We start from the raw sequence: 57,671 nt of genomic DNA on the forward strand, positions 1-57,671 counted from the left end.
ATTATCTCCTAACCAAATCCAAGCGTCCGGTCGGTGGTCTTTGGTATATTTTACGATCGCATCTTTAACCTCTAATTGGTTTTTTGAACCAGAGCCAAAATCGCCTAATGCCCAAATACGTACGGCCTGCGTAGAACCCAATTTAGGTGCAGTCAAAATGTATCTTTTTTCTGAAGCCGCTTCCATGGTTTTATGATCACCAATGGTATAATAATATTTTTTGTTCGGTTTTAAATCCGAAATAATGACTTCGTGGTCTACTACTGCATGCTTTAGTTCAACTACTTTAGTTAGCTTCTTAGGGCTTTCGCCATAAATAACGCGACTATCTGTTGCTTGCTCAGTTCGCCAGCGAATGATACCTTGATTAGGGCTAACACTTTGTAAATAAGGTCCACGTATGATTTGTGCCGAGACTGAACTAAATACGAGGGTGAATAATAAAAGGAAGAAGAACGAAACGATTTTTTTCATGTTGTTGAATAGGTTTTTGAAAGCGCAATATTACTGATTAATATCAAAGCCAGATGAAGGGAAGGTAAAATTTTTGGAATACCTGAACGCCCTTTCTTTTATTAGAAATCAATCGAATGCAAATTTTTATTACATTAGTACAATTATTCTAAACCTAATCAAATATGCAAGCTAATTTTTTATCAGCTGTTCTACTTCCTCTTGCCTTATCCATCATCATGATGGGGCTGGGCCTTTCCTTACAATTGGAAGATTTTAAACGGGTTGTTACTTTCCCTAAAGCCGTTGTACTGGGATTGTTTTGTCAAATGATCTTACTGCCTGTAATCTGTTATTTTATTGCCTTAGGTTTTGGGCTTTCACCCGAATTAGCTGTTGGATTAATGTTATTATCAGCTTCACCAGGTGGTCCTACTGCCAACTTATATTCTCATATTTCCAAAGGTGATGTGGCATTGAATGTCACATTAACGGCTTTGAATAGCTTAATTTCCATATTTTCCATTACAATCATCGTGAATTTTGCCATGAAGCAATTCATGCAGTCGGATCAATATGTGCCATTACAATTTTCTAAAGTTTTGGAAGTGGTCATGATTGTGCTTTTACCTGTTTCTATTGGGATGATTGTTCGGTCCAAGTTTTCCAAATTAGCGGCAGCTCTAGATAAACCCGTGAAAATAGCTTCAGCCATTTTTTTAACGCTAGTGATCATTTTAACTTTATTAAAAGAGAAAAGCCATATTGTAGATGACTTTAAAGTGGTAGGATTAGCAACTTTGACTTTGAATGTGGCGAGTATGGCTATTGGTTATTTCGTGCCCTTGTTTTTTCAATTGGGCAAAAAACAAGCCATTGCTATTGGGATGGAGATAGGAATTCATAATGGGACTTTAGCCATCTTCATTGCGCTTACGGTTATTGGTAATAGTACCATGAGTATTCCTCCAGTTATTTATAGTCTTTTGATGTTCTTTACAGCAGCTATTTTTGGATATTTAGTCAATATTGGCAGAAAAAATGCTTAAGATTGTCGGAATTTGCTAGAATAGTTTACTTTTTGGAAAGTTTAATTAACTTATTCCGTTGATTTATGCTATTATTTTGTGTCGTGTTCAACCAATATACACGACATGAAATTTATGCGCTCTTTTTTGCTAACATCTAGCTTACTAATTGTTCTATTTAGTAGTGCTATTATAGCTCAAAAATCGAAAGTTACCCCAGAAACGGCTTTAACTTCCTACATTCATAATGGGGACGCATCTTATCGTTGGGAAGTAAGAGATTCTTCTAAAATTGGTTCAACTACGGCCTACCAGTTGATTTTAACTTCACAAAAATGGAGAGAATATACGTGGCGTCATCAATTGACAATTTTCGTTCCTAAGGAAATTAAATTTCAAGATGCCATGTTGTTTATTTCTGGTGGATCAAATAAAAATGAACAACCTAATTTAGTTGCGGATGAGCGTCTTTGGCCAATTTTAGCCAATATTTCTGATAAAAATAAAGCAATAGTTTCTCTAATCAGACAAGTTCCTAATCAACCGCTTTACGGAGATAAGACAGAAGACGAGTTGATTTCCTATACCTTACATCAATTCAAAGAAACCAAAGATTATACTTGGCCATTGTTATTTCCTATGGTTAAATCAGCGGTTAGAGGGATGGATGCCGTACAGGAGTTTAGTCAAAAGCGAATTAAAGCTAAGGTTGGAGGATTTGTGATTTCTGGCTTTTCTAAAAGAGGCTGGACTACCTGGCTGACTGGTGCTATTGATGATCCTCGGGTGAAGGCTATAGGGCCCATGGTAATCGATATGTTGAACATGCCAGCCACATTGGATTATCAGTTTAAAACCTACGGAGAATATAGTATACAAATACAAGATTATGTGAGTTTGGGTATCCCACAAGGGAAAGATACTCCAGATGGGAAGACATTAACCGCCTTAGTAGATCCTTTTTCATATCGTGCCAAATTAAAGGTGCCTAAGACTTTATTCATTGGAACCAATGATGAGTATTGGACAGTAGATGCAATCAAGCACTATTACGATCAAATTCCAGGTAAAAATATGATTCATTATGTAGCGAATGCAGGTCATGATTTAGCTGGAGGTAAACAAGCATTTGAAGCTTTAAGTGGATTTTTTGCCAATACCATTCAAGGAAGAGAATATCCTGTATGTACTTGGAATGCTAATTCGATAAAGGAGGGAGCTGAATTAAAGGTACAAGTAGCTACGCAAGATTTGGTTGATGCCACTTTGTGGGAAACGACTTCGATGGACCGTGATTTTAGAAATAACCTTTGGCTTAGTTCTCGTGTAAAATTGGAGAACTTGCCTAATTTGAAATTGACTCAAGCTTATCCTAAGAAAGGATACCAGGCCTTTTATTTGGATTTGAAATACAAAGACGCCTCTGGCGGAAATTATACCATTAGTACTCGTGTATTTGTAACAGATACCGAAAAGATTTTATAATAAACCTCTAACCTATGAAAACCAGTCAGGGCAGATGTCGAAAGATGTTTGCCCTGATTTTTTTGTGCCTATTTGATGGTATGTAATGAAAAGAGGAATTCGGAGCAGTTGACTAGACAATGAACCAATGCAGCATAAAACACATTTTTTGTCTTGATGTAAGTATATCCATAAGCCCATCCAGCTACACTCGCTAAACCTACAAATATCACGGAACCAGCATGGAAATGTACTAGACCAAAAAACATACTGGTAATAGCCAAGGAAGTATAGGTTCCAACTTTAGCCACCTGGTTTTTCTCCAAGAAATAAGCTCCGGCAAAAAGAACGATTGAGATTAGACCAGGAAACCAGAATAAGTCTTTATACATGGCATAACCTGTATAGAAACTAAGTATGGTAAATAATATGGCACCCCAGGTCCAATAGGCTTTCCAATTTGACAAAATAGCTATTTTCTTAGCTAATAAATTTTGAATAAGACCTCTGAAAAACAACTCCTCAAAAAGAGCTGTGCCAATATAAACCCGAATGAGTTCTCGTATGGCAGCTGGAATTAAAAGCCAAGCAAATCCTGCGAATGGTTGTGAAATGTTGAAGTTCCAGACAATTCCTGCGATGTAGACAAATCCTAAAAATGACAACCAAGAACCTAGTGCAACACCCAAATGTGACCATTTCCAAGTAGGATAAAAACCAACATCAGGTAGTTTTCTAACCACGACAAAAGAATAGGCCGCACCTAAAATCAGTATGATTTTTTGCACAGAACTAAATCCATCCGTATCGAAAGGAATATCGCTATTGCCTGGAAAATGAATGATGGTCGATGGAATGAGTATTAGTAAAAGGATGATTAAATCTGACCAGGAGGCTTCTTGTTTTGGAAATGCTAAAAATGCCAAAGTAGGGAATAAGTACAAGAAAAAATACAGTCCTGAGCTTCCGATGAACGGATTGATCCCATGAATTAAATAATGACTAGTGAGCAACAAAAATAAAAAGAGAGGAACCACGAGTGCCCTCTCTTTTTTTAGTTGATACATATCTTGCAGCTTTTCAACCACTGCGGGCCTTCCTAAGGTAAAGATGAAGGCATATAAAACAAGAAAATAGCCACTCGAAATCAGCAGTTCTTGGCTAGGGACATCTTTGTTTAAATAGAGAAATACAGCATAAAGTAATGCTGTCATGATGCCACCTTGTTGGATTGATTTCGAATAGCTGTTCATGATTATCCGATGAATTTTTGAATGTGATGGTAACTTTTCAGGATCAATTCTTCTTCTGTGGTATAGTTTTTACGCCAAATGCAGGCAGCAGGAAGTAGTGGAGTAAAGGCCTCTACTACTAACCAACCTTTGTAGTTCATTTTATCTAAACTTTCAAATACATTGGTCCAATGTACTTGACCTTCTCCTAGGGTAGCGCGTGTATTTTCTGACAATTGAAAATGACCTATTTCATCAGCAATACGGATCATCGCCTCACCCGTATTGAATTCTTCAATATGGGCATGGAAAGTATCAAACATAATTTTCACATGAGGATGATTGATTGATTTCACCAAACTATATAGTTGATCTGCAGAGCTAACCACGTAGTTTTCAAAACGGTTTAAATATTCTAAGCCTAGCATCACGTTCATTTTTTGAGCGTGCTCAGCTAAAGCCAGCATACTTTCTTTGGACCAGTCTAACTCTTGTTGGGTTGGCGCAGCTCCCGAAAATACACCTAAAGCAGAATGATAGGGTCCAGATAACCAGGAAGCTCCTAAATAAGCCGTGACATCTACTGCCTTTTTAAGAAAGTCAACCCCATTTTTTCGAACAGCAGGATCGGAGGAAATGGTATTGCGATCTGCCCCTAAAAAAGTTACCGTAAAAACTTCTAAACCTAGTCGGTCAATCTCCTCTTTCCACGGTTTCCAATAGGCTAAATCCGTTTCAAAAATTGGGATTTCAACGCCAGTATAACCGACTTCTTTGATGTAAGATAAGTGAGGAATGAGTGATTCATTCATGTCTGGTCCGTAAACCAACATGTTCATCGCAACGGGATATTTCATAAATAATGAGTGATTTAATACTTTAAATGATTATTTCATTCCTCGGTAAGGAACGTTAATGTCTAATTTTCCAGCCCAATTTTTTGGCACTTTTTTACCTAATTCCCAATGGATTGCATTGACAATCAATCGTTGGAATGCTTCCACGGAAAAGTCTTCAGGATGCCCCATTGTAGTGAAGAAAACGCGGCCTTTATATGGATTTACCCAAGTCCAGGCTATGGGCTGATCTTCTGCTGTTTTATCTGGATTAACAGCTTTACCCATTAAAAGCCATTCGGTACCTTTAGCAGGATAATCGGGTAAAACTCGGTATAGCCACGAACGTACATGGAAGTTAGGCGCAACTCCTGTTAAAATAGGGTGTTTACTAGCAGAAGGAATCACTGTGGCATCTGTACTCGCATTATGTCCATAGTGCGTATGCTTAGATTTTCCGCCCCAACCTGGAGGCGCTCCAAAGGTGGATTCTGCCCAAGCATTGTATGATTCTAATGGGTCTCCTTTGGGATAATTGAATGAGTGAGTTGTAGTACGGAAACCCATAACAGGTTTCCCTGATTTGACATAGGCATCAATCATGGCTACTTGATCAGCAGGTAATAATCTCCAACGAAGAAAAAACACAGCTAAGTCTGCTTCAGCTAAGACTTCTAATCCGGGAATATTCTTCTCGGCATTTTGATCGGGATATGATTTCAAAACCTTGGTCCGAAAGCCATAATTTTTTTCTAAGATATCGGCTAAAAGAGGTAATGTACTTTCACCACTATATTCATGATCACCAGCAACAAATACGATTAGTGGTCTTTTATCTTTTGACTTTTCTTTGAGAGGAGGAATAATTCCCCAACAAGTAATGGAAAATAGGCAAATTTGTAGGAGCACAATCAGCCCAATACGATGGTTAAATTTCATAGTTCCAATTTAAAAAGTGATTAAGCTGAATAATCACTTGAATAGGTTTGTGTATTATTCAAAACTAAATGATTTTTAACAAAACAATGAATACTTTAGCTAAAATTTATCAAAGGATACATGGACTTTAGTATTTTATCATCCATTGTTTTATTACTTATTTTTCTGACCTGTACAGTCGTCATTTGGATTGCAGGAGTAAAAATAACTCGGGCTGTTGATGCAATTACGACCTATTTTAATTTGGGAGAGGCATTTGGAGGGATGGTCTTTTTAGCGATTGTGACCAATCTACCGGAGATAGCAATTACGGTAGTGGCGGCCTATCACAAAGATTATGATATTGCTGTGAGTAATTTATTGGGAGGGGTAGCTATTCAAACGGTGGTGTTGGTTTTGATAGATGTGTTTGGGGTTGGGCGTTTGGCTCCTTTAACTTTAAAGGGGCACTCTCGTGTATTGATTTTAGAAGGAGTGGCCTTGATCATGATTTTAACTTTGGTCATGATGGCCAAGCAATTTCCATCTCAAATCTTGTTTTTTAGGACCACTCCCATTGAGTTGCTCATTTTATTTATTTGGTTAGGGTCAATCTTTTCAATTTCACGACTGGCCAAATCGGAAGGGTCTATTAAGGAAGATAAAAATAGTTTATCCCAATTGCGTCATCCTAAATCACCGTTTAGAGGAGGTATTCAATCTGCCATCTGGGTTTTAGTCATAGGAGCAGTACTGACCTTAGTGGCTGGTTGGGCCTTAGAATACTCGGGTGAAATATTGTCCAAACGTTGGCATGTCAGCGGTGTTCTTTTTGGGGGAACCATATTAGCATTAGCTACTGCCTTGCCTGAAATATCCACAGGTATTGCGTCAGCCAAAATCCGAGATTATAATATGGCAGTTAGTGATATTTTCGGAGGAAATGCCTTTTTACCCGTTTTGTTTTTAGTGGCATCGATCATCAGTGGAGAAGCGGTTATTCCGACCTTAAGTAATTCAGATATGTATTTGACGGGATTGGGTATTTTACTTACCTGCATTTATATGGTGGGGATGGTGCTCCATTCTAAGCGACAAGTATTTCGAATGGGGGTGGATTCACTCTGTGTGCTGCTAACCTACCTTGTTGGATTGATTGGCTTGTGGGCCATAGCATAAAAAAAGAGGTGCCTGAGCACCTCTTTTGATAGATTATTTATTGCTTAATGCTTGTATCCAAGTAGCGATTTTCTCTAAATCTTTCTGTGGTACATGACTCATAGGTGCCATGGGTGTGGCAAAGTCAGGCCAATTTTGAGGTTTAGGCTCTTTAATCAAAGCGATTAATTGAGCTACACTGTATTTTCTTTTTGCAATTTCTGTGTAGGCTGGACCTACTGCTCTCTCATTGACTTTGTGACAAGCCAAACAAGTATTTTTTGTTAACAGTGCCATAGCTTCTTTGTCTGAAACCACTTGTTTAGCAGCCGTTTTCTTGGGCCCTGCTTCTTTGGTTTGGTTATCAGGTGTATTGGCCTTGTCGCCCGCATCAATCACATCTTTGGATGGCTTACGCTTTGGAGTGACTAAAGGAATGTTGGCTTTTTCTCCTGAAGGAATCTGGTTTAAGGTGTAATAACCACTAGCATGAAGTAATGGAATATTTTCTTGAGCTGATAACACACCATCTGGTTTAATGGCATGAACATATCCTTCACGCATTCCATCAATCACCAATCGAACACGTAATCCATCTTCACTCAATTTGGCTCCTCGCACAGCATTGTCCTTGCGGTTTACCATAGGGCTACCATATACAGGATGGTATTTATAAGTATAATTAAAGACTTCATAATTGTTTACGTCTTCTGCCAACTTCTTGTTAGCAGGCTGTGTAAATTCAATTTCAAAACCATCAACCATTGCACGAATAGCTTTCATTTCAAACGGAGTTTTTCCCGTGTAAACTAAGCGCTCTAATCCATAATCTTCTGAACCCACTGAACCCCAACCACGGTTGGTTCCGCCAACTAGCATTTGTTGATCTTTGCCCCATGCCATACGTAAAACTCCCGAACGAAAGCCAGAGCGAAATTCAAAACTTGCTCCTTGGTATTTGCCGTTGATCTTTTCCAAGAATACACGAGCAATTTTGGACATCCCTTGGTCTCCTACAAAAACTTGCCCAGCAAATGGACCAAATGCTCCTTTGGTTTCATCTGTAATTATTTCAGAGGTAGAAACTCCCATGATACCATGAGGCAACCACACAGCTGGAGATTTAATGCCCATGTTGGGATAGGTTTTTTTACCTAATTCGTAAATGGTTGTCATCGCTTCTTCCTTTACGTATTCTGGCTTCACGAAAGGATTGTCTTTGGGATCTACTTGAGCAAAGACCATTTCTTTTCTCATTTTTACAGGAGATTCGGGACGATCTGCCCATTTCAAAGAAGCTGGGTGACCTAAGAAATCCCCTTTTTCTACATGAGAAATGAAACCTGAGCCTTGCCAATCCCCTTGGTTATCTCCATAGAAAAATTCTCCATCGACCATACCAATTCCACATGGGGAGCGCATCCCAGCAGCGAAAGGCTCCATTTTTCCATCTGGGGAAATTTTCATAGTCCAACCTCTCCAAGGAACTAAGGATTTTCCAGCCCACCAGTCGCTATTACCAAAACCTACGTTTCCTGTAACGTAAAATGATCCATCTGGTCCAATTTTTGGACCGAATGAATATTCATGATAATGGCCTGAGATGGGCCAAGAGTAAACGGTTTGGTATTTGTCTACTTTACCATCTCCATTTTGGTCAACCAATTTGGTTAATTCACCTCGTTGGGCACAATACAGGTAACCATCTTTATAAGCAAGTCCTAATATTTCATGTAAACCACTGGCAAACTTACGGTAGGTAGGTCTTGATGATAAATAGTTTTCAATGATGTACACATCACCACGACGAGTAGAAACAGCTACATCACCATTGGGAAGACTAACTAAACCTCCCACTTCTAAGGTAATTCCTTCGGGAATTGCCATACGTACTATTTTATAATAATCATTTTCGGTCGGAGCTTTTTGTGCTAAAACCGTTTGACAGCATAGTAAGCCTAGTACGAAGCAGGCTTTCATGCTATATGTGAATCGTTGTATGTTCATGACGTATATTCTGAATTTTTACCAAAGAATGGAGTAAGTGATTTTTTCAGCAAGAGGAAGTACCAAAACTTGTCCGGTAGCCGTGGTGCGAATACTCGCTTGTGGGGCTTGGATATAGTAGCTTTGACCATTAATGGCATATAAATCGTTTCCTAGAGATTGGATTGATTTAGCTGAAACTACTTTAAGAGAAGCCTCGGCATTTGGTTTTTTGATGCTTAAAGTTCTCTGAAGGTATTTGTTTTCTATTACTCGAATTTGATCCCGAATTTGAGAACCAAAAATTTCATATTCAAAAGTGGGTAACTCTTGTTCATCTACTTCATATCCCCCAATTTTGAAACCAGCCGTTTCCGAGATGCTGTCGCTATCTTTTTCTAAATCAGCAGTTTTCACTACCAAAGGACTAGAGCCTAGACTTAACACTGGACCTCTTGGTCTGGATGAACCATCACCTCGGTTGTCCCACATGGGTGTTGTGTCCAAAAAGTCGCCCTTCCAGATCTGAGCAATTGCCCCATTATCCAAATCATAGGTATAATGTAAATGAGCAGGATTGCCCACGTTCACCGAGTGTACCAACCTTTTGCGGGCATCATTTTGTTGTATATCGACAAATGAACGCAATAAAGTAGATTTAGGAGCATCCAATAAAATAATATCTGAAGGGCCATTCCCTAAAATAAGTGTGGAAGAAGGGTGTTGAAAATTGACCATTCGGAAATTAGGACCTTCTATGCCCAAACCTAACATCGGACTCATGTCGGCATCATTTTTATAATAAGTGATTTTGACTGAAGAGTTTCCTGCAGGTAGTTCTACTTCCACATTTTTCTTTCTTCTGTTGGAATATATTGTATCTGATGCCACCATTTGACCATTCACTTGCAAAGTATAATTACCTGCACTGACAAGCTCTAGGTTGTGCTTACCAGCTTTAGGGACGTTTAAGCTAGCTGTGAAAACAGTAGCAAATTCATCATTGTTTTTACTGGCATTCCAGGCTAATTGAGCTTGAGTACCGCTAGCATTGGGCTTTTTGCTTATAAAATCTTTGGGAGATTTGAATTTGCCATAAAAAACTTGGTAGTTAACGGGGCTTAGACTAGTGGCTTGACCGTCAAAATCTTTGATTTTTAGGTTTTTGAAGGCTACTGCACCGTGGTCTCCTTGAATCATGATAGGTCCACGTGCTACCTCTTTTTCAGAAATAGGACCACCAGTTGGGCCACTTAATTCGACATTTTCATGTAAAGTGTAGCCGTTCAATTTGATGAAAAGTACTTTGGCATTACTGATTTTATTTCCTTGGGCATCAAATTTGGGTGCTTGGAATGAAATTTCCATATGCTGCCATAAACCCGGAGCTAAGCAAGCATTAACTCGTGGGGCGTGGCCTTCATATAAGTACTCTTGAGGGATGAATTTTCTTCTTTTGTAAATACCTCCGCAATCCCCTGTGCTTGGATTTTGAACACCCCAGCTGTCCATTAATTGAACTTCATAGCGACCTTGTAGATAAAAACCAGAGTTCGAGTGACTAGCCATCATGAAGTCAAACTCCACATCCATGTCGCCATATTCTTTGGCAGAGATTAAATTAGCTCTGTTTTGAGGTTCTGGTAAGTTGACTAAAATGCCTTGTCCAGGCTGAGTAGTCATGAATTCTTTTTTGTTTAAATCGGCAGAGACTTGACCAGCAATTTGCCAATTGTTTTTACCATTGGATTTCCAAAATCCGAGGTCTTGAAAAGAAACGGGTTCTTTTTGGGCAAGCATTCCAAATTGGATAAATAAGCTGCCAATTCCCAAGAGCCTTGAGAAAAATGTTTTTTGTTTCATAGATGTTTAATGCTAAAAAAAAGAATGGTAAAGGTACGTGTTTTGGTCAATTTTATAAAAAATCCTCTCTTGCGGGATTGAAAACATCAATGAGCTCTCCATCTTCGAGGCAGATTACTCCGTGAATTTCATGGCTCGGGACAAAGTAGACATCACCGGCTTGAAGTATTTTTTTAACGCCTGAAATACTAACCTCAAATTTTCCTTTAGAAACGTAGGAGGCTTGCGTATGAGGATGATGGTGCAAAGTACCAATGGCACCTTGTACAAAATTGACCTTGACCAACATCATTTGATCATTGTGAGCCATGATTTTTCGTTGAATTCCTGGTTCGATGTCTGACCAAGGTATCTCCTGATCTTGAATAAGTGTTTGCATGTATAAATTGATAGAATGGAAAGATTTTAGGGTAATTGCTGCATAGCCAAAGCATATCTTTTGCCTAGCTCAGTTGCTGACCAACTGTCGAAATGGATATGATCGCTTTTGGCATTCAAATTTTGTGCTGAAACTAAAGCAATGTGCTTGGCAGGAACATGGAAAGAGCTTAGTAATTGGTTGAAATCCTGGTAGTTTTGATTAAAATAGCCTAATTCTCCCAATACAAATGGTAAGTTTGCTTGTTGGGTTATCTTTCTAATCTGAGCGATTAATGCGTTTAATTTTTCTTCATACCCAACTCTTTTACTTATTTCTGAATCACTTTCACCTTGATGCCAAAGTATTCCTTTGATAACTCCGAGTTTTTGGGCTGCTAAAATTCGTTGAATTGCATCATCCAATGGATGGGTTTTTGTGGCTTCATCGTAGCCGTTGATTACCCATGAATTGATGGATGATCCACCCACAGCACAGGGAACTAATCCAATTTTTACTGTTGGAGATTGCTTGGTCATTTCGATTCCAAAGCTTAAACCAGGTCCTACGCCCACAATACTGGGTTTGTCAAAATGCATTGGATGTTTAGCTTGAATAAATTGATTTTGAGCATTGAGCATCCAAACCCTATCATGATGTTGAGATGCGTAGGGTTCTACCATTTCGCCACGTCCAGCCATATTGGATTGGCCCATTAAGATATATATATGAAAATTAGGATCAGGTGATGATTGGCTCCAAAGTGGAAAACTCAGGAGGCTAATGAGTAAAATGGAAATGTATTTCATGGTTATTTGTTTTTCCAATAATTAGCTAATGTGGAACCATTTATGTTCATCAATGGGCCAAAAATGGCTGCCGGTAAACCCAAGGTGGCCACTTTCCCCATGGCCATAGCTAGGCCAGAAGCTAGTCCTGCATTTTGTAAACCGACCTCGATGGCAATGGTTCGACAATCCTTTTCGGGCAAGCCAGTGGCACGACCACCCCAATAACCCAAAACGAAACCAATGGTATTATGAAGTAAACAAGCAAGAACCAACAAAGGACCTACGGAAAGTAAAGAGTTGCGGCCATTTGCCGTAATAATGATGATGATAAATGCGATACTTATCATGGAAATAAGAGGTAATTGTTTTTGAAACCAAGTCCATCTTTTGCCAATCAGTTTATTGTAAATGACACCTAAAACAATGGGAATTAAGATAAGCTTTGAGATTTCCCAAACCATATCCCAGAAATGTATTTCAATTAACTGACCTGCTAGGGTCTTCATTAGGAAAGGAGTAAGGATAGGCGCGAGAAAAGTAGCAATGGAGGTTAAGGTCAATGACAAAGCCACATTCGCTTTGGCTAAATAAGACATCACATTGGATGCCAATCCACAAGGCATACTTCCTACTAAGATGATACCAGCGGCTATTTCTGAGGGGAAATCAAAGACTTTGGTTAAGCCCCAGCCAACCAGAGGCATGATACTAAAATGCAAAAAGACTCCCAATAAGACGGCTTTGGGTGATTTTAATATTTCTTGAAAATCGTGAATACCCATGGTAGATCCCATCCCAAACATAATAAGTTGGAGTAGGGGAATAATGAATATTTTGAATTGAATGCCACCAGCTCCAAGAAAAGGACTAGGGTAAATCAAGGTAATGATAACAGCTATGATAATCCAAAATGAAAAGGATATGCCACTGATTAATTTTTTCATAGTAGGTGTATAGACAAAGCAAATATACAATTTCCTAGAATGAATTAAAGAGGCTTTTTTTCAACGCTGTCAAGGTTCAAAACCTTGACAGCGTTAGAACGAATGGGCATTTAATTTTATTTCAAGGGACTACCATCTTATCAACCTCTTGATATTTTTTTGCGTTTAAATTTCATCCAAATTCCTAAAAATGGAACAAAGACTTTTCAATTTAAAAGGAAAAGCTATCTTTGCTTCCTTCCAACCAACCTATTCATTATGAAATCATTCTTTTGGGGCCTTTGCGCCTTAATTCTTTGCTTTAATTTACAAGCCCAAGAATCATATCAGTTAATTCCCAAGCCAGCTAAATTGACTCCTGTACCGGGGAAATTCCTTTTTCAAAAAAACACGGTCATAACTTTAAGTACACAGGATGAAAGTTTCAATGCTGTGGCAACCATGTTGAAAGATCAAATCAGTTTATCTTCAGGTCTAAATCTTGCAATTAAGTCAGGATCAGCTAGCTCAAAAGGTATAGTTTTTGTTCAAAATGCAAGTTTAGGAGATGAAGCATATCGATTAAACATTTCGACAAAAAAGATTGAAATTCAAGCTAAATCGGGGAAAGGCGCATTTTATGCTTTACAAACATTATTTCAGTTGATGCCTGCCCAAATTTATTCGAATGTCACTTCAAGCAATGAATTGACAGCACTAGCTTGTCAGATTGAAGATGCTCCACGTTTTTCTTATCGCGGAATGATGTTGGATGTTGGCCGTTATTATTTTCCTGTGAGCTTTATCAAACGTTTTTTGGATTTGATGGCCGTATATAAATTAAATACTTTTCATTGGCATTTAACGGAAGATCAAGGATGGAGAATTGAAATTAAAAAATACCCCTTGTTAACGAGTGTAAGCTCTGTTCGTAAGGAGACGATGGTAGGTCATTATCGAGATCAAAAATTTGATAATAAACCTTATGGCGGTTTTTATACTCAAGATGAAATCAAGGAAGTAATTGCCTATGCCTCGAAAAAATTCATTACGATTATCCCCGAAATTGAAATGCCAGGTCATTCTCAAGCGGTATTGGCAGCATACCCTGAATTAGGTTGTAACCCTGACAAAATATATCAAGTCGCTACTAAATGGGGAATATCAGAAGATGTATTGTGCCCAAGAGAAGAGACTTTTACATTTATGGAAAATGTCTTGACGGAGGTAATGGCTTTATTTCCAGGTCAATATATCCACATTGGAGGAGACGAGTGCCCTAAGAAACAATGGAAGGAGAGTCGTTTTTGCCAAGATCTAATCAAAAAATTAGGATTGAAAGATGAGCATGAGTTGCAAAGCTATTTTATTCGTCGAATCGACAAATTCGTTACTTCCAAAGGCAAGAAATTATTAGGTTGGGATGAAATTTTAGAAGGGGGATTGTCTCCAAATGCCATGGTAATGTCATGGAGAGGAACCAAAGGAGGCATTGAAGCAGCCAAACAAAATCACGATGTAGTGATGTCGCCTAATAGTTTTTTCTATTTAGACTATTATCAAGCTGATCCTAAGACTCAGCCTTTAGCTATTGGTGGAAACTTAACTTTAGCTAAATCTTACTCTTTTGAACCCGATCTTCCAGAATTGACAGCAGAGGAAGCCAAGCATATTGTAGGTATTCAGGCAAACGTATGGACTGAATATATTAGCACTCCTGCTTATGCGGAATATATGACATTCCCAAGGGCTTTGGCCTTATCTGAAATTTCTTGGTCTCCAAAACAGCCAAAAGATTACGATGATTTTCTTCGCAGAGTAAAGGGGATATTACCGGGTATGGATGCGCTTAAAATCAATTATTGTCCTGTGGGATTGAAATAATTAAAAATTGTTGGTTTTTTCCTAAACGTCGTCAAGGTTCCAAACCTTGCCGACGTTGATTTTTTATAGGTCCTGATTTTTTTTCATTCAAAAAACCAACGAATGAAATCTGACATTTATTTCTCAATTAATTGATAATCTCCCAATCTGGAATTTTTGCTGAACGATGTTCGCGTTGGAGGATGGCATCCAGCTGAGGAATTAATTCAGGGTGTTGATCTGCTACATTATTCTTTTCAAACGGATCTTTTTCTAAATCATAAATCTCCCATGGAGCTTGCTTATTTTTCTTTAAGTTGGATTTAACCCCTTTCCATTGTTGAATTCGAATAGCGACTTGACCTGTCTTTTCTGGAAATTCAAAATAGATGAAAGGCCTCTGTTTCTGTTCTCCTTTCTTTAAGATACTGGGTAAAAATGAGATTCCATCGGTATCAGCAACTTGTTGACCTGTTAATTCTGCCAAAGTAGCCATCATATCATATTGAACAGATGGGAGTGCATTAATCTGACCTCCAGGAATTACTCCTGGCCAAGCAACAATCAAAGGTTCTCGAATTCCACCTTCATATACATCTTGTTTACGCCCCCTTAAACCAGCAGTGCTTTGGAAGAATTCAGTATCCACTCCACCTACATCAAATGTGGCTCCATTATCAGAAGAGAAAAATACGATGGTCTGACTATCAATTTTATGTTTTTTCAAGGCCTCTATGAGTCGACCTACTTGAGTATCTAAATAACTTATCATGCCAGCATAGGTGGCCCTTGGATGGGCAGTGGGCGTATATCCTTTTTTACCTAAATAGGCACTATCTGGGAAAGCTCCCAAGTATGGCTTGACGGCTTCATCAGGTGCTTGTAATGACAAATGAGGTAGAGGTAACGGTAAATAGAGAAAGAATGGACGGTGTTTGTTTTTTTCAACAAAGTTCAATGCTTTGTCCATCATTTTATCCACCACATATTCTTTCCCTTGAAACTGCTTGAAATCAACATCTGCTGGAGCTCCTTTTCCTTGAAATTGGTGAACCTGGATGAATTTATTGTTCAGCGTATCCCATTTTCCATTCTCCCATAAATGAGTGGTATAATAATTGTGAGCTTGTTTTTGATCCAATAACCCATAAAAATAGTCAAAACCATGAGCATTGGGATTCCCCGTTCCATTGGCCATTCCTAATCCCCATTTACCGATAGCTGCCGTTTGATAACCCGCGTTTTTCATCAAAGTTCCAATGGTAAAAGTATTGGCTTCCAAAGGCATTTGACCTCTTTCTGTTTCATCTGTAAAACCTCCTAATTCATGATTTCCTCGGATTTGGGAATGGCCAGCATGTTTACCCGTTAGTAACATGCATCGTGCAGGCGCACATACAGGTGCGGAAGTATAATGCTGGGTAAATTTAATTCCTTGTTTAGCTAAGGCATCTAAATAAGGTGTTTTAATGATTTTTTGACCATAGGCACCTAATTCACCATATCCTAAATCATCCGCATAAATGTAAACCACATTGGGCTTTTTGAGATGACCAATTTCCCGATTTTCTTTTCCTTTTTTTTGTGTTAAATCATCTCCTAACTCCTCACGTGCCAGAACTGCCAAAAGTAAAAGTTCTTTTACTTTTTCTGGATATTTTGCTTGTACATCATAGCGTTCTCCTGGATCTCTTCTTAAATCATACAGGCCTTGAAGGATAGAAGCATTTTCATTCACTTGACCCGCTAAGCCATCATTGGCAGGAAGGAAACCTTCATAAGTTCTTCCAGGATGAGGTAAAACCAATTTCCAATCCCCTTTTCTGACAGCCTCTAAGTTGTTTTTGCGGTAATAATATAGAAAATCTTTCCTAGGCTCAGCTTGCTTGTCACCTTGTAATATTGGCCAAATACTTACCCCATCAATCTTCTTTTTAGGAAGTTTAGCATGTGTCACTTGAACGATGGTGGGCAGCACATCAATCGCAGCTGCCAATTTGTTGGAAATTTGACCAGCCTGAATTTTTCCTTTCCAATAGGCAATGAAAGGGACTCTTTGTCCACCTTCAAACGAAGTGCCTTTCCCTTCTCTAAGTCCATTCGTGGAACCTGCATGATTTCCATAATTTATCCAAGGACCATTGTCGCTGGTGAAAATGACTAAGGTATTTTCTTCCAAATGATTTTTTTTCAAGGTGTTGATAATTTCACCGATCGACCAATCCACTTCCATCATCATGTCTCCATAAAGTCCTTGTTTGCTTTTTCCTTGAAAAGCTGGAGATGCCGCAATAGGAACATGGGGCATGGAATGAGGTAAATAAACAAAAAATGGCTTGTTTTTATTTTTCTCAATGAATTGTACCGAACGCTGCGTCAAAACCCGAGTGATTTGTTCTTGATCTTTTAGATTTCTCAAATAGATACTAGGTTCATTTCCATCATAAATGGAAAGTATGGGCAAGTCTTGCTTATAAGCTCCTGGTTTTGTGATTGGATTTCCTTCTAAATCCACTGGCCACATATCGTTGGAATAGGGAATACCTACATATTCATCAAAGCCTTGTTGCTTAGGTAAAAACTCTTTTTTATCTCCCAAATGCCATTTCCCAAACATCCCAGTTGCATAACCTTGATCTTTCAAAATTTCAGCAATGGTCTCTTCATCAGGATTTAGGCCAACTGGGGAGTTGGGGAATAAAGCCCCTGATATCCCCACACGATTGGGATAGCACCCTGTTAAAATACCTGCGCGAGAGGCACTACATACAGCCTGAGCAGATAGATAATTGGTAAATCGAATGCCTTGATTAGCCAATTTATCAATGTTGGGCGTTTCATATTGGAGGGCACCATAGCAACTCAAATCTCCATAACCCAAATCATCCATCAGAACTAATATGACGTTCGGTCTTTTGAACTTAGTGGCTTGGGAAAAACTACTAAATGTGCTAAAAAGGACGACAAAAGTAAATAGCGTGATCTTCTTCATAAACTAGGTTTAGTTTCCGAATTTAAGCAATACTATTTGATAATGCATCGTGTTGATACTCGTGTAGAATCCAAAGAAATTTCTAGAGCTAATCAATCAAACATGGCTAAGCAGAAGAGGGAGCTCAAAAGCTTAGCCATGTTTGGAATGCAATTAAAGAATACTAATTGTTCAATGCGCCCGCATCGATCCAGGACTTAATCTGGCTGATTTCACAACTAGTGATTTTGGTGGAGGCATTTGGCATAGGAATAAACCCAGTTGAGTGATTTACAGACCCATATAGCTTTCCGTTACTAACAACTTTCAGGACATTGGCATGTGTGCTTAGATCAATACCTCCTGATGCCGCAGCGCCACTATGGCAACCTAGGCAATTGGTTTTTAAGATGCTTTGAATCGTTGTAGAAAAACTAACATTCGTTGTTATGCAAGCACTGCCGCTAGGCTCACATGAATTATTGAGCGCACCTTGTTTAATCCAGTTGAAAATAGCCGTCTTTGTTTCTGTACTTAGCGCCGCCATGGGTGGAACAGGCATACGCTCATTATCTGTCCGAATGATGCTTTTGTACAATTTACTGTTGCTTGGGTCACCGGCTTTGATAACCTTGATGATATTTGTATAATCAGTTAATTGAACACCTTCTTTTTTACTTATGGCATCATGGCAACCACTCATGGCACAATTGGAAATAATGACAGGAAGAATTTTTTGTTGAAAATAAACCAAATTAGGATCACAGGTCACCGCTGGCGGTGTTACGGGAGGTTCGGTTGGAGTAACAGTAACCACTGGATTTATTGGATTGGTAGGATTCAAATTGACCAAAATGCTTCCAGCAGGGTAGGAGCCAATAATCCACTTTTTGATCGTGCTTACATCACATTTGGACAAAGTCGTGGAGGCATTAGGCATAGGAGAATAGCCAATAGCATGAGTAAGTGAACCATATAATTTGCCATTTTTTATATAAGGTACAATTTTGTCATAACTACTAAAGTCTGCACCTCCTGATATAATGGCTCCACTGTGGCAAGAAGTACAATTATATTGGAGTATGGGCCAAACCGATTTGTCAAAGGTGATGGTATTGGTATCGCAAGTAGAGGTGGAATAAGGTAATTCTACCCCCATATTATTCTCAGTACCTGTTGCAGCAGCAGGTAAAGGACTGTTTTTATCACCTATGCAAGCCGCCAGAAATAAGGTGACTAAGGTTATTACAAGGAACTTAAATTTCATTTATTTCATTTGGCCAAACTGAATTTTACTTTTTACTTCTATGACTTCCGCAATTTTGGCAAATACAATTTTGGGAATATCAATCTGATAATCTTGCAAACGAATATCAAACTGGCTATTCAATTGTAATTGGCTTCCATCCGAAACAATGGTTCCTTTGATTTCTATGGGTTTAGAAACACCATGGATCGTTGCAGTTCCTGAAGCTGTTACTGGATAGGTACCAGCTTTTTTTAGGTCAACAGCTTCTTTGATTTTTCCTTTAAAGCTAGCCATGGGGTATTTCTCACTTTCCAAATAATTCTCATTAAAGTGTTCTTGCATGAGTTTATTGGGGAAAACAAAAGAAGTAATCCGCATTTGAACAGCGATTTCATTGGTAGCGGAATTGATTATGCTATTGACTGTTTTAGATACGGCTTCAATGTTTTCTAAAGGTGTTTTAGAGAAAAATGAAATCTCACCATTCTGAGCTTGATACAATTGAGCTTGGGCGGTATGAAATACTGCCATAGTGCTCATGAGCAAGGTTACTATGAATAAACGTTTCATAAAGGGTTTATTTATGTGTTTTTTTTGCTTCTGGGTCAAAACTGAAAGTCCTTGCGATATTGAATCCATAAAAAATGTCACCATTGTCCCAAGTACCTGTAGTTTGGCCAATAAAATGTTTTTCAATCATGCCTCTGGAGTTAGAGAAATGCAATTGAAATACGTGTCCTCCCGTTTCAATATCAAAGCCCAAGGCAAAAGAATCATGATAGGGGTATACTTCACCTGATTTAGCTAGGTAAGCATTCTTATCCACCAAGTTTTTGTAATACTCAGCTGATAAACTTAAGCGGTTACTTAATTTAAAGCGGCCTCCAAATCCAATAGAAGCAATGTCATTGGCATGAAATGTTGACTCACTTAGATTGTTATGCAAAATGGTGGGCATAACTTGTAAAGATAGCTTTTCATTCATCTTTCGAGCTATTAATACTTGACCCACATAACTTTGTCGCTGCTGGTTATTGTAAAATCGCATCAGTGTTCCACTTGGCATAGTATAACCTGTTGGCATGGAATTGATCGTCAAACTTCCATATGCAGCAACACTGACAGGCATTTGGTTGGACTGCCTAAGAATCTTGTATTTGGTATAAAAGTCATAGGTTTTTTCAATGGAGGATCTACCTGCCCCTAGTAGCCATTGATCTGTGATACCATATTCAAGACCTAATCGAATTCGTGCCTCATCTAATCCAAAAAAGTTTTCTAAAAATCCAGAATTGACAGCCCCAAAGCGGTGAGATATCCAAAAGTTCAGATGCTTCTTGGCAACCGTTTCAATGGTTTGACCATTAATTAAGCGCGAACCTTTGAAAGTCGCCTGAGTATATACTTTATCTTTAGACGATTCTTTGTCCAACATAGCCATCAAATCATCTTGGGCCATAGTGGTATAACCCATACCACTTAAGAAGAGCAGTAGGAAGGATATTTTCTTCATAAGTATGTTATTTTAAGAGAATACTCTCAGGTTAGTGCCCGTTAAGGCTGTTTTATAAGTAGTTAAACCTCGCGCACCTTCAGCATTCAAGCCTTTACCGTTAATGTCATACATGGCGCCATGTACAGAACAATTAAAGCCACCATTTGCATAGCTTACTGCTACATTTCCCTCATGGGAGCAAACTTGAGTCACTGCCGAAAAGGTGGTTGAGTTGACACGAACTACCACGATTTGATTGACAATGACAAAACCATCAGGATTATTCAATTTCGAATAATCAGTTTTGGTTAGGTCTAAAGTAAAGTCGACACCCGTAGCTGGAGTACCTGCTTTTACGTTAGAGGAAGGCGTAACATTTTCTTCTTTTGAACAGGAACTAAGGCCAGAAGCTGCACAGTAAACAGCTAGAAGAGAGGCTCCTTTGAAGCCCATTGACTTCAAGAATTCATTTCGGTTAAGATTGGTTTTCATATTTATTATAGAACATTAAGGGTTATTAAACGGTTAATGTTAAACAATCTTTTTGAAAATCAATATTATATCCTAGTAAAATTATAGAATTAGGAGTAAACTCTCAGCGAATTTCCAGTTAGCGTTGTTTTATAAGTAGTTAAGCCTCTGCTTCCATTGGCATTTAATCCTTTTCCGCTAGTGTCATACGTAGCACCGTGTTCAGGACAATAAAATCCACCGCCACTGTAGATGACGGCCGCTCTTCCTTCATGAGAACAAATTTGAGTCACTGCTGCAAATGCCGTACTTGAAACTCTAGCTATTACGATGTTTTGTGTAATAACGTAAGAACCGACTGTATTAAGTTTGGAATAGGCTGCCTGACTTAAATCCAGTGTGAAATCTGCCGAAGAGGAAGGGGTAATACCTGTTTCATTTTTACATGAACTCACCGCAGATGCACCGCAATACACAGCTACTAATGATGCTCCTTTTAATCCAAGGGATTTTAGGAATTCATGTCGTTTGATTTTTTCAGACATAGATGATGTTTTAAAGTATGTAAAACTAAGCAATCAAACGATTGTTTTTTCTGATCAATATCAGCATATTGTTATATTTAGATGAAGTATATCAACATGGCTATCAATCGACTATTTTAGTCGATTATAAATCGAAATTAATTTTACCATTTGGGATTAATCGAATTGAACTACCTGCAATTCAATTAAATTTTAATGGTAACTTGTCCGAGTTTAGGTGAATTTTTATGAATATGAGCCCCAAGCTTTGTTCGCTAGTATATATATGAAATACTTGATTTTCATTTGGTCTTTTGCACCCTTGTTTGCCATGGCACAATTGAGTCAGCGTCAAAAGGATTCATTAGCGGCTTGTCATGTGCCTTTGCCTTCCAAGCGTGGATTTGTTAAAACGAATTTGGTTCAAAAAAGCATTTCCAAATCATCGGCCTTTCTGGGTATGAAAAAAATCCCATCAGGAGCATTTGATATGGGAGCTCATGATGAAAAAGGTAGAACAGATGAATACCCCGTTCATCGTGTGGCAGTTAAAGCATTTTGGATGGATGAAACAGAAGTGACTAATGCTCAATTTGCGGCATTTGTGGCTGCTACAGGTTACGTAACTACGGCTGAAAAAGCCGTTTCATGGGATGAATTAAAAAAACAAGTGCCTGCTGGTACGCCTCGTCCACCAGATTCACTATTAGCCCCAAGTTCTTTGGTTTTTGTTCCTACCACAGGGCCTGTCAATTTGGTGGATTATAGCCAATGGTGGCAATTTGTGCGCGGTGCCGATTGGCGCCATCCAGAAGGACCTCATTCAACTATAGTCGGGAAAGAAAATCACCCTGTCGTGCAAGTCTCTTGGGATGATGCCCAGGCTTATGCAAGATGGGCTGGAAAACGATTACCTACTGAAGCAGAATGGGAATGGGCTGCACGTGGAGGTCTAAAGAATCTAGAATTTCCATGGGGTTCAGAACCGATTGATTCGGGTGTATTCAAAGCTAATACTTGGCAAGGTAAATTTCCATATAATGATGAAGCCAAAGACGGATATCAGCATACTACGGCTCCCGTCAAGCAATTTACATCCAATGGTTATGGTTTATATGATATAGCTGGCAATGTCTGGGAATGGTGTTTTGATAATTACCGACATGATTATTACGCCACTTTAAAAAAGAAAGGAACCCTTGTGCTAAATCCCAAAGGGCCCTTGAATAGCTATGATCCGGATGAACCGGGTATTCCTAAAAAAGTGATGCGTGGCGGTTCATTTTTGTGCAATGATTCCTATTGTGCATCTTATCGCAGTTCAGCCCGCATGAAATCAAGTCCAGATTCTGGTCTCATGCATACGGGCTTTCGTTGCGTGAAAGATATTAATTAGTGTTTTTAACTCGTCCTTTTTCAGATTCCAATCCCGTACTTCTCTCTCGAGCGGCTTTAATACTGGTATTGCCAAATCGATAACTGAAGTTTAAACGGACTACTCGAGTTTCTCCTCTGCTTTTTACAAATACATCTAGATCCGCATATTTAATCGTAGCATTGGGGATTTGAGTGTAGAGAATATCGCTGGCATTCAAACGAAGTGTTCCTTTTTTATTCATAATGGTTTTCTGAATACCGAGATTTAGCGCTCCCCCAGATTGGAAATTGAATGCTTGTTCCAATCCGCCTGTAAAGTATTGACCACCGACTTCTATTTTAACATCATGTTTCAAACTAAAGGTGTGATTGGAATTGAGATATAGCATATTTCCCACAGGATTGATGGAAGTTTGATCAAGTTTTCCTGTTAATTCAACATGATTTAAGTAAATATCTGTATTGCTTGTCCACCATGATTTAATCGGAATAGGTAGAGAAAATCCCAAGCTATAGGTTACTCTTTGAGCTAAATTATCCGTCGTTTGGTAGGTCACACGCTTTTCTGTGTCTTGTTTCAACAGTTGAGTGATAACTTGATCCGTATGACTATATGCCAATGAAGTGGTATATGCCCCCGCATAAGTATGTGTAAATTCAAATGAATTGGTTAATTGGGGCAATAAATTAGGGTTACCAACTTCATAGTTGTAATTATCAATGTAGAAAATGAACGGGTTCATGGAACTGTATTGAGGTCGGTCAATGCGACGGCTGTATTTTAGGCCTAAGTTATGTTTTTTGTTGGCCTCAAACTGGAGAAATGCACTTGGAAAAATTTGGAAATAGGAACGATTGAAACTAGAATCAGGAACGTTTGACTTATATGAAATGGATTTTCCTTGGGCAATTGTCCATTCCCCTCGTAAGCCCAATTGATAACTCCATTTACCTAATTTTTTATCTTGATTAATGTAAGCCGCATGGATTTGCTCATTGTACTGGAATCGATTGCTTAATGCATCAAGGAACGAGTAGGAAGGGTTTTCTTTGGTCCGACTAGTAAATTGTACATCATTATCTGTATTCACTAAACTTGATTTTATACCCATTCCCCATTTGGTTGTTTTATTGACGGGTAGTACATAATCGGACTTAAATGAATATTGATCAATATTAGATAAGGATTGAGTACGGATTAGGGAATCACTTTTTATCGGATTATTGGTTGCGCCAAACCATTGAGTTAAATAGACGCTTGTACCTTGGTCATGAAAACGAGCATAATCAAGGTCGATAGTAAGTTCTTTCCCTGTGCTATCATAACTATGTTTATAATTGAAATTAGTGGCGATGTTAGAAAATGGATTATCTAAGGTATTATAGGTGTCTAGTTGACTTAGCATTTGATTATTCAAATTTCTTTGCGTTGTGCGGTTGATTCCATGATACAAATCAGTTTGACTTCTACCTCCAGAGACGAGAAGGCCTAGGGTAGTTTTGGGAGAATAGGTCCAGTCTACTCCAGCTTTTAATTGGGCATTTTGGGCAATGTAATTATAGAAGGAATTGGAATTCCAAACTTCACCTTGCTTGGCGAATTGACGAGTGATATCAATGGTATTCATGTTGGGTTGATGAACATAGGATCCATTACTAAACCAATTCCAATTGCTTTTACGGTAATTGAGATTGAAACCGACTCGTCCTCGCGTATAATATCCTTGTCCCAAAGTAGCATTTACCGAGCCATTCATGCCCATTTGCGTATTTTTCTTGAGTTTGATGTTTAAGATACCGGCAGTTCCAGCGGCATCGTATTTGGCAGAGGGATTACTAATAATTTCTAATTGAGCAATTTGATCCGCTCCCAGATTTCGCAAATAATTGTTCAAGTCTCTGCCCGTTAGATAAGAGATTTTTCCATCAATCATCACTTTGGCACCTTGTTTGCCCCGAATACTGATGTTCCCATCTTTATCTACAATCACTCCAGGAGATTTTTCAATCACTTCCATGGCCGAATTTCCTGCTGCCATGACAGAGTTTTCTACGTTGACCACTGTTTTGTCCACTAAGTTTTCTATGAATGGCTTAGTTGCTTTGATTTCAACATTGGCCAACTCGGTAGAGGATGGATCCAATTGGATGGTACCTAGATCAATTTGACTATTGGATTTTATCTCATCCATTTTAATCACACGTGCCTGATAGCCTGTTGATTGAATTTTAAGTGTAAATAGACCTTCAGGTAAATGCTGGGCATTTAGTATTCCATGTTCATCGGAGATAAAGCCCTTGACTAAAGTGGAATCAGCGCTTTTTCTTAGTAAAATGGAAGCATATGGGATAGCTTGTTTTTTTTCATCGACAATCTTGGCTTTTATACTTGATTGTCCAAACGTCGTTAATTGTATTAAAATAAGACACAGGGTTGTTAATAATAGGTTTTTCATTAGGTGGATTGTTTGATTGGTTTTAATTTGACACAGAAATGCTAGGGTAAAAATTACCTAGGCGTATTAAAAAATAGTGGTGGAGAATAGATAGAAGAATGAGGTTTGGGTCAAAAAATACCTAAACAATATTCTTGTTGAAATCTGGATACAAAAAAACAAGGACGAACCTAGATTCGCCCTTGTCGGAGAGTTAAAAACTGTTAAGCTTTAACATCTTTTAAGAAATTGACTATTAGTTGGTTATGGCATTAGTTGGCACCTTTAACTCGGCCTTTTTCATCATCTAAGCCAGTATTTCTATTACGAGCACCTTTAACTGCCGTATTACCAAATCGATAAGTGAAATTGAATCGAACGACACGCGTATCATTTCTATTTTTCACAGTTATATCAATGTCACTGTATTTGATAGTTGCCATCGGATTTTGAGTATATAAAATATCGCTGGCGTTTAAGCGGATAGTTCCTTTTTTATTCAAGACTGTTTTTTGGATACCTACGTTCAAAGAACCTCCAGGGCCAAAATTAAAGGCTTGCTCTAATCCACCTGAGAAATATTGTCCACCTAATTCTAGTTTGATGTCATTTTTCAGACTAAACGTATGGTTGGAGTTGATGTAAAACATATTTCCCACTGGGTTGATTTGGGCTTGATCTACTTTACCCGTTAATTCATTGTGATTCAATTGGATGTCGGTATTACTTGTCCACCATTTTGTTACTGGGATAGGCAAAGAGAAACTTAAGTTGTAAGAAGTTCTTTGCGCTAAGTTGGCAGAAGTTTGATACGTTTTACGCGCCTCCGTATCTTGTTTTAATAATTGAGTGATCACATCATCCGTATGGCTATATCCAAAAGTAGTGTTGAATGCTCCTTTGAATGTGTGGGTTAATTCAAATGAATTGGTTAACTGTGGCATCAACATAGGATTACCCACTTGATAAGTATAATTGTCTAGGAAGAAAACGAATGGATTTAAGTCGGAATATCCTGGACGGTTAATTCTGCGGCTATAGTTCAAACCAAAAGTATGGTTTTTGTTTGCTTCATATTGAACAAAGGCACTTGGGAACAATTGTTTGTAATCGCGGTGGAATGAAGAATCTGGAGCAGAATTTCCATAAGCCATCGATTTTCCATCGGCAATAGTCCATTCTCCACGTAAGCCAATTTGATAACTCCATTTACCCAATTTACGCTCTGTATTTAAATAAACGGCGTGGATTTGTTCCTCATACATAAAGCGGTTACTTTGTTTGTTTAGGAAGGTATAGTCCGCGTCGCTCGCTGTTTTACCTCTAAACTGAAGGTCGTTATCCGTTTTTACATAACTGGATTTTACACCCATTCCCCATTTACTGGTTTTGCTAATTGGTAATACATAATCAGATTTGAAAGAGTATTGGTCAATGTTGGAAAATGCACCAGTACGTAAAAGGGAGTCATTTTTGATTTTATTAAACTCGGAGCCATACCACTGTGTCAAATAATCATTTTGATTTTTATCCACATAGCGAGCATAATCCAAATCGATGGTTAATTCTTTACCTGTGCTATCAAATGTATGCTTGAAGTTGATGTTATTAGCAAAGTTATGGAATGGATTATCCATGGAATTATAAGTGTCTAACTTACTCAAGATGGCATTAGTTGCCAGATTACGTTGCGTAGATTGATTTAACCCATTGTTTAACGTAGTTTGGTTTAAGCCTCCTGAGAATAAAATACCTAAAGTTGTTTTTTTGTTGACCGTCCAGTCTGCCCCTACTTTCATAGAAGTATAAGTCCCTTTGAATGGGAATTCGGTAGTGGAATTCCAAACTTCATTTTGGGCACGGAAATATCGTGTGATGTTATTATTCTGTAGGTTATTTCTTCCAAAATAGGAGGCATTTCCAAAAATATTCCAGCCATTATTGCGGTAGTTTAAATTTAAACCAGCGCTGGAACGAGTATATACTCCTTGACCAATAGTTCCATTAACAGAGCCATTCATGCCCATGTTCACATTCTTCTTCATTTTAATGTTGATGATACCTGCAGTACCAGCAGCATCATATTTGGAAGAAGGATTGGTCATAATTTCTAATTGAGAAATTTGATCAGCAGAAAGATTACGTAAGAAGTTACTCAAATCGTTACCTGATAGATAAGAGATTTTACCATCAATCATCACTTTGACGCCTTGCTTTCCTCTTAAACTGATATTACCATCTTTGTCAACAATAACCCCTGGAGAGCGTTCTAATACCTCCATGGCCGAGTTACCAGCGGCCATTACCGAGTTTTCTACATTGACTACAGTTTTATCTAATTGTCTCTCAATAAAAGGTTTAGTTGCTTTAACTACCACTTCATTTAGTTGAGTAGAAACGGGTTCAAGGGCAATAACGCCTAAATCCAATTGGGTGTTGGCATTAACTTCGCCCAGTTTTTTAGAGTAGGCTTTATAGCCTGTGAATTGAATTTTTAAGGTGTAATTTCCTTTGGGTAAAGCGGAGGCTTTTAATTCACCATTTTCATCGGTGATAAATCCTTTTACTAAGGTGGAATCACTTGCTTTTCTTAAAAGAACAGAAGCAAAAGGAACTGGCTGATTTTTTTCATCTCGGATTTTAGCCGAAAGCCCGTTATCTGCAAATGCGAGGAGTGGGGCAACAATGGATAATAGTGTTGATAAAATAAAGGTTTTCATTAGGCGGATTGAATTAATTTATTGGTTGTTTAACAGAGAACGAGTCGAAGATGCAAACAAGACCTCAAGGGTTGCATGTCTCTCTTTTGACAATGCAAAGCTATACTAGGTACTTTGTTATGCATAGTACTATATGACAAACAATAAAATGTTTTGGATGAGTGGTAAATAGCAAGGGCAAATTGTAAAATACCTGCTAGGACTAGGGGAAATCGATTATCAATAAATTGGACAATAGATATAAATTCTCATTCGTTTGGCTTGTAAAAAAACAACGCTGTCAAGGTTCCAAACCTTGACAGCGTTGTTTCAAACAATCTTAAATTTTTAAATTTATTGTGGTCTCAAGCGGAAAACCATACCAGGATTTTCAACGCCTACATATAAATAACCGTCTACACCCATTTTCACATTACGCATACGACCTAAATTAACTAGTACCTTTTCTTGGGAAACAACTTTGTTATTTTTAACGACTACACGGTTCATGTAATTAAAACGTAAAGAGCCAATCATTAAATTTCCTTTCCAAGCTGGATACTTATCACTATCTACAAAGGCTAAGCCTGATGGTGCAATGGAAGGAAGATAATAGGTGATAGGTTGTTCCATTCCTTCTTTCTTCGAAATATTCGTGATCGGCTTACCATCATAATTGATTCCATAAGAGATTGTTGGCCAACCATAATTCTTACCCGCTTGGATAATGTTAATTTCATCTCCACCACGTGGACCATGTTCCGTTTCCCAGATAGCTCCTGTATAAGGGTTTAAGGTTAAGCCTTGCGGGTTTCTTTGTCCATAGGAATAAATGCTGTGATGAAATTTAGCTTGGTCTTTTCCTACGAATGGATTGTCATTTGGAATACTTCCATCATCATTTAAGCGGTGGATTTTACCATTATCATTATCCGTTTCTTGAGGGAATACTTTTTCCATGCCTCTTTCACCCACACTAAAAAATAGATGTCCTTGTTTATCGAAGGCAATCCGCGATCCAAAGTGGTGGAAGGTTTTGGTATAAGGAAGGGATTCAAAAATATCTTGAGATTCAACCCACTCATTATTTTTGATTTTACCTCTAACAATTCCAGTGGCTGTGACAGTTTGACCTCCTTCTGTTTTAAATTTAGAATAAGACATATAAACCCAACCGTTGGAAGCATAGTTGGGATGTAAAACCACATCTAATAATCCACCCTGACCTTTGGCCATCACCGCTGGTGTACCTTTAATGGCTGTTTTATGTTGTTTTTGGTCCACTAAGTACAAAGTACCTGCACGATCAGTAACTAAATAATCTTTGTTAGGTAATTGGGCAAAACCCCATGGACTTTCTAATCCAGTCACTATGGTGTCTAAAACCACTGTCATTCCCTCGGATTTGAAAATATTGGAAGTAGGCTTATTAGCAAATTTATATTGATCTACACTGGCTAATTTCTCCGTAATTAGGTCAGCTAATTTTTCGATGTCTTTAGCACTTAAGGCTGCTTTCCAAGAGGGCATACCTAAATCAGCATATCCATTTGTGATGGATGCGATCAATTCGGGTTTGCTTTTACCATGTTTCCAAGCGCGATCCACAAAGGCATCTACTTTTTCACCATGGCAGCTAGAACAATATTGGGTATAGGTTTTTTCCGTGGATTCATCCACTAAAGCTTTTTTAGGAGCATTGTTTAATGACATGATGCTGATGGATGCCACCGCAATTCCACCCAAAATACTGAGTCTTTTATACATTGTAGTAAAATTAAAGGGTCAATTTTCTTTTCAATTGTTGCACTAAGCTAAAAATAAATTGTCAAAATTTTATCTAGTTCTATCCGCTTAAAAAAGAGGAACATTTCTATATTTTTTTTACATTAGACTTTCAAACCTATTAAACCATGAAAAAGTTTCTATTGATTTGCCTTGGGCTAATCTCTTGGAGTGTATCTGCGCAAGATTCTTCCAATTCTTGGAACATCATTACATCTCAGCAGCCTGCTCAAAAAAGACATGAAAGCTCCATGGTGGAATGTGATGGAAAATTTTATGCTTTAGGAGGAAGAGGAAAAAGACCCATCGAGGAGTTTGATCCAAAAACTTCCAATTGGACTGTTTTGGCAGATGCTCCTATGGAGTTTCATCATTTTCAGGCCATCTCATTTCAACATGAAATCTATGTCATAGGAGCCTTAACAGGAAATTATCCGCACGAAAAACCAATTCCTCAATTTTTGATATTTAATCCCAAAACTAAAACTTGGAGAGAAGGAGCCACGATTCCTGCCGATCGATTGAGAGGTTCTGTCGGGGTGTTTACCCGTGGAAATAAAATTTATTTAGTAGCAGGAATTATGGACGGTCACTATGATGGGCATGTCAAGTGGTTTGATGAATATGATACTAAAACCAATACATGGAAAATACTGCCTGATGCTCCTAGAGCCAGAGATCATTTTCAGGCTGTCATGGTGGGGAAAGATAAGGCCTATGTGGCTGGAGGTAGAACTTCATATGCTAAGATTGGTAAAGTGCTAGATCTATGCATGAAAGAAGTGGACGTCTTTGATTTTAAAAGCAATCAATGGTCAACATTGGCTGAGGGACTCCCTACTTTACGAGCTGGCACATCTTCCATTGCCAATGGTCCCTACTTAGTTGTTATGAATGGAGAAAGTGTGAAGCAAGTTCCTGCCCACTCGGAAGTAGAAGTGTTAGATACCAGAACAGGGGCTTGGTCTAGTCTACCTAATTTGTTACAAGGTAGACACGGGACAGGCGTAGTCTATTGGAAAGGAAAAATTTATGTGGTAGCGGGTAGTGCCAATCGAGGCGGAGGCCCAGAACTCAATGAAATGGAGTGTTTATCATGGAGATAATTGAACCTATACACCACTGCCATGAGAATTAAATCCATTCGCTTCTTTTTATTTTCTGCTGCTTTAGGGATTTTGGCCTATACAAGTTGGCGATGTACCAGTACCTTGGCCGATGATACACGTATGCCGGATGTCATCGATTATAACTACCACATCAGACCTATCTTGTCGGATCGATGCTTTAAATGCCACGGACCTGATGCCAATAAACGCGAGGCAAATTTACGTTTAGATACCCCAGAAGGAGCTTATGCTGCTTTCAAAGATAATGCCAAAGCCCATGCCATCGTTCCAGGCAATCCAGAGGCTTCGGAATTAATGGCTAGAATTACGGCTAAAGATACTTCGCAGCGAATGCCTCCCATGAAATCTAACTTGACATTAAGTCCTCATGAAATTGAACTTTTAGAAAAGTGGATTGAACAAGGTGCTAAATACAAACCTCATTGGGCCTTTATTGCTCCCAAATCTCCAGAAATTCCAGAAGCAGATGCTGCATGGGTTCGAAACCCCATTGATCATTTTACTTATGCTAAAATGAAAGAGAAAGGGCTTAGCCCAAGTGATGAGGCCGACAAAGAGCGTCTTCTAAAACGGGTTTGTTTTGACTTAACTGGTCTTCCTCCTAGTTTGGAAATGCAAGACCGCTTTTTGAAAGATGCCAGTCCTAAAGCCTATGAAAAGATAGTTGATGAATTATTAGCCAATAAACATTACGGTGAAAAAATGGCCACCTATTGGTTAGATGTGGCTCGTTATGCAGATTCGCATGGATATCAAGATGATGGATTAAGGACTATGTGGCCTTGGCGAGATTGGGTTATTCATGCTTTTAATTCCAATTATTCGTATGCTAAATTTCTGACTTGGCAACTGGCAGGGGATTTAATTCCAAATGCCACCAAGGAAATGCTATTAGCCACTGGTTTTAATCGAAACCATAAAATCACGCAAGAGGGTGGGGTTATTGATGAAGAGTATCGGGTGGAATATGTCAATGATCGAACCAGCACTTTTGGTAAAGCATTTTTGGCACTAACGTTTGAGTGCTCTAAATGTCATGATCATAAGTATGATCCCATTTCCCAAAAGGACTATTACAGTACTTTTGCCTTTTTCAATCAGGTTCCTGAAAAAGGACTTTTTGGGACAATCGATGCCTCTTTTGCTGATCCTCCTAATATCAAAATTACGAGCCAAGAAGTGTCTTCTATTTTGAAATTTATCAATAAACGAGATACAGCAGCAGTAGAAGTCATGGTGATGAAGGACTCCAGCAATTGGCGACCAACCTATGTACTTAACCGAGGAAATTACGATGCCCATGGTGAACCAGTTGGTGTAGGTATATCCAAAAGCATTTTACCCTTTTCGCCGCAAAAATATGGAAAGAACCGTTTAGGTCTAGCCAAATGGTTGGTTGATGATCAAAACCCGCTGACTTCTCGAGTATTTGTCAATCGGGTATGGTTTCAGTTTTTTGGAAGAGGGATAGTTAAAACATTGGGAGACTTTGGTATGCAAGGGGAATTACCGACTCATCCTGAATTATTGGATTGGTTGGCCGTTGATTTTAAGTCGCACCACTGGAATATCAAGCGTTTAGTAAAGCAGATTGTGACATCCGCTACCTATCGGCAATCTTCTAGCATTACATCCGCACATTTAAAAGTGGATCCTGATAATGTTTACTTATCCCATGCACCACGTTTACGTATTCCAGCGGAAAATGTGCGCGACCATGTATTAGCGAGTGCGGATATTTTAAATCCTGAAATCGGAGGACCAAGTATTAAGCCCTATCAACCCAAAGGGATTTGGGAAGTGGCTTCCTCAGGACGGGGTTCATTGATGACTTATGTACAAGATCACCAGCAAGATTTATACCGTAGAGGCATGTATGTTTTTATCAAACGTACCGTGCCGCCACCTTCCATGTTGATTTTTGATGCCAGTAATCGGGATCAATGTGAAGTACAACGTGGCAGGACCAATACTCCTTTGCAGGCCTTGGTAATGATGAATGATCCTCATGTTTCAGAAAGTTCGAGAGTTTTAGCATCAACTATGGCCAAGCTGAAACTTCCTGTGGATGAAGTATTGAGTCAGGTCTTTCGGAAAATTGTTTGTAGAACGCCTCAAGCGAAAGAGTTGGCTATTTTGAAGAAATACTTAGAAGCAGAGCAATTGGAATTTCAACGGCAGCCAAAAAAAATCAGGCAATTGATGAAAGTTGGAGAATATCAAAAGAATCAAGCATTGGATAATGCATTTACTGCTGCTTTGATGCAAACGATTCAGATGATTTACAATATGGAAGAAACGTTAATGCGGGTGTAAACCTTTTCATCTATGGAAAACGAGTTTTTTAAAAATAGACTGAATATTACCAGAAGGCACTTTTTTGGGAAAGCCGCTGCGGGAATTGGAGGACTAGCATTAGGATCACTATTAATTCCCAAAATTTGGAAGGGAGACGGAACCGATGTTTCTTCTAGCCCATTAGGCTTAGCTCAATATGCACCTAAGGCGAAGAGAATCATTTATTTATGTCAAAATGGAGCTCCATCCCAATATGAAACGTTTGATTATAAACCCTTACTGACCAAAATGATGGGGCAGGATTTACCTGAGTCCATTCGTGGAGGGCAACGCTTAACGGGTATGACGGCCAGTCAAACCAAGTTCCCCTTGATGGGTTCTTATTATAATTTCCGTCAACATGGACAATCAGGCGCCTATATCAGTGATTTATTACCCAACATAGCCAAGATTGCGGATGATATTTGCATCGTTCGGACGATGAATACCGATGCGATCAACCATGATCCTGCTCTAACTTTTCTACAAACGGGTGCTCAAGTAGGCAATAGGCCAAGTATGGGAGCTTGGATGAGCTATGGCTTAGGTAGTGAGAATAAAAATTTACCTGCTTTCTGTGTGTTACTTTCTCGAGGAAGGGGAAATGGTCAAGGGGTTTATTCCAAACTCTGGACCAATGGTTTTTTGGATTCTACTCATCAGGGTGTGGTATTTAGTTCCAGTGAAGACCCCATTTTATACTTAAATGATGCCGAAGGAATTGATAAGCAAGATCGTCGAAGAATGTTGGATCATTTAGCCGAATTGAATCAATTAGGATTTGATGAAAGCGGAGATCCTGAAATTCAAGCAAAAGTCCAACAGTATGAAATGGCCTACCGCATGCAAACAGCGGTGCCCGAATTGACTGATTTATCCAAAGAGCCAGATCACATCATCAAGATGTATGGCCCAGATTGTCTGGTACCGGGTACTTATGCGGCTAATGCTTTATTGGCTAGGAAGTTATCAGAATCAGGAGTGCGTTTTGTTCAATTATACCATCAAGGTTGGGATTCACATGGAAATTTGCCGAATGAAATGGGTATGCAAGCACAAGATGTAGACCGTGCTTCGGCTGCTTTGATTACAGATTTAAAACAAAGAGGTCTTCTCGATGAAACCTTGGTGATTTGGGGCGGTGAATTTGGTCGGACTAACTATTGTCAAGGTAATTTTACTCCAGATAATTATGGTCGAGATCATCACCCAAGAGCATATAGTATTTTTATGGCAGGCGGAGGCACCAAGCCAGGCACCGTATATGGTGAAACAGATGAATTTGGTTACAATGTGGCCAAAGATCCTGTGAATATCCATGATTTTCATGCCACGGTTTTGCACCTGATGGGAATAAACCATGAGCAATTAACTTATAAACATTTGGGAAGAAGATACCGATTAACCGATGTTTCGGGTAATGTTATCCCAGGACTTTTGGCATAAATGGGATGAATAAAGAACAATTATCTTCTTGGTATAGCATCTTGTTAAGTGGCTTGATTTTCCTCCATGCTTTGTTGCTTTTTCTGCTTTTTTGGCAAGACCAAGTGAATTTACCTTGGGCATTTCAAGTCACAGGTCGGCTTCATCCTTTGATTTTACACTTGCCCATAGGAATGGGGGTATTACTTCCTTTTGTTCACCTGCTGCGGAGGCCATTGGGCGAGCATGCATTTTACCTCTCTTTTCGTTTTGTCCTTTACCTAACGGCCTTTGGTTCAGCACTCACAGCCTTATTGGGCTTCTTTTTGTCTCAAGAATCCGGATTCGAACCAGAGCTTTTGGTATTTCACCAATGGGCAGGATTAGCCGTGTCTTGGTTTTATTTTCTTCAATTGATCCTTTTTGATCGTTTGATGCTCAATCCCCAACAAGCTTTAATAGCTTCGATATTAGGTGTGATTTTGTTGAGTTTGGCAGGTCATGGCGGAGCCAATATCACACATGGAGAAAATTATTTAACCGAATTGTTGCAAAGAGAAACGGAAGTAAAAGCGCCTACTGGAGAATCGAAATTATTCGAAGGGGCGATCCAACCTATATTGGAGAAAAAGTGTGTTTCCTGTCATAATGATCAAAAGACGAAGGGTCAACTTAATATGAGTTCGGTTGCCAAGATGCTGCAAGGCGGAAAGCATGGTGATCTTTGGAAAGCGGGAGACGTGTCGAATAGCTTATTCTTAAAGCGGGCTCATTTGCCTTTGGAACATAAAGAACACATGCCACCCAAGGGTAAAAGTCAATTGACGCCCAATGAGATTTTGTTATTAGAAGCTTGGGTGAAGGATGGAGCCTCCTTAGATAAAAAAATCAAAGCTTATGCTCCAGCTTCACAGGTTGCCAAAATGGTTTCTACCCTATTTGTTTCACCGACCAAATTGGAAATTCCGAAAAGAGAATATCCCTTTTCGGCAGCCAGCGATGCAGATATTGAGGCGGTGAATAGTCCATTTTGTTCAGTTTATCCCATGTCCAGCGATGCCCCAGCCTTGCAAGCTGATTTTTATGTGGCGAAACGCTTTGAACTAAAGACCCTAGAGAATTTGTCTAAAGTAGCAGATCAAGTAGTTGGAATCAATTTAGCCAAAATGCCTATCCAGGATGAGAATCTGAATATTTTGGCTCAGTTTGGTAATTTAGAAAAGCTGAATTTGAATTTTACCGAGATTCAAGGAGCTAATTTGAAAGCATTGCTAGCTAATAAAAAACTGATATCATTATCGCTTTCTGGTACTAAAATATCGGCCAGTCAATTGCAACCTTTGATTACCCAATTACCTCAATTAAAAGAAGTCTTCCTTTGGAATACGAGTATCCCATTAGAACAAATAGCCAGTTGGAAAAAGACTTATCCTAAGATTCATTGGGAGCAGGGATTTGTACCAACGGAGGAAAAGTTGATGATTAATCCACCCATTTTAGTGAATGAGAATTTCTTTCTAGGCCCTCAAGAAAGGGTGAATTTTAAGCATACCATTAAAGGGACTACCATCCATTATACTTTGGATAAAGAGCAAGAACCTGATTCCTTGGGGACATTAATTACCCATGGACCCATTGATATTCCTGCCTTTACGGTGGTGAAAGCTTTAGCCACTAAACCAGGTTGGTTGGCCAGTAAAGTGGTGAAAAACACGTTTTACAAATATCAATTTGTGCCAGATAGCGTCTATTTATTGACTCAAAATGAAGCTAAATGGCAAGCCAAAGGTGCAAGGACTTTGAAAGATTTGGTTCAAGGGAAAAGAGATATTAGGGGAATAGCCAATGAAACGTGGATAGGATTTCAGCAACAAGATGCTGATGCCTTATTTGAATTTAAACAAGCTAAGGCTGTGAAAGGTATTACCGTGAGTTATTTACGAAAACAAGATTCCAATATTTTTCCTCCACTTGAAATAGAAATTTGGGCTGGAAACTCAGCCAAAGCTTTGAAAAAACTGGCCTCTGTGAAACCTGAACAGCCAGAAGAGAATGGAGGATATTCCCCTCAAGCGATCAATATACCATTGCCTGCAGGTAGTTTTACTCATTACCGCATGCTGGCTAAACGTATTAAAAGATTCCCAGCCTATGTGAAAGACAAAACTAATCCTGCCATTATTAAGCTGGATGAGGTATTGTTTTACTAAATTGCTTTTAAACCTAAACCTATGACTAACCGAAGAAAATTTGTACAATCCCTAGGCCTGATGACCAGTGCCTTTTCTGCTTCTAGTTTATTTCAGCAAGCGCATGCGGCTGATTTTAATAAGATGTTAGAAACTAAGCAGCATTTGTCGCCAGCTCAACTGGCCGAAGATGAAGATTTTTGGGCCTTTGTACAGCAAGGTTATACAACCAGTCCCAACATCATCAATTTAAATAATGGAGGCGTGAGTCCTAGTCCTCGAATCGTGCAAGAAGCCGTTGAACGCTACAATAAGTTATCGAATGAAGGCCCTTCTTATTTCATGTGGCGGGTTTTGGATCAAGGAAGAGAGCCTTTGCGAGAGAAATTAGCCGAATTGGCTGGTTGTGATAAGGAAGAAATTGCCATCAATCGGAATGCAACGGAAGCGTTGAATACGGTCATTTTTGGTATCGATTTCAAAGCAGGAGATGAAATCATTGGAACCAAGCAAGATTATCCTAATATGATCAATGCATGGCGACAAAGAGCTTTGCGTGACGGGATAGTTTATACCCAGTTGAGCTTCAATTTCCCTATTGAAAATGATGCTCAGATTGTGGATGCGTTTGAAAAGGCGATCACTCCGAAAACGAAGTTGTTGCACGTTACGCATATCATTAATTGGGTAGGTCAGATTATGCCAGTGGCAAAAATCTGTGCCATGGCGAAAAAGCATGGTATAGAAGTGTTGGTCGATGGTGCCCATACCTTTGGCTTATTGGATTTTAAGATTCCAGATTTAGGTTGTGATTATTTTGGAACCTCACTTCATAAGTTTTTATCAGCTCCTATTGGTTCTGGAATGCTGTGGATTAAAAAAGATAAAATTGAGAAAATTTGGCCTTTGGTATGTAATGATAAACCACGTGGAACTGATATCCGTAAGTTTGAAACCTTAGGCACCAGAAGCTTTCCCATTGAACAAGGCATAGGGGAGGCTATTAATTTTCACAATGCGATTGGTTCTAAAAGAAAAGAAGAGCGTATCCGCTATTTGAAAAACTATTGGACTACACAGGTGAAAGATGTACCAGGAGTAAAGATTCATACCTCTTTTAATTCGGCATATTCTTGTGCCATTGCAGGAGTTAGCATTGATGGCATGACCATTGCCGAGTTAGATAGTGCCTTATTTACGAAATATAAAATCCATACGGTAGGTATTGTCTGGGAAAATATCTCTTGTGTGCGCGTTACTCCGCACGTCTATACCCGACTAAAGGACTTAGACAAAATGGTGCATGCCATTAAAGAGTTAGCAGCCCAAGCAAAAGCCAAGAAATCGTAATTAAAATGGCTTGAATTAGCCCAATATTTATTGATTTTAGCCAATTTATATACCTTTGTGAATTATCTAAACCTAATTATATGACGACCTTACCTAATTTAGATCAAAACAGTTTAAGTTCCAATCGCCTGTATTCATTAGATGCCCTGCGTGGCTTCGACATGTTTTGGATCATGGGAGCCGATGAAGTTTTTCATACCATGTTCAAGGCCACCGATTCACCCTTTTGGGGAGTCTTATCGCATCAATTCTCTCATCCAGAATGGCATGGCTTCCGATTCTATGATTTAATTTTCCCACTTTTCTTATTCATGGCTGGAGTGGCTACGCCCTTTTCATTAGGTAAAGAAATAGAGAAAGGGAAAAACAGAGAGCAACTATTAGTTAAAGTAATCAAACGTGGTCTGATTTTGGCAGCATTGGGAGTAGTATATAATAATGGATTGGAGATTAAGCCCATTGAAGAGATTCGCTTTGGTAGTGTGTTGGCTCGTATTGGTCTAGGCTATATGTTTGCTAACATCATTTATTTATATACCAAAAAACCAACGATTCAAGCTATTTGGTTTGGAGGTATTTTAGTCTTTTATTACTTATTGTTGAAGTTTAATTCAGCACCAGGTTTTCCTGCAGGTGATTTAAGTCAAGAGGGGAATTTTGCATCTTATATGGACCGCATCATCATGCCAGGTCGATTATACAAGGGTAACCATGATCCAGAGGGATTAACCTCTACCATTCCAGCTATTTCTACGGGTTTGTTGGGTATTTTAACCGGGAATTATCTGAAAAACGACCCAAGTGATGGTGTACAAAAGACGAAGCGTATGGCCATGTTTGGTGCTTTATTTATTGTATTAGCTTTGATTTGGAATTTCGATTTCCCTATTAATAAAAATCTTTGGTCTAGTTCTTTTGTCTTAATGGTGGGTGGTATTAGCTTATTGTTATTGTCCTTGTTTTATTACATCATCGATGTGAAAGGCTATCAAAAATGGTCTTTTTTCTTCCGAATCATTGGAATGAATTCCATTTTGATTTACATGTCAGGGGTCTTTATTGATTGGGAGTATAGCACGGATAGTGTATTCCATTGGTTAGGTCAATTATTGGGAAATCCATTTAATGCCGTAGCTATGGCCATCTGTTATACAGGTATCAAATGGTACTTCTTGTATTTTATGTACCAGAAAAAAGTATTCCTACGGGTCTAAGGTGTATATACGTATAGTTGCTGGTAGGAATTTTAATTGATTTCTGTAAATTGACCATGTATTAAAAATAATTAAATCATTTACCCTCTTCCATTAAAATGAAAAACTTTAAAACAAGTATGAGTCAAATTACCTTGGCAGCCTTGGCTCTAGGTATGTTAATGTCGAATAAACCCGCAGCCAAAATGCCTGTGGAAGAGTCGGCAATCAAGGTGCCAGCAGGATTTAGTACTAAGGTTGTTGCCTCAGGTTTGGGTTCAACACGTCATTTGACCGTAGCAAATAATGGGGATATTTATGCCAAATTATCCAAATTTAAAGATGGTAAAGGCATTGTTCATTTGAGAGATACCAATAAGGATGGTGTGGCAGATGAAACGAATTATTTCGGTGATTTTGTGGGTACTGGTATCCAAATTTATAATGGTTTTTTATATGCTTCCTCCAATTCGGGAGTTAATCGTTTTAAGATGAACGATAAATTAGAAGTGGTAGATAAGGAGCATTATGAAAATATTGTCAGTGGTTTAATCGACAAAGGTCGTGACAATGCTAAGCCATTTGTTTTTGACAAACAGTCCAATATGTATGTAACCATTGGTTCTTGGAACGATGCTTGTCGTGTGCCAGGAACAGGTCAAGGCATGGTTCCTTGTACGGTTTTGGATTCAGCAGGAGGTATCTGGAAGTATAAAGCGGATAAATTAGGCCAGAAATTTCAAGATGGAAAACGTTATATCACTGGATTGAAAAATGCAGTAGGTATTACTTGGAATACTAAGACTAACAGCTTATTTGCTACATCACATGGTCGTGGATTTTTCCATGATTTTTATCCTCAATATTATACACCCAAACAAAGTGCTGAGATTCCAGCGGAGTGTTTATATGAAATTCATGAAGGTGATGATGGAGGTTGGCCAATCATTTATTATGATCAATTTCAAAATAAGAAAATCTTAGCTCCTGAATACGGTGGAGATGGTAAAAAGACCGCTGGAGAAAAAGCGATAAACCCTAAAGTAGCTTTTCCTGCTCACTTAGGTCCAAACGATGTTTTGTTTTATACTGGAAATCAGTTTCCAGCAAAATATAAAAATGGAGCATTTGTAGCCTTTCATGGCCAAAACTCTGAATTGAAAAAGGGATATTTTGTAGCTTTTGTACCATTTGTGAATAATAAGCCATCAGGTAAATGGGAAATCTTTGCTGATAATTTTTCAGGTATTGATTTGGCGAAACCAACAGGCCCAATTCAACACCGTCCATGTGGCTTAGCGCAAGGTCCAGATGGTTCATTGTATGTAGCTGATGATTTGGGAGGAACAATCTTCAAAATCAGTTATAAAAAATAGTATAATCATCATGTAATTTGACAATGAAATGAGATGGACATACAATAGTTCATCTCATTTTTTTATTTCCAAAAACCATGAAAGCCATTCGAGCTAGTATTATCGTTTTGGTGTATGTCACAGTGGTGAATTTCGGAGCACAAAACTGTCATCAGCATTAAACTTGAATAGAATCATAAAGCTCAAAGTTTGCACGTCACTTCTCCTTAATGCAAACCCCTTGTTAACAGTTTTCTAATTTCGTGTCAGAATTAAGCTTCATGGTATCCTCATCAGCAAGCTCCTTCTCAAGATTAAATAGCTCTACAACTAGCTTATATACAGTTGTACAAGGATTCTGATTAGCAAAATTCCCTATGCCAGAATATGAATGTTCAAGTCTTTTAGAATGCTTAATCGCAAGTTTTATATTGCCATACTTTGATAACAAATTGAACATGTCTGGTCTGTTTTTTGAGTACACAAAATCAACTAATCCATTATTTCTAAAGTTGGTTTGAATTCTTTGCTTATATGTGTCTCTTGTTATTCCCGTGTTGTAAAACTCAAAGTGTAACAAATACCAAATTTCAAACGCTTCATTACTCCATGCTGCTTCTGTTTTAGGAGTGTTTGTGCAAAGTTGTATTGCACTGTTAAAAGCACTAGATAAAAAACTATCCTTGTCAAAAACAACCCATAGTTTATCAATCGTTCTTCCTGATTCAGTCTCCCATTTTGCTCTTAGCGATATTGCTTTTTGGACAAGACTTTCTGTGTTAAATCCTTCACCAATTATTCTAAAGTCAACTACTTCTAAAACCCCTTTAGGTAATGCTAATTTCAATGCTTCAAAATAGTTAGGTTCAGTCTTTTCTCCTTCACAAACAATTAAGTATCGTTTTCTTTTGGGTTTACTGTTTATTTGCCTTCTTGCTTCCTGCCTTTCACGTCTTTTTAATATGGCAGGTTCAATTTTTATTTTCCTTGCCATTTGTCCAAAAGTGTTTTGATGTTACCGATATAAGGAATTGCTCCATATCTTCCTTGAATATAATCTTTCTCGAAGGATCGATCGTTTCTTATCTTTTTCCCATTTTCATTATATTCAACTAAAGAGTACAAATCAGATGAACCAAATTCATCCTTTTCAACAAAGAAAACCTGGTCTCTTCTGTAATTTCCATAACACAATAGATTAGTGTCGTGAGTTGAAAAAATTAATTGCGCATTTTTGGAGTTATGTTCTTTGGAATTAAAAAGCTTAGTAACTGCTAAAGTTAACAATGGATGCAGGCTAGCATCTAACTCATCAATAATTAAAACACCACCATCAGAAAGAACATCAAAAACAGGCCCTGAAATATTAAATATTTTATTCGTTCCAGAGGACTCTTGACTTCTCATATCAAACTCTTCTAGTTTTTCAATTTCATTGTTGTCATTATATTTTTTGTGAAGAGTTTTAACATTGACTAAAGTCTTGCCTTCCAAGTCTGTTACCATTTGTTTGAGAATGGCTTCTGGCAAACCTTTTGGAAGTTCGTTTGAATCGAAGGTTTTCTTTACAATTTTTATATCATCAAAACCTAAATCAAGTTGATTATAAAAACTTTGCAATACTGGCTTAGTGTTATCATTTTCAAGCATTTTGAAAGTCACTGCTTTATACCCCTCATGACTAAGGCCAGATATGGTAATAAAATTGTTGAACCAGTGCATTATATTTTTTGCGATTGTTCCGTTAAATTGGTCCACGACAGCAAGGAATAAAGTGTTGTCTCTAGTTTTTTCTTCTAAGTCTTTCCCTTCCTTAAATGAGGGGAATACTTGAATGCCATCGTTCTCTCTTATAAACAATGGTTTTTCAGTATTTTTCTTTGCTTCAAATAGCCATTCTCCTCTTACAGAAGTGTTATCAACTTCAAATCCATATCTGTATCGAATATCATTCAGCAAAAACAATACTTCAAAGTGTGATGGTTTAGTATCAAAACTTGTGTGTAGAAGAAACGGAGTAATATCTAATTCAGTAGCAGAGGATTTTTCAAAAGACTTTAGTACAAGTCTTCTCATTGTACTCATTGCTTTTACAAAATTGCTTTTACCACTGGCGTTAGCACCATAAATAATTGCTCCCTTAAGTAATTTGTATCTTTCATTAATTATACTGTCTGGATAATCCTTTATGGTTGTTGCTTGTAAACTCATAGATTTTCTATCTTTGAAAGAGAGAAAATTTGAGACTGAGAATTCTATTAGCATATTCGTAGTATTTGAGAATTATGCTCAAAAGTAAATGAATTGTTTATATTTTTATGTTATTTTAGAGAAAATTTCTCACAACATGGTGTTTTTCTATTTTAGTGTCAATCAATTAATTTATAATACGAGTTGGTCAATAAGGCTTACTGCTAACTGCCTGATTTGTCTGATGTTGGTGACGACATCCCATGCCCAAAACAAAACCAAGCGATATCTCTATGTGGCGACTCCGGGGATTAGAGATTACCTGGGTTATGGTGGTCACGGGATTTTGGTATTTGATATAAATAATCAGCACCGATTTGTAAAGCGAATCAAGACTCAAGGCTTGCATCCCAATGGAAAGCCTTCGAATGTGAAGGGAGTTGCAGTCAGTATTCCATTAAATAGTATTTACGTCAGTACATTGGAGTCATTACAGCGTATTGATCTTAGTACAGAAAAGGTGATTTGGGAAATACCTTTTGCAGGAGGTTGTGACCGCATGTCGATATCACCTGATGGGAAAACAATGTATTTACCATCCTTAGAAAAGGATTTTTGGAATGTAGTTAATTGTGAAACAGGAGCCATTGTCCAGACATTAAAAGGATTTAAAAGAGCGCATAATACGCTTTATGGTTTGTCAGGACAATACGTTTATTTGGCCGATATTGGCAATCCTTGGTTGTATCAGGTGGATGCGCAAAAACATACCTTGATTCAGAAAATAGGGCCATTCAGTAATTTTGTTCGCCCTTTTACAGTGAATGGAAAGGAAAGTATTGGTTTAGTGACCGTGGATAGCCTATTAGGATTTGAAGTGGGCGATTTAAAAAATGGAAAGAAGTTAGCTAGTATCGTGGTCGAAGGATGGAACAAAGGCCCTGTTCGTCGACATGGAAATCCAAGTCATGGGATTGCTTTGACACCCGATGAAAAGGAAATTTGGTTATGCGATGGTTTTAATATGCGGTTACATGTATTTCAAGGGAAAGCACCTTATCAGCAGTTGACAAGCATTCCATTGAAAGATATGCCCGGTTGGATTAGTTTCTCCTTGGATGGGAAATACGCATATCCTTCCAGCGGAGAAGTAATTGACCCGATCACCAGAAAAGTATTGTATCACTTGGAAGATGAACAACATAATTATGTCTCCAGTGAAAAACTAGTGGAAATAGAGTTTCAAGGAAATAAAGCCATTCGGGCAAGCGATCAGTTTGGGAATGGGAAGGCTCGTTAGTTTTGACGAGCCTTTTCAATCAAATCCTGTGCTTTTTTATCTGCTTCTTCTAATAAGGCATCTGCTTTTCGGTCAGCTTCTTTTTTCAGTCTTTCAGCAATCTTTTGCGCAGCAATTTTAGCAAAAGGATTCTTGGCTTCTTCCACTAATCGGTCGGCATTGGCATAAGCTTCTTGTCTCAATTTCTGAGAAAGAGCTTCGGCTTCTTGTTTTAATGCTTCTGCTTTTACTTTAGCGTCATCCAATTGCTTGTTGATTTGTTGTTTAGCCTCTTGCTTCACCAATTCTTTGGCTTGTGTTGTCACAGAACTGTTTGAGTTGCCCTGCGCATTGATGACATTCACCTTAAATTGAGGTTTTTGCACAGTTCCTCGAACGGTAATTTGCATTTTCAAGGCTTGTTGAATTTTTTCTAGATTTAGGTTAGGATTTAATTTGGCTAATTGTTGGTTCAAACTAGCTGCTACGCCAGATTGTAATGTTTTTGCTGGAATATCTGTCAAGATATTATATTCCAAACTTTGGTCTAAACCGTTGGATCCATTTACCTGAAACTTGGTCAAATTCGTTTGAACTTCAAAAGGTTTGAATTGTAATCTCCCTTGACTTATCTGGAAATTCAAATGCGTAGGTTTTAATTCCAAATTCTTCAATTGATTCCATTGAGTTAAACTAAGCAACTGATTAAAGCTAGCTGAATTTTTCAAACTAAAATCAACCAAATCCATATTTCCCACGGCGTTGGTACTCATGATATTGGGGGATAAATCGGGATTTAAGTCCCCAGAATAGGTAAAGTCAACATTAACCTTCCCTTGAGCTGCTGCGGCAATAGGGGCCATTTTTTGTACCAAACTAAAGTAATGATGGGCTTCTTGCATATTCAAATCGTGAATATTGAATGCCCATTTAACAGATGGGTTTTGATGATCTTTTTTGCTAAAAGTTCCAGTTGATTTCCAAGAGGCATTGGCCAATTGAAAAGATAAATTATCCATAGTAATGACTTGATCTGCTAAGTGGATTTTACCCTTAGCTTGGCTAATGACCAAATCTTTGAAGAGTAATTTGTCAATATTGGATTGAATCGTGAAATCAACGTTTTTAGGGATTTGCAAATCAGCCGTAGAAGCCGTAGAAGCCGTATAAGCCGAAGTACTACTTCGGCTGTACATAGCGGCATTGCCATCACGGATCTTCATCCACGGATTTAAATCCACTAAAGGAGATTCAAGAGTTAAATTCCCCGTGATTTTATCATTTTTCAAGAAATACTGGACATAATTTTGCAAACTACCGCTGGCTGAGAATTCGGTATTAGCGGCATTGCCTACTAGGGAGCTGATCACCAGTGATTTAGGGTTTATAGTGGCTGAGGCATTCTTAATGCTGATTTTTTGCTGTGTTTCCGTGTTATTGTATTGAATTTGATGCGCATTAAAATATCCACTTGCTTTCCCTTGGGCTTGCTTAAATGCTTGGACATAACCATCCAATTGAATATCACTTTGAATGGTGCCACTCATTTGGGTATTTTTCTGTGGGATGATTTTAGCAATTTCGCCTAAGTTTAACACACCTTTCAGACTAGTTTTAATATAGGGGTTTGAAAGTGGCGTTTTTAAGAACAAATTGGCTTGTAAAGGCTGGTTGTTCATGTATAATTGGAATTTTTTTAAGTCAATTACGGTATGATCAGGGATCCCATCTGGATTATCAATTTGTAAGTCGAGTTCCATTTGTTTAACACCAACTGGAACTTTAGCATAGCTAAATGCACCTTTTGAGATACGTAAATCCATCCCAAAGCTAGGCATGGAGCTACCATTCATTTTACCTTTGGCATAACCAGAGAGAGCAAAATCTCCCGATGCTTGAAGATCTTGGAAGGAGTTTTGGTATAAAAGAGGAATCAGTGACAGGAAATCTTTTAGGGGAGACTTTAACGCATGAAATTTGATGTCCATATTGATGGAAGTATCAGGCATAGCCACCCAAGCATCAAAATGAATGGGTAATTCATTTAGGAACAGGTCGTTGTTTTTAAAGGCAAACTCCATCTTAGAGAAATTCATCTCAATCGGAGCTTCAAGCTTACCTTTCACCTCAGATAAGTAGGTTTTTCCGAGAAACTCGAAACTTAGTTTTTCGACTTCCGTGCTTGTATTTAAGGTAAATATATCTTTTGAAAAATCACCTGAACCTTCGTGATTGACTTGAATCAATTGAGTAGCAAATCCTCTCATTTGGTCATTGTAATGAATTTTTGAATCAATGAGTTGATAATGATCCAAGGAAATGCTCATATTTTGATCGGACTTTTCCTGAGGAACCTCTGAGGGAGCAGCTTGATAAATGTCCCAATTCATTTTCCCATTGGGAAGAATGATTAAGTTAAATTGGGCTTGTTCGATGCTGACGTCCTGAATCTCGATTTTTTTATCAAGAAGATATGCCAAAGGGGCAATTTGAACACTAAGTTTAGGTATTTGGGCCAGGGTATCGTTTTTGAATTCGTTTTTTCCAATGATAGAACTGTTTTCTACTTCAATACTTAAACTAGGGAAATGACTTAATAAGCTGATGGAGGCATCTTCAAATTGAAAATGGGCTTGAAGCTTTTCATTAGCCGTTTGAGTGATTAGCTCCTTGATGTCATTTTTATACATCATGGAAATTCCCACGGCAGCAAGGATGAAAAATAAGACGATTCCGACTATGGAGAAAAGGACTTTTTTAAACATGGTATGAAAATATGCGGCGGTTAAATCTATTTTAATGGAATTTGGGATAGCTTATGAATAAATTGGGTAAATCAGGAAGCATGAGTTAAATTTACGTATAATTTCTGTGTGAAAACCATTTCAATTGTCTGATAAATATGAAACGTTCTATTCAAGTATACGGTATAAGTAGCCTAGTTATTCTTTTAGGTGCATTATTTGTTATTTCATGTGCCCAAAATGCCTTGACGGGAAAAAGTCAATTATCTCTTGTGTCAGAATCAGAGATTCAAGCTCTTTCATTGACTCAATATCAAGAATTTTTAAAGACGAGTAAGGTGATTTCTCCGGCAAAAGATGCACAGGCTCAGATGGTGCAGCGGGTAGGGAAAAAGATTACGGCTTCGGTGGAAGCCTATTTTGCAGAGAAGAATAATAAGGATTTTTTGAAAGGATACCAGTGGGAATACAATTTGGTGAAAAACGATACTACAGTCAATGCATGGTGTATGCCTGGTGGGAAAATTGTTGTTTATACAGGTATTTTGCCAGTTACCAAAAATGAAACGGCCTTAGCTTTTGTGATGGGTCATGAGGTTTCACACGCCCTATTGCAGCACGGAAACAAGCGCATGAGCGAGTCTATGGTACAAGAATTGGGAGGTACTGTATTATCTGCAGCAATTTCAAGTAAGCCGAAAGAAACACAGGATTTGTTTATGAAAGCTTATGGTATTGGAACCACAGTGGGCATCATGTTGCCATTTTCAAGAGAACAAGAATTAGAAGCGGATAAGTTTGGTTTGATGTGGGCGGCCAAGTCGGGCTATGACCCTTCAGAAGCTTCTGTATTTTGGGAGCGCATGCAAAAATCAAAAACGGGTGAGCCGCAACCTGAATTTTTAAGTACTCACCCATCTGATGCCACTCGAATTCAAAAGATTAAAGAGTATTTGCCAGAGGCATTGAAATATTACAAAAAGTAAAATCCTAGGTCAGTACCTGATTTTATACCAAAGATTAGCTTTAAATAGTGCATTAAAGCTTTTTAACTTGCCAACAATCAACCTACATGAAGAAAATTCTATACCTATTACTTTTAGCCCCAAGCTTACTTTGGGCTCAAAAATCTCCCAAAAACATTATTAAAGTAAACTTGAGTTCGCTTTTATTGAGGAATTATAACATTACTTATGAGCGTAGTTTAAGTAAACATATCTCATTTTCATTGGGATTTAGGACCATGCCCTATGGCAATGTTCCATTGGAAGGGACCATTACTGATATAATTGATGATAAATCAATTAATATATCTCGTATGAGATTGGGAAATATCGCTATTACGCCTGAAATAAGATACTATTTTAGTAGTAAGGGTAACCAAGGTTTTTATGCAGCTCCTTATGCCAGGTATTTAGTGTATGATCTAACTGCTCCCATCACGGTAGAAGACAAAAGCAGTGGACAATTTGTACAAGTAGATCGTGATTTTAAAGGAAAAATCACATCGATGAATGGTGGCTTAATGTTTGGGGTTCAATATCCCATTTGGAAGAACCGAATGGTATTTGATTTTTGGATTATTGGAGCTCATGCTGGAACTAGTACGGGGATATTAACGGCCGAATTCAAACCAGCATTAAGTGCAGATGAACAAGCTGTCCTACAAAGGGAAGTAGATAATTTGGACACTTCGCCCTTTAAATCAGTAGGTAAGGTGACTGCCAATACCGCTCAAATTAACACCGAAGGGCCATGGTTAGGTGTTCGTGGTTTGGGAATAAATCTTGGATTTAAATTTTAATAACAATCAGCTAACTTTAGTTTGCTGATTTTATGATAAATTTAGCTGTTTAACCTATTTAATCTATATGAAACTTCCAATATTGGGAGCTAGCTTATTTGTGTACTTGATTTTAATTTCAAGTTCACTTGTAGCGCAAGTTCCAGGTGTAATCATTGCACATAGTCCTGCGTCTAGTGGCCAGTACATCGGTTCTCCTAGTATTTGCATCCTATCCAATGGAGATTATTTAGCTTCTCACGATTTTTTTGGTCCAAAATCAACAGAACACACCTCAGCTGTGTCTCAGGTATATTTGTCAAAAAATAAGGGTAAATCTTGGGTGAAAATTAGCCAAATCCAAGGCCAATTTTGGTCTAAGTTAGTGGAGATTCGTGGCAAGCTTTACATCATGGGAACCAACAAACACCATGGAAATACCATTATTAGAAACTCCATAGATGGAGGTTATACTTGGTCTGAACCTATTGATGGACAGCACGGTCTTTTATTGGAGGGGGAATACCATTGTGCTCCCATGCCTTTTTTAGAGCATCGTGGCCGATTGTGGCGAGCAATGGAAGATGCCATGGGGCCTATTAAGAAGTGGGGAAAAAGATATGGGACCTTCATGATGTCCATGCCCATTGAGGCAGATCCCATGCAAGCATCCAGCTGGACGAAAACAAATGTACTGCGCTATGATTCCACTTATATAGATAATCATTTTGGTGCTTGGATTGAAGGAAATGCCGTGGTAGACCAACAAGGTCAAGTTTGGAATATATTGAGGGTAGATAATAAATCGACGATGGATGAATATGCCGCCATGGTGAAGATTAGTGAAGATGGAAAAGAATCCAGTTTTGATACCAAAACCGGATTTATTGGTTTTCCTGGTGGCGCCAAAAAGTTCACGATTCGATATGATGCAAAAACTAAAAAATATTGGACTATTTCCAATATCATACCTGACGAAGTCAAAGTAAAGAATCTAGGTAAAAATCCAGCCTCTTTTAGAAATACCTTGGCATTATGTTTCTCCACTGATTTAAAGAATTGGCAAGTAAAGCAAGTGATTTTTCAACATCTTGATGAAATCAAGCATGGATTTCAATATGTAGATTGGCAATTTCAAGGGAAACATATCGTATTAGCGTGCAGAACTGCTTACGATGATGAGGAGGGAGGAGCACATAACAACCATGATGCCAATTATTTGACCTTTTATCGCATTAAACGTTTTAGAAAATAATTTACTATCAAAAGACTTCACTATGAAACAAATTGTATGCTTGGTTTTCGTTTTATTCGCTCAAGCCGAGTTTATTTTAGCTCAAAAAGCGCCTGAGAATCGGGTGATTGTTATTACGACGGATGGTTTGCGCTGGCAGGATGTATTTAAAGGAATGGATACTACTTTAGCGAAGAAGAAGGTATATCATCATGGAGATAGTTTGGCGATTTTTACGAAGTTTTGGGATAATGATTTAGCTACGCGTAGAAAGAAATTAATGCCTTTTTTGTGGGGAGAATTGTCCAAGAAAGGTCAAATTCACGGTAATAGAGCTATAGGAAACAAAGTAGATGTCGCTAATCCACATTGGTTTTCGTATCCAGGTTACAGTGAATTGTTGACAGGTCAAGTAGATACGGCAGTGAATTCGAATGATTATAAGCCTAATCCAAACACGAATTTTTTTGAATATGTAAATCAATTGCCAGCATATAAAAATCAAGTAGTAGCTTTTGGTGCTTGGGATGCTTTTGACCGCATTTTAAATGAGAAGCGAGCAGGATTTCCAGTGATTAATGGATATGATGTGTATCCGAACTTGCATGCTGATCCTCAAATGAAATTAATTTCATCGATGATGAGTCAATCATTTCGGGTATTTGGTGATGTAGAAAGTCAGGATGTATTCATTCATTTTCAAGCCATGCAATATTTGAAGACTAAAAAGCCCAAAGCGATGTACATTTCATATGGGGAGACTGATGAGTTTGCACATGAGGGAGCCTATCAGCATTATTTACAAGCTGTTCATAATTTTGATAGCTGGTTAAAAGAGATTTGGGATTTTGTGGAATCAGATCCTTTGTATAAAGGAAGAACAACGATTTTAATTACTACAGATCACGGCAGGGGAGATGTGATTAAAGATCAATGGAAGTCGCACGGTAAAAAGGTCCAAGATTCACATGAAATTTGGTTTGCTATGATAGGAGCTCATGTTAGCCCTTTGGGTGAAGTAAAGCAAGCTACACAAGTTTACCAGAAGGACTTAATCCATTTACTAGCAGATAAGCTTCAATTGAAGTTTCAAAGTGAGCGTAAAGAATAGGGAAAATAGATAACCGTTGAAGGATATTAAAAACAGCTCTGGGTTTAAACCCAGAGCTGTTTCATTTTAAGGTTTATCCCTTTTATTATGAATACGTTCTATTTGTATTTACTACAATTGGTCAGATATTCAACGAAGCTATTAGGTCCAAAACAAATCTACTGTAGACTGCTATGGGTTAAGTTTAATCAAAGTGTATAAAAAAAGCTCAGGGTTTAAACCCTGAGCTTTTAAATGTTTTGTTGATGTAGTTATTTCACTGCTGGATCGCTGGCAGGAGCGGCTACTTCTTTTTTGAAGAAGGAGAATCTCAAGGCGATTTCATGAGTTTGAGTACTTACTTTACTAATATTGGAGATTGGTAACTCATATACGTAACCTAGGTAGATTTTTTTGCTTGCTTGCATACCAAGGCGTAAGCCGTAACTATCTTTATGACGGTAACTTAAACCAATGTCTAATTTCTCTTTAATCTGAGCATTCAAATTAATATCCCAGCTTAAAGGGACATCGGCAGCTACTCTCAGCAAAGTACTTGGGAATAAGTTGATGTTATTACCCATCTTAATTTTAGTACCCATCATCGTGTAGAAGTAATCCACATCTTTATAGGCTCCACTAGCAGTACCAAAATCATATTTGAATACACGTGGTTGAGAGATGCTAACGAATAAGCCATCTCCTTTGCTAAAACGTAGACCCCAACCTGTATTGAATTTTAATCCTGTTGAGATATCTTGAGCAAAAAGGGCATCATTAGGATTAACTAAGCGAATGGATGACCAATTTAAAGCTAAATTTGAGAATCCACCGCGGATACCGCCTGACATTTTCCATTTATCATTTAAAGAAACGTGGTAAGCGAAATCAGCACCAATATTAGTCGTTTTAACTGGACCAGCTTGGTCAACCATAGCTAAAAAGCCTAAACCTTTCTTCTCACCCCATTTGATATTCGCTGTTGCAGCAATTGTCTTTGGTGCTCCTTCTACACCGATCCATTGTTGTCTATTAATGAAAACAACTTCGGAGTTTTCGGTAGAACCTGAATGAGCAGGAGTGATAATTTGTGGATTAAATCGGTAAAGATTGTACATGCTTTCAATTTGAGCATGTGATGTAAAACTCCAAGAAAGTAAGCATCCTAAAAGGAGGTAAGTAAGGGCCAAGCGGCCCCAACTTTGCCTTTTTTGATCTACTCTCAGTTTAATTTGTATATAATTATAGAACATTTTATTACTTTACTTTACTGCTAATCTGTTGATAAGTACGTATGTCGATATGTTTTCCTTTTGTCCATAAAAATCTATTACATAATAATAGATTCCATCTGGAAGGAGCTTACTGTCGCTTGTAGAATCCGAAGTGAGATATTCTCCTCCCCAATCATTGGCATAGTTTTCTTTTTCAAAAACTAAATTTCCCCAGCGATTAAAAATGCTTAGCTTATTCTTAAGCCCTAAGATTCCGTCAATGACCAACTTGTCATTCTTACCATCACCATTGGGTGTAATTCCTTGTGGAATGATACCTATGGATTCTATGTTTTCTGTGCGAAACTTATTTTTATCACTTGTAGGAATAACAAATTGACCTTTAAGGCTTGAATCTGCTAACATACGAGTGTTTACCATGGATAAACCTTTCGAAATACGCTCACTAGCAAGAACCTCGCTTGACATCATTCCTAATCCAAGAACAACTAAAAAAGCAGACGCTTTTTTAAAGGTTAAGGAAGGAAGTATAATCGAACAGGGGTTGAATATTGAATTCATTTAATCTTTATTAGAACACATTTCAAAATTTTCAAAAGCTGGTTTATTCAATAACAAGTAACAAGCACATCACATGGATGGTTTGTCAAAAGAATTGTTTTAAATATTCTTTAAAACAAGCAAGCCAGATTTTTGCGGAATTAAATTTTTCTGTAGTCTTAATACAGAACAGCTGAACCGTGAGTTGAGCTGAGAGATAGATTTTTTCATAATTAATTTAGAACATAGTAGAACACTAAACCAGAGCGAAGTCCTATACCCCTGTTCTGATTTGCTTTACAAATGTACTTCAATAGATTAATTTAAAAAATAGAACATTGTTATTATTTGTTCTTAATTTTAAATTCAAAACAAAGTTGTTGGTCTGTTTACTTTAATGTGCCTTTGTTGATTTTTTGGCCTGAAGAATGTGCGGCATTTGAAAGTTTGTATCGAATTCTTAACTGCTATTTTTACTTGTCTATTTGAATGAAATTTAAGCTTTTCTTTACAAATTGACCGTAAAATACGCTTTTTTGCCGCTAAATAAGCTTTTTATTGATAGGGAATTGAAGGTGTTTTAGTTGATGATGACTAATTTGCCCTGTAAAGTTAATTTAAAATTCTAAGATAAATTCGGTTACAAGACTGAAAATATGTGCCTGTTTTTAAATGAATAATAGTTTACAAGCCTATTGTATCCGTATGATTTTATCTAATATTGAAAAATCGGCTTTAAAATGAATGCTCATCTATATTTGGAGCATAAAAAAAGCTAGATCAAAAATTAACCTAGCTTTCCACTTTTCGTTCTCTAATCTACTGTCTTTAATATCTATTTCGTTTCCAAGGAGCTTTTCTTGTTAAACGTAAATCGTAATGCAATTTCATGAGTTTGAGTACTTACTTTACTGATGGCAGAAATAGGTAACTCAAACACATATCCTGCGTATAGATTTTTGGTTGCTTGGAAGCCTAAACGGATACCATAGCTATCTGCTCTACGGTAGCTAAATCCTAAATCAAATCGATCACGGATATGGCTATTGATATTCACATCATAACTTAATGGAACGTCCGTTGCTACACGTATCATAGCACTCGGATACAAGGTAATTTGTGAGCCTAGTCGAACCTTTGTACCAACCATGGTATAGTAGTAGTCTACATCTTTATATCCTCCTGACACAGCACCAAAGTCGTATTTTAATACCCTGGGTTGAGAAATACTTAAAAATAGCCCATCGCCTTTTGAGAAGCGTAGTCCCCAGCCTGTATTGAATTTTAAACCGCTAGAAATGTCTTCTTGAAAGTTATCATCTCCTACATGTGTTAAGCGAATTGCCGACCATTGTATGGTTAAATTGGAGAATCCTCCACGGATACCTCCAGACATTGTCCATTTGTCATTTAATGGGATATGGTAGGCAAAATCCGCACTAATGGTGGTAGTTTTAATAGGTCCAGCTTGATCCATTAAAGCAACGACACCAATCCCCTTATTTTCTCCCCATTTTTGGTTAAGACTTGCTGCAAATGTAACGGGTGCTCCTTCAAAGCCTGTCCACTGACGTCGATTGATGACTGTGATATCGGAAACTTCTGAAGAACCAACGTGTGCAGGAGTAACGATTTGAGGGTTAAAACGATATAAACTGTACATCGTTTCAATTTGCCCTTTTGATTCATATGAACAAATACCTAATAACATCGCTACTAGGGTAGCAACCAACATGCCTTTTAAAGACATGTTGGAAAGCTTCGTGATGTTGGAGTTACTATATTGATTCGTATTCATTTTTCTTTCTGTTTTCAGCGGTGTTTATTACTTGATTTTCAGTCTATTGATGAAGATGAATGTTGAAATGTTTGGCTTAACACCGTAGAAATCAACAATGTAGTAGTAAACTCCATCTGGAAGTAAACCATCTTTCAAGATAAACGCGTTATTACTTTCTCCACCCCAGTCATTTTTATAGTCTTTGGTTTCGTAAACTATTTCACCCCAACGATTGAAAATGCTTAATGTATTCTTGAATCCTAAAATGCCTGGAATAATCAATTTGTCATTTTTACCATCACCATTTGGAGAGATACCTTGTGGAACGAATGATGGACAAACATCTGGGTCTAGGCGATTAGGAATACCATCATTATCACAATCAGGTAATCCACCGTAATCTATATTATCTTCCATGATATCTGGGATACCATCGTTGTCATCATCCGTATCTTGGAAATCAGGAATACCATCTTTATCGGTATCTACTGGATTATTTGGATTTGTTCCAGCTTCAACTTTATCCTGAATACCATCGTTATCAGCATCTAAATCACGGAAATCAGGAGTACCATCTTTATCTGAATCTACTGGAATACTTGGGTTGGTACCAGCTTCTACTTTGTCTGGAATACCGTCATTATCCGAATCTAAGTCTTGGAAATCCGGAGCACCGTCTGAATCCGTATCAACTGGGTTATTCGGGTTATTACCAGCCTCTGTTTTATCAGGGATGCTATCATTATCTGAATCTAACTCACGGAAATCAGGAATTCCATCTTTATCTGTATCCGTAGGAGTCGTAGGATTTTTACCCGCTTCTATTTTATCTGGGATACCATCATTGTCGGAATCTAAGTCGCGGAAATCAGGAGTACCATCTTTATCTGTATCAACCGGATTGATTGGATCTTTCCCTGCTTCTAAACTATCTGGGATACCATCGTTATCCGAATCTATATCGCGATAATCTGGTAAATCATCTTTATCGGTATCCACTGGATTATTTGGATCTACACCAGCTTCAAATACATCTGGGATACCATCATTATCTGAATCAGTATCACGGAAATCAGGAGTTCCGTCTTTATCCGTATCCACAGGGTTGTTTGGATCAGTGCCTGCTTCAATCTTATCTGGGATACCATCATTGTCCGAATCTAAGTCACGGAAATCTGGTGTACCATCTTTATCTGTATCCACAGGATTGTTTGGATCAGAACCCGCTTCGATTTTATCTGGGATACCATCGTTATCTGAATCTAAATCGCGGTAATCAGGAGTTCCGTCTTTATCCGTATCTACTGGATTGTTTGGATCAGCACCTGCTTCGATTTTATCTGGAATACCATCATTGTCCGAATCTAACTCACGGAAGTCAGGAGTACCATCTTTATCCGTATCTACAGGATTGTTTGGATCAGTGCCTGCTTCGATTTTATCTGGGATGCCATCGTTATCCGAATCTAAATCACGGAAGTCAGGGGTACCATCTTTATCCGTATCTACTGGATTGTTTGGATCAGCACCTGCTTCGATTTTATCTGGGATGCCATCGTTGTCCGAATCTAAATCACGGAAGTCAGGAGTACCATCTTTATCCGTATCTACTGGATTGTTTGGATCAGAACCCGCTTCAATTTTGTCAGGAATACCGTCATTATCCGAATCTAAATCTTCAAAGTCTTTAGCTCCGTCTTTATCTGTATCTACTGGTGAGTTACAAGAAACAGCTTCTAAGGCATCAGGGATACCATCATTATCAGAATCTAAATCACGGAAGTTCGGTTTGTCGTCTCCGTCAATATCACCTCCTAATTCCACACGGTCAGGAATACAATCATTATCCGAATCTAAGTCAAGAAAATCAGGAGTGCCATCTTTATCTGTATCAATGACTGGAACATATTGTCCACGATCATCCCAACCATCTCCATTTCCGTCATTCAGGTTATTACATGTAGCACATTTGTTTTTGCCTTCCCATGCATCTGGAATGGTATCACCGTCAGAATCTAAATCCAAATAATTTGGAATTCCATCTCTATCATTGTCTCCATCTCTTTCGTCGCTATCTCCTAACCAATCACCATCTGAATCTAAATCACGGTAATTAGGAATGCCATCGCCATCAGGATCAGAAGTTAATTCTTTGCTATCCAGTAAAGAATCTCCATCTGAATCTAAATCCAAGAAGTCTGGAGTACCATCTCGATCTGTATCAGGAATTGGTGCAGGATTAGATTCTAAGAAATCAGCTAAACCGTTTTTGTTATTATCAATGAATGCACCATTTTGGTCAACACGTCCATCATAATTTGGATCTATGACACCACGTCTTGAATCAGTTGCTTCCCATGCATCTAAGATTGAATCACCATCTGAATCAAGATCTAAATAGTTTGGAGTTCCGTCACCATCGCGATCACTTGATCCTTCTGTTTTATCTAAGATGCCATCGTTATCCGAATCTAAATCTAAGTAGTTAGGTATGCCATCTCCGTCTGTATCAATGTTTTTCTCGATACTATCTGGGATACCATCATTATCTGAATCTGGATCTTGGAAGTTTGGAATTCCATCAGAATCATAATCTTGGCAACTAGGACCTCCAGAAGCACATTCTACACTGTTTGGAATACCATCATTATCACAATCATTGGCTCCGAAAATAGCAAAGCTTGGAGAACCAATGGAAGGTGGGTTGCCGCCAGCACCACCAACACAATAGTTGAGCGGTTGTGGATCTGTACCATTGTTGGTTCCATCTCCATCGCAGTCCGTATTTTTCCAAGTCAAGGTTGTATTAGCCAATATCTGACTTGCTGGATTGTATGAACATCCATCATTTGGATTTGTACCATCGATCGCTTCTTGAGCATCAGAAACGCCATCACCATCGGTATCGGTAGGTAAGCCAGAATTTACCTGCATGGTA

General features: G+C 38.2%; 42 protein-coding genes (2 of these 42 cut by a window edge). 17 read left to right on the forward strand and 25 right to left on the reverse strand.

Annotation, left to right across the window (positions count from 1 at the left end; genetic code table 11):
• On the reverse strand, positions 1-474 hold the beginning of the coding sequence (locus tag EWU22_RS05490; protein WP_130924736.1) for a purple acid phosphatase family protein. It extends 816 nt beyond the left edge of the window; 474 of the gene's 1,290 nt are visible here — the first part of the coding sequence; its start codon is at positions 472-474; its stop codon lies off the left edge, out of view.
• Positions 475-638: 164 nt separating this feature from the next.
• Here EWU22_RS05490 and EWU22_RS05495 point away from each other — a divergent pair, with 164 nt between their 5' ends.
• Complete coding sequence (locus EWU22_RS05495) at positions 639-1,502, forward strand: bile acid:sodium symporter family protein (protein ID WP_130924737.1); 864 nt, start codon at positions 639-641, stop codon at positions 1,500-1,502.
• 114 nt (positions 1,503-1,616) lie between these two features.
• On the forward strand, positions 1,617-2,966 hold the full coding sequence (locus EWU22_RS05500; protein WP_231962753.1) for a PhoPQ-activated pathogenicity-related family protein: 1,350 nt from the start codon (positions 1,617-1,619) through the stop codon (positions 2,964-2,966).
• Between the two features lie 68 nt (positions 2,967-3,034).
• Here the strand turns inward: EWU22_RS05500 and EWU22_RS05505 are convergent, their stop codons facing one another.
• From EWU22_RS05505 to EWU22_RS05515, 3 genes are read right to left on the reverse strand one after another with little or no spacing between them, the layout of a single operon-like run.
• Entirely contained in the window at positions 3,035-4,198 is a 1,164-nt protein-coding gene (locus tag EWU22_RS05505; RefSeq protein WP_130924739.1) for a CPBP family intramembrane glutamic endopeptidase, read from the reverse strand.
• 2 nt (positions 4,199-4,200) lie between these two features.
• Positions 4,201-5,034: a sugar phosphate isomerase/epimerase family protein gene (locus tag EWU22_RS05510; protein ID WP_231962760.1), complete on the reverse strand. Its 834-nt coding sequence runs from the start codon at positions 5,032-5,034 to the stop codon at positions 4,201-4,203.
• Positions 5,035-5,064: 30 nt separating this feature from the next.
• Complete coding sequence (locus EWU22_RS05515) at positions 5,065-5,952, reverse strand: ThuA domain-containing protein (protein ID WP_130924740.1); 888 nt, start codon at positions 5,950-5,952, stop codon at positions 5,065-5,067.
• Positions 5,953-6,072: 120 nt separating this feature from the next.
• On the opposite strand from EWU22_RS05515, the gene EWU22_RS05520 reads away from it, so the two are divergent.
• Positions 6,073-7,110, forward strand: coding sequence for a sodium:calcium antiporter (locus EWU22_RS05520; protein WP_109322350.1), 1,038 nt, complete (start codon positions 6,073-6,075; stop codon positions 7,108-7,110).
• Between the two features lie 33 nt (positions 7,111-7,143).
• On the opposite strand, the gene EWU22_RS05525 is transcribed toward EWU22_RS05520, so the two are convergent.
• The 5 genes from EWU22_RS05525 to EWU22_RS05545 are packed head-to-tail and all read right to left on the reverse strand — an operon-like array spanning position 7,144 to position 13,031.
• Positions 7,144-9,069, reverse strand: coding sequence for a c-type cytochrome (locus EWU22_RS05525; RefSeq protein ID WP_130924741.1), 1,926 nt, complete (start codon positions 9,067-9,069; stop codon positions 7,144-7,146).
• 45 nt (positions 9,070-9,114) lie between these two features.
• Entirely contained in the window at positions 9,115-10,938 is a 1,824-nt protein-coding gene (locus EWU22_RS05530) for a family 16 glycoside hydrolase (protein ID WP_130924742.1), read from the reverse strand.
• A gap of 52 nt (positions 10,939-10,990) precedes the next feature.
• Positions 10,991-11,317: a cupin domain-containing protein gene (locus EWU22_RS05535; RefSeq protein ID WP_130924743.1), complete on the reverse strand. Its 327-nt coding sequence runs from the start codon at positions 11,315-11,317 to the stop codon at positions 10,991-10,993.
• A gap of 26 nt (positions 11,318-11,343) precedes the next feature.
• Positions 11,344-12,105, reverse strand: coding sequence for a sialate O-acetylesterase (locus EWU22_RS05540; protein WP_130924744.1), 762 nt, complete (start codon positions 12,103-12,105; stop codon positions 11,344-11,346).
• Positions 12,106-12,107: 2 nt separating this feature from the next.
• Entirely contained in the window at positions 12,108-13,031 is a 924-nt protein-coding gene (locus EWU22_RS05545) for a bile acid:sodium symporter family protein (RefSeq protein ID WP_109324967.1), read from the reverse strand.
• Positions 13,032-13,289: 258 nt separating this feature from the next.
• Here EWU22_RS05545 and EWU22_RS05550 point away from each other — a divergent pair, with 258 nt between their 5' ends.
• Positions 13,290-14,894 (forward strand): beta-N-acetylhexosaminidase, encoded by a 1,605-nt coding sequence (locus EWU22_RS05550; protein ID WP_130924745.1) that lies wholly within the window; start codon positions 13,290-13,292, stop codon positions 14,892-14,894.
• A gap of 127 nt (positions 14,895-15,021) precedes the next feature.
• Here EWU22_RS05550 and EWU22_RS13585 read toward each other — a convergent pair whose 3' ends face one another.
• The 6 genes from EWU22_RS13585 to EWU22_RS05580 all read right to left on the reverse strand — a co-directional run bounded on the left by EWU22_RS13585 (position 15,022) and on the right by EWU22_RS05580 (position 21,604).
• Positions 15,022-17,865, reverse strand: coding sequence for a sulfatase-like hydrolase/transferase (locus EWU22_RS13585; RefSeq protein WP_130924746.1), 2,844 nt, complete (start codon positions 17,863-17,865; stop codon positions 15,022-15,024).
• Between the two features lie 163 nt (positions 17,866-18,028).
• Positions 18,029-19,111: a c-type cytochrome domain-containing protein gene (locus EWU22_RS05560; protein WP_130924747.1), complete on the reverse strand. Its 1,083-nt coding sequence runs from the start codon at positions 19,109-19,111 to the stop codon at positions 18,029-18,031.
• Positions 19,112-19,663 (reverse strand): YceI family protein, encoded by a 552-nt coding sequence (locus EWU22_RS05565; RefSeq protein WP_130924748.1) that lies wholly within the window; start codon positions 19,661-19,663, stop codon positions 19,112-19,114.
• A 7-nt stretch (positions 19,664-19,670) separates the two neighbouring features.
• Positions 19,671-20,606, reverse strand: coding sequence for a DUF5777 family beta-barrel protein (locus EWU22_RS05570; RefSeq protein WP_231962762.1), 936 nt, complete (start codon positions 20,604-20,606; stop codon positions 19,671-19,673).
• A gap of 12 nt (positions 20,607-20,618) precedes the next feature.
• Positions 20,619-21,080 carry a QcrA and Rieske domain-containing protein gene (locus EWU22_RS05575; protein ID WP_231962764.1) on the reverse strand — a complete coding sequence of 154 codons (462 nt, stop codon included), beginning with the start codon at positions 21,078-21,080 and terminating at the stop codon, positions 20,619-20,621.
• 89 nt (positions 21,081-21,169) lie between these two features.
• Positions 21,170-21,604, reverse strand: coding sequence for a QcrA and Rieske domain-containing protein (locus EWU22_RS05580; RefSeq protein WP_130924750.1), 435 nt, complete (start codon positions 21,602-21,604; stop codon positions 21,170-21,172).
• A 265-nt stretch (positions 21,605-21,869) separates the two neighbouring features.
• Between EWU22_RS05580 and EWU22_RS05585 the strand changes: the two genes are divergently transcribed.
• Entirely contained in the window at positions 21,870-22,979 is a 1,110-nt protein-coding gene (locus tag EWU22_RS05585) for a formylglycine-generating enzyme family protein (protein WP_130924751.1), read from the forward strand.
• Here the strand turns inward: EWU22_RS05585 and EWU22_RS05590 are convergent.
• The 3 genes from EWU22_RS05590 to EWU22_RS05600 all read right to left on the reverse strand — a co-directional run bounded on the left by EWU22_RS05590 (position 22,972) and on the right by EWU22_RS05600 (position 29,861).
• Positions 22,972-25,416 carry an outer membrane beta-barrel family protein gene (locus tag EWU22_RS05590; protein WP_130924752.1) on the reverse strand — a complete coding sequence of 815 codons (2,445 nt, stop codon included), beginning with the start codon at positions 25,414-25,416 and terminating at the stop codon, positions 22,972-22,974. The two genes, EWU22_RS05585 and EWU22_RS05590, sit on opposite strands and share 8 nt — an antisense overlap.
• 251 nt (positions 25,417-25,667) lie before the next feature.
• Positions 25,668-28,115, reverse strand: a complete 2,448-nt coding sequence (locus EWU22_RS05595) for a TonB-dependent receptor domain-containing protein (protein ID WP_130924753.1) — start codon at positions 28,113-28,115, stop codon at positions 25,668-25,670.
• A gap of 333 nt (positions 28,116-28,448) precedes the next feature.
• A complete protein-coding gene (locus tag EWU22_RS05600) occupies positions 28,449-29,861 on the reverse strand; it encodes a PQQ-dependent sugar dehydrogenase (protein WP_130924754.1) in 1,413 nt (470 codons plus the stop codon).
• 146 nt (positions 29,862-30,007) lie between these two features.
• Between EWU22_RS05600 and EWU22_RS05605 the strand changes: the two genes are divergently transcribed.
• The 7 genes from EWU22_RS05605 (at position 30,008) to EWU22_RS05635 (ending at position 40,879) form a co-directional block, all read left to right on the forward strand.
• Positions 30,008-30,985 (forward strand): Kelch repeat-containing protein, encoded by a 978-nt coding sequence (locus EWU22_RS05605; protein WP_130924755.1) that lies wholly within the window; start codon positions 30,008-30,010, stop codon positions 30,983-30,985.
• Positions 30,986-31,006: 21 nt separating this feature from the next.
• On the forward strand, positions 31,007-33,325 hold the full coding sequence (locus tag EWU22_RS05610) for a PSD1 and planctomycete cytochrome C domain-containing protein (RefSeq protein ID WP_130924756.1): 2,319 nt from the start codon (positions 31,007-31,009) through the stop codon (positions 33,323-33,325).
• Between the two features lie 12 nt (positions 33,326-33,337).
• Positions 33,338-34,792 carry a DUF1501 domain-containing protein gene (locus EWU22_RS05615; protein WP_130924757.1) on the forward strand — a complete coding sequence of 485 codons (1,455 nt, stop codon included), beginning with the start codon at positions 33,338-33,340 and terminating at the stop codon, positions 34,790-34,792.
• Between the two features lie 5 nt (positions 34,793-34,797).
• Positions 34,798-36,981 (forward strand): c-type cytochrome domain-containing protein, encoded by a 2,184-nt coding sequence (locus EWU22_RS05620; protein ID WP_130924758.1) that lies wholly within the window; start codon positions 34,798-34,800, stop codon positions 36,979-36,981.
• Positions 36,982-37,002: 21 nt separating this feature from the next.
• Positions 37,003-38,310, forward strand: a complete 1,308-nt coding sequence (locus tag EWU22_RS05625; RefSeq protein ID WP_130924759.1) for an aminotransferase class V-fold PLP-dependent enzyme — start codon at positions 37,003-37,005, stop codon at positions 38,308-38,310.
• A gap of 80 nt (positions 38,311-38,390) precedes the next feature.
• Positions 38,391-39,524 (forward strand): acyltransferase family protein, encoded by a 1,134-nt coding sequence (locus EWU22_RS05630; RefSeq protein ID WP_130924760.1) that lies wholly within the window; start codon positions 38,391-38,393, stop codon positions 39,522-39,524.
• Between the two features lie 155 nt (positions 39,525-39,679).
• The gene (locus EWU22_RS05635) at positions 39,680-40,879 is read left to right on the forward strand and encodes a PQQ-dependent sugar dehydrogenase (protein WP_231962773.1); all 1,200 of its coding nucleotides are present in this window, start codon (positions 39,680-39,682) and stop codon (positions 40,877-40,879) included.
• 223 nt (positions 40,880-41,102) lie between these two features.
• On the opposite strand, the gene EWU22_RS05640 is transcribed toward EWU22_RS05635, so the two are convergent.
• Entirely contained in the window at positions 41,103-41,852 is a 750-nt protein-coding gene (locus EWU22_RS05640) for an RloB family protein (RefSeq protein WP_130924762.1), read from the reverse strand.
• The gene (locus EWU22_RS05645) at positions 41,837-43,069 is read right to left on the reverse strand and encodes an AAA family ATPase (protein ID WP_161566798.1); all 1,233 of its coding nucleotides are present in this window, start codon (positions 43,067-43,069) and stop codon (positions 41,837-41,839) included. The genes EWU22_RS05640 and EWU22_RS05645 overlap by 16 nt, the downstream gene beginning before the upstream one ends.
• Before the next feature lie 223 nt (positions 43,070-43,292).
• Between EWU22_RS05645 and EWU22_RS05650 the strand changes: the two genes are divergently transcribed.
• On the forward strand, positions 43,293-44,348 hold the full coding sequence (locus EWU22_RS05650; protein WP_231962766.1) for a YncE family protein: 1,056 nt from the start codon (positions 43,293-43,295) through the stop codon (positions 44,346-44,348).
• On the opposite strand, the gene EWU22_RS05655 is transcribed toward EWU22_RS05650, so the two are convergent.
• Positions 44,345-47,092: an AsmA family protein gene (locus EWU22_RS05655; protein ID WP_130924764.1), complete on the reverse strand. Its 2,748-nt coding sequence runs from the start codon at positions 47,090-47,092 to the stop codon at positions 44,345-44,347. The two genes, EWU22_RS05650 and EWU22_RS05655, sit on opposite strands and share 4 nt — an antisense overlap.
• A 137-nt stretch (positions 47,093-47,229) precedes the next feature.
• On the opposite strand from EWU22_RS05655, the gene EWU22_RS05660 reads away from it, so the two are divergent.
• The 4 genes from EWU22_RS05660 to EWU22_RS05675 all read left to right on the forward strand — a co-directional run bounded on the left by EWU22_RS05660 (position 47,230) and on the right by EWU22_RS05675 (position 51,199).
• A complete protein-coding gene (locus EWU22_RS05660; protein WP_109322373.1) occupies positions 47,230-48,057 on the forward strand; it encodes a M48 family metallopeptidase in 828 nt (275 codons plus the stop codon).
• 86 nt (positions 48,058-48,143) lie between these two features.
• Positions 48,144-48,875 (forward strand): DUF3575 domain-containing protein, encoded by a 732-nt coding sequence (locus EWU22_RS05665; RefSeq protein ID WP_130924765.1) that lies wholly within the window; start codon positions 48,144-48,146, stop codon positions 48,873-48,875.
• A 67-nt stretch (positions 48,876-48,942) separates the two neighbouring features.
• A complete protein-coding gene (locus EWU22_RS05670) occupies positions 48,943-50,109 on the forward strand; it encodes a sialidase family protein (RefSeq protein WP_130924766.1) in 1,167 nt (388 codons plus the stop codon).
• A 22-nt stretch (positions 50,110-50,131) separates the two neighbouring features.
• Positions 50,132-51,199 (forward strand): alkaline phosphatase family protein, encoded by a 1,068-nt coding sequence (locus EWU22_RS05675; RefSeq protein WP_130924767.1) that lies wholly within the window; start codon positions 50,132-50,134, stop codon positions 51,197-51,199.
• A gap of 251 nt (positions 51,200-51,450) precedes the next feature.
• On the opposite strand, the gene EWU22_RS05680 is transcribed toward EWU22_RS05675, so the two are convergent.
• The 4 genes from EWU22_RS05680 to EWU22_RS05695 all read right to left on the reverse strand — a co-directional run.
• The gene (locus EWU22_RS05680) at positions 51,451-52,431 is read right to left on the reverse strand and encodes a PorP/SprF family type IX secretion system membrane protein (protein ID WP_130924768.1); all 981 of its coding nucleotides are present in this window, start codon (positions 52,429-52,431) and stop codon (positions 51,451-51,453) included.
• Positions 52,432-52,440: 9 nt separating this feature from the next.
• Positions 52,441-52,974 carry a gliding motility-associated C-terminal domain-containing protein gene (locus tag EWU22_RS05685; RefSeq protein ID WP_130924769.1) on the reverse strand — a complete coding sequence of 178 codons (534 nt, stop codon included), beginning with the start codon at positions 52,972-52,974 and terminating at the stop codon, positions 52,441-52,443.
• An 814-nt stretch (positions 52,975-53,788) separates the two neighbouring features.
• Positions 53,789-54,751 carry a PorP/SprF family type IX secretion system membrane protein gene (locus EWU22_RS05690; protein ID WP_130924770.1) on the reverse strand — a complete coding sequence of 321 codons (963 nt, stop codon included), beginning with the start codon at positions 54,749-54,751 and terminating at the stop codon, positions 53,789-53,791.
• A 27-nt stretch (positions 54,752-54,778) separates the two neighbouring features.
• Positions 54,779-57,671, reverse strand: the final stretch of a protein-coding gene (locus EWU22_RS05695) for a putative Ig domain-containing protein (protein WP_130924771.1). The gene runs 3,515 nt beyond the window's last position; only the last 2,893 of its 6,408 coding nucleotides appear in the window; the start codon falls outside the window, past its right edge — the gene reads right to left on this strand; it ends in the stop codon at positions 54,779-54,781.

Origin of the sequence: Aquirufa nivalisilvae, from assembly GCF_004307455.1 — a bacterium.
In the GTDB taxonomy this organism is placed as follows: domain Bacteria; phylum Bacteroidota; class Bacteroidia; order Cytophagales; family Spirosomataceae; genus Aquirufa; species Aquirufa nivalisilvae.

Bases quoted from the DNA above. Each gene is read 5' to 3' on its own strand.
- EWU22_RS05620 (WP_130924758.1), top strand. From the start codon at position 34,798: ATGAATAAAGAACAATTATCTTCTTGGTATAGCATCTTGTTAAGTGGC.
- EWU22_RS05645 (WP_161566798.1), bottom strand. From the start codon at position 43,069: ATGAGTTTACAAGCAACAACCATAAAGGATTATCCAGACAGTATAATT.
- EWU22_RS05610 (WP_130924756.1), top strand. From the start codon at position 31,007: ATGAGAATTAAATCCATTCGCTTCTTTTTATTTTCTGCTGCTTTAGGG.
- EWU22_RS05630 (WP_130924760.1), top strand. From the start codon at position 38,391: ATGACGACCTTACCTAATTTAGATCAAAACAGTTTAAGTTCCAATCGC.
- EWU22_RS05655 (WP_130924764.1), bottom strand. From the start codon at position 47,092: ATGTTTAAAAAAGTCCTTTTCTCCATAGTCGGAATCGTCTTATTTTTC.
- EWU22_RS13585 (WP_130924746.1), bottom strand. From the start codon at position 17,865: ATGAAGAAGATCACGCTATTTACTTTTGTCGTCCTTTTTAGCACATTT.
- EWU22_RS05635 (WP_231962773.1), top strand. From the start codon at position 39,680: ATGTTAATGTCGAATAAACCCGCAGCCAAAATGCCTGTGGAAGAGTCG.
- EWU22_RS05590 (WP_130924752.1), bottom strand. From the start codon at position 25,416: ATGAAAAACCTATTATTAACAACCCTGTGTCTTATTTTAATACAATTA.
- EWU22_RS05550 (WP_130924745.1), top strand. From the start codon at position 13,290: ATGAAATCATTCTTTTGGGGCCTTTGCGCCTTAATTCTTTGCTTTAAT.
- EWU22_RS05525 (WP_130924741.1), bottom strand. From the start codon at position 9,069: ATGAAAGCCTGCTTCGTACTAGGCTTACTATGCTGTCAAACGGTTTTA.
- EWU22_RS05560 (WP_130924747.1), bottom strand. From the start codon at position 19,111: ATGAAATTTAAGTTCCTTGTAATAACCTTAGTCACCTTATTTCTGGCG.
- EWU22_RS05685 (WP_130924769.1), bottom strand. From the start codon at position 52,974: ATGAATTCAATATTCAACCCCTGTTCGATTATACTTCCTTCCTTAACC.
- EWU22_RS05500 (WP_231962753.1), top strand. From the start codon at position 1,617: ATGCGCTCTTTTTTGCTAACATCTAGCTTACTAATTGTTCTATTTAGT.
- EWU22_RS05520 (WP_109322350.1), top strand. From the start codon at position 6,073: ATGGACTTTAGTATTTTATCATCCATTGTTTTATTACTTATTTTTCTG.
- EWU22_RS05690 (WP_130924770.1), bottom strand. From the start codon at position 54,751: ATGAATACGAATCAATATAGTAACTCCAACATCACGAAGCTTTCCAAC.
- EWU22_RS05530 (WP_130924742.1), bottom strand. From the start codon at position 10,938: ATGAAACAAAAAACATTTTTCTCAAGGCTCTTGGGAATTGGCAGCTTA.
- EWU22_RS05565 (WP_130924748.1), bottom strand. From the start codon at position 19,663: ATGAAACGTTTATTCATAGTAACCTTGCTCATGAGCACTATGGCAGTA.
- EWU22_RS05505 (WP_130924739.1), bottom strand. From the start codon at position 4,198: ATGAACAGCTATTCGAAATCAATCCAACAAGGTGGCATCATGACAGCA.
- EWU22_RS05600 (WP_130924754.1), bottom strand. From the start codon at position 29,861: ATGTATAAAAGACTCAGTATTTTGGGTGGAATTGCGGTGGCATCCATC.
- EWU22_RS05575 (WP_231962764.1), bottom strand. From the start codon at position 21,080: ATGAAAACCAATCTTAACCGAAATGAATTCTTGAAGTCAATGGGCTTC.
- EWU22_RS05585 (WP_130924751.1), top strand. From the start codon at position 21,870: ATGAAATACTTGATTTTCATTTGGTCTTTTGCACCCTTGTTTGCCATG.
- EWU22_RS05640 (WP_130924762.1), bottom strand. From the start codon at position 41,852: ATGGCAAGGAAAATAAAAATTGAACCTGCCATATTAAAAAGACGTGAA.
- EWU22_RS05570 (WP_231962762.1), bottom strand. From the start codon at position 20,606: ATGAAGAAAATATCCTTCCTACTGCTCTTCTTAAGTGGTATGGGTTAT.
- EWU22_RS05680 (WP_130924768.1), bottom strand. From the start codon at position 52,431: ATGTTCTATAATTATATACAAATTAAACTGAGAGTAGATCAAAAAAGG.
- EWU22_RS05545 (WP_109324967.1), bottom strand. From the start codon at position 13,031: ATGAAAAAATTAATCAGTGGCATATCCTTTTCATTTTGGATTATCATA.
- EWU22_RS05605 (WP_130924755.1), top strand. From the start codon at position 30,008: ATGAAAAAGTTTCTATTGATTTGCCTTGGGCTAATCTCTTGGAGTGTA.
- EWU22_RS05540 (WP_130924744.1), bottom strand. From the start codon at position 12,105: ATGAAATACATTTCCATTTTACTCATTAGCCTCCTGAGTTTTCCACTT.
- EWU22_RS05615 (WP_130924757.1), top strand. From the start codon at position 33,338: ATGGAAAACGAGTTTTTTAAAAATAGACTGAATATTACCAGAAGGCAC.
- EWU22_RS05595 (WP_130924753.1), bottom strand. From the start codon at position 28,115: ATGAAAACCTTTATTTTATCAACACTATTATCCATTGTTGCCCCACTC.
- EWU22_RS05660 (WP_109322373.1), top strand. From the start codon at position 47,230: ATGAAACGTTCTATTCAAGTATACGGTATAAGTAGCCTAGTTATTCTT.
- EWU22_RS05580 (WP_130924750.1), bottom strand. From the start codon at position 21,604: ATGTCTGAAAAAATCAAACGACATGAATTCCTAAAATCCCTTGGATTA.
- EWU22_RS05535 (WP_130924743.1), bottom strand. From the start codon at position 11,317: ATGCAAACACTTATTCAAGATCAGGAGATACCTTGGTCAGACATCGAA.
- EWU22_RS05650 (WP_231962766.1), top strand. From the start codon at position 43,293: ATGTTGGTGACGACATCCCATGCCCAAAACAAAACCAAGCGATATCTC.
- EWU22_RS05665 (WP_130924765.1), top strand. From the start codon at position 48,144: ATGAAGAAAATTCTATACCTATTACTTTTAGCCCCAAGCTTACTTTGG.
- EWU22_RS05515 (WP_130924740.1), bottom strand. From the start codon at position 5,952: ATGAAATTTAACCATCGTATTGGGCTGATTGTGCTCCTACAAATTTGC.
- EWU22_RS05510 (WP_231962760.1), bottom strand. From the start codon at position 5,034: ATGAAATATCCCGTTGCGATGAACATGTTGGTTTACGGACCAGACATG.
- EWU22_RS05495 (WP_130924737.1), top strand. From the start codon at position 639: ATGCAAGCTAATTTTTTATCAGCTGTTCTACTTCCTCTTGCCTTATCC.
- EWU22_RS05670 (WP_130924766.1), top strand. From the start codon at position 48,943: ATGAAACTTCCAATATTGGGAGCTAGCTTATTTGTGTACTTGATTTTA.
- EWU22_RS05675 (WP_130924767.1), top strand. From the start codon at position 50,132: ATGAAACAAATTGTATGCTTGGTTTTCGTTTTATTCGCTCAAGCCGAG.
- EWU22_RS05625 (WP_130924759.1), top strand. From the start codon at position 37,003: ATGACTAACCGAAGAAAATTTGTACAATCCCTAGGCCTGATGACCAGT.